Annotated in this window: 47 protein-coding genes and 1 pseudogene; 30 read left to right on the top strand and 18 right to left on the bottom strand. The window is 73.2% G+C overall.

Annotation, left to right across the window (positions count from 1 at the left end):
* The 3 genes from AOK22_RS06685 to AOK22_RS06675 form a co-directional block, all read left to right on the top strand.
* On the top strand, nucleotides 1–516 hold a 516-nt coding region (locus AOK22_RS06685; protein WP_157872187.1), incomplete at its 5' end, for a cytochrome P450.
* A gap of 88 nt (nucleotides 517–604) precedes the next feature.
* Entirely contained in the window at nucleotides 605–910 is a 306-nt protein-coding gene (locus tag AOK22_RS42560; protein ID WP_063795206.1) for a hypothetical protein, read from the top strand.
* A complete protein-coding gene (locus AOK22_RS06675) occupies nucleotides 907–1,938 on the top strand; it encodes a glutathione S-transferase family protein (RefSeq protein WP_055697639.1) in 1,032 nt (343 codons plus the stop codon). Before AOK22_RS42560 ends, AOK22_RS06675 begins: the two co-directional genes overlap by 4 nt.
* Before the next feature lie 57 nt (nucleotides 1,939–1,995).
* On the opposite strand, the gene AOK22_RS06670 is transcribed toward AOK22_RS06675, so the two are convergent.
* On the bottom strand, nucleotides 1,996–2,256 hold the full coding sequence (locus AOK22_RS06670) for a hypothetical protein (protein WP_055697638.1): 261 nt from the start codon (nucleotides 2,254–2,256) through the stop codon (nucleotides 1,996–1,998).
* Nucleotides 2,257–2,361: 105 nt separating this feature from the next.
* On the bottom strand, nucleotides 2,362–3,291 hold the full coding sequence (locus tag AOK22_RS06665; RefSeq protein ID WP_055697637.1) for a LysR family transcriptional regulator: 930 nt from the start codon (nucleotides 3,289–3,291) through the stop codon (nucleotides 2,362–2,364).
* 154 nt (nucleotides 3,292–3,445) lie between these two features.
* On the opposite strand from AOK22_RS06665, the gene AOK22_RS06660 reads away from it, so the two are divergent.
* A complete protein-coding gene (locus AOK22_RS06660) occupies nucleotides 3,446–4,738 on the top strand; it encodes an MFS transporter (protein WP_055697636.1) in 1,293 nt (430 codons plus the stop codon).
* Between the two features lie 48 nt (nucleotides 4,739–4,786).
* Here the strand turns inward: AOK22_RS06660 and AOK22_RS06655 are convergent, their stop codons facing one another.
* From AOK22_RS06655 to AOK22_RS40735, 3 genes and pseudogenes are all read right to left on the bottom strand, one after another.
* Entirely contained in the window at nucleotides 4,787–5,998 is a 1,212-nt protein-coding gene (locus AOK22_RS06655) for a glycosyltransferase (protein WP_055697635.1), read from the bottom strand.
* A gap of 179 nt (nucleotides 5,999–6,177) precedes the next feature.
* Nucleotides 6,178–6,972, bottom strand: a pseudogene (locus tag AOK22_RS06650) (MerR family transcriptional regulator); the annotation flags it as partial.
* Nucleotides 6,973–7,028: 56 nt separating this feature from the next.
* Complete coding sequence (locus AOK22_RS40735; RefSeq protein WP_107101871.1) at nucleotides 7,029–7,811, bottom strand: helix-turn-helix domain-containing protein; 783 nt, start codon at nucleotides 7,809–7,811, stop codon at nucleotides 7,029–7,031.
* A gap of 6 nt (nucleotides 7,812–7,817) precedes the next feature.
* On the opposite strand from AOK22_RS40735, the gene AOK22_RS06640 reads away from it, so the two are divergent.
* Entirely contained in the window at nucleotides 7,818–8,198 is a 381-nt protein-coding gene (locus AOK22_RS06640; RefSeq protein WP_055697634.1) for a DoxX family protein, read from the top strand.
* A 28-nt stretch (nucleotides 8,199–8,226) separates the two neighbouring features.
* Here AOK22_RS06640 and AOK22_RS06635 read toward each other — a convergent pair whose 3' ends face one another.
* Nucleotides 8,227–8,460, bottom strand: coding sequence for a hypothetical protein (locus AOK22_RS06635; RefSeq protein WP_055697633.1), 234 nt, complete (start codon nucleotides 8,458–8,460; stop codon nucleotides 8,227–8,229).
* 34 nt (nucleotides 8,461–8,494) lie between these two features.
* On the bottom strand, nucleotides 8,495–9,127 hold the full coding sequence (locus tag AOK22_RS06630) for a TNT domain-containing protein (RefSeq protein WP_425264006.1): 633 nt from the start codon (nucleotides 9,125–9,127) through the stop codon (nucleotides 8,495–8,497).
* A 345-nt stretch (nucleotides 9,128–9,472) separates the two neighbouring features.
* Between AOK22_RS06630 and AOK22_RS06625 the strand changes: the two genes are divergently transcribed.
* A complete protein-coding gene (locus AOK22_RS06625) occupies nucleotides 9,473–10,708 on the top strand; it encodes a lactonase family protein (protein WP_055697631.1) in 1,236 nt (411 codons plus the stop codon).
* A gap of 19 nt (nucleotides 10,709–10,727) precedes the next feature.
* Here the strand turns inward: AOK22_RS06625 and AOK22_RS06620 are convergent, their stop codons facing one another.
* From AOK22_RS06620 to AOK22_RS06610, 3 genes are all read right to left on the bottom strand, one after another.
* Nucleotides 10,728–11,963, bottom strand: coding sequence for a serine hydrolase domain-containing protein (locus AOK22_RS06620; RefSeq protein WP_055697630.1), 1,236 nt, complete (start codon nucleotides 11,961–11,963; stop codon nucleotides 10,728–10,730).
* 242 nt (nucleotides 11,964–12,205) lie between these two features.
* Nucleotides 12,206–12,721, bottom strand: coding sequence for a DUF4760 domain-containing protein (locus tag AOK22_RS06615; RefSeq protein ID WP_141753775.1), 516 nt, complete (start codon nucleotides 12,719–12,721; stop codon nucleotides 12,206–12,208).
* A 15-nt stretch (nucleotides 12,722–12,736) separates the two neighbouring features.
* Nucleotides 12,737–13,339, bottom strand: a complete 603-nt coding sequence (locus AOK22_RS06610) for an isochorismatase family protein (protein ID WP_055697628.1) — start codon at nucleotides 13,337–13,339, stop codon at nucleotides 12,737–12,739.
* A gap of 87 nt (nucleotides 13,340–13,426) precedes the next feature.
* Between AOK22_RS06610 and AOK22_RS06605 the strand changes: the two genes are divergently transcribed.
* Complete coding sequence (locus tag AOK22_RS06605) at nucleotides 13,427–13,714, top strand: YkvA family protein (protein ID WP_055697644.1); 288 nt, start codon at nucleotides 13,427–13,429, stop codon at nucleotides 13,712–13,714.
* On the opposite strand, the gene AOK22_RS06600 is transcribed toward AOK22_RS06605, so the two are convergent.
* The 3 genes from AOK22_RS06600 to AOK22_RS06590 all read right to left on the bottom strand — a co-directional run bounded on the left by AOK22_RS06600 (nucleotide 13,679) and on the right by AOK22_RS06590 (nucleotide 16,276).
* A complete protein-coding gene (locus tag AOK22_RS06600; protein ID WP_055697627.1) occupies nucleotides 13,679–14,392 on the bottom strand; it encodes a DUF2470 domain-containing protein in 714 nt (237 codons plus the stop codon). The two genes, AOK22_RS06605 and AOK22_RS06600, sit on opposite strands and share 36 nt — an antisense overlap.
* 139 nt (nucleotides 14,393–14,531) lie before the next feature.
* A complete protein-coding gene (locus AOK22_RS06595; RefSeq protein WP_055697626.1) occupies nucleotides 14,532–15,191 on the bottom strand; it encodes an MBL fold metallo-hydrolase in 660 nt (219 codons plus the stop codon).
* Nucleotides 15,191–16,276: an S-(hydroxymethyl)mycothiol dehydrogenase gene (locus AOK22_RS06590; RefSeq protein WP_055697625.1), complete on the bottom strand. Its 1,086-nt coding sequence runs from the start codon at nucleotides 16,274–16,276 to the stop codon at nucleotides 15,191–15,193. Before AOK22_RS06590 ends, AOK22_RS06595 begins: the two co-directional genes overlap by 1 nt.
* 174 nt (nucleotides 16,277–16,450) lie before the next feature.
* On the opposite strand from AOK22_RS06590, the gene AOK22_RS06585 reads away from it, so the two are divergent.
* The 5 genes from AOK22_RS06585 to AOK22_RS06565 all read left to right on the top strand — a co-directional run bounded on the left by AOK22_RS06585 (nucleotide 16,451) and on the right by AOK22_RS06565 (nucleotide 21,002).
* Nucleotides 16,451–17,230, top strand: coding sequence for an ABC transporter permease (locus tag AOK22_RS06585; RefSeq protein WP_079036385.1), 780 nt, complete (start codon nucleotides 16,451–16,453; stop codon nucleotides 17,228–17,230).
* Between the two features lie 91 nt (nucleotides 17,231–17,321).
* A complete protein-coding gene (locus tag AOK22_RS06580) occupies nucleotides 17,322–18,008 on the top strand; it encodes a hypothetical protein (RefSeq protein WP_069885168.1) in 687 nt (228 codons plus the stop codon).
* A gap of 77 nt (nucleotides 18,009–18,085) precedes the next feature.
* The gene (locus AOK22_RS06575) at nucleotides 18,086–18,577 is read left to right on the top strand and encodes a glutathione peroxidase (RefSeq protein WP_055697623.1); all 492 of its coding nucleotides are present in this window, start codon (nucleotides 18,086–18,088) and stop codon (nucleotides 18,575–18,577) included.
* Nucleotides 18,578–18,740: 163 nt separating this feature from the next.
* Entirely contained in the window at nucleotides 18,741–19,946 is a 1,206-nt protein-coding gene (locus tag AOK22_RS06570; RefSeq protein ID WP_055697622.1) for a D-alanyl-D-alanine carboxypeptidase family protein, read from the top strand.
* A gap of 42 nt (nucleotides 19,947–19,988) precedes the next feature.
* The gene (locus AOK22_RS06565; RefSeq protein ID WP_055697621.1) at nucleotides 19,989–21,002 is read left to right on the top strand and encodes a Gfo/Idh/MocA family protein; all 1,014 of its coding nucleotides are present in this window, start codon (nucleotides 19,989–19,991) and stop codon (nucleotides 21,000–21,002) included.
* A gap of 27 nt (nucleotides 21,003–21,029) precedes the next feature.
* Here AOK22_RS06565 and AOK22_RS06560 read toward each other — a convergent pair whose 3' ends face one another.
* Nucleotides 21,030–21,785: a siderophore-interacting protein gene (locus tag AOK22_RS06560; RefSeq protein ID WP_055697620.1), complete on the bottom strand. Its 756-nt coding sequence runs from the start codon at nucleotides 21,783–21,785 to the stop codon at nucleotides 21,030–21,032.
* Nucleotides 21,786–21,847: 62 nt separating this feature from the next.
* Nucleotides 21,848–22,261, bottom strand: a complete 414-nt coding sequence (ssgD, locus tag AOK22_RS06555; RefSeq protein WP_055697619.1) for a spore wall synthesis regulator SsgD — start codon at nucleotides 22,259–22,261, stop codon at nucleotides 21,848–21,850.
* Nucleotides 22,262–22,529: 268 nt separating this feature from the next.
* Between ssgD and AOK22_RS43675 the strand changes: the two genes are divergently transcribed.
* Entirely contained in the window at nucleotides 22,530–24,212 is a 1,683-nt protein-coding gene (locus AOK22_RS43675; RefSeq protein ID WP_055697618.1) for a sigma factor, read from the top strand.
* Between the two features lie 48 nt (nucleotides 24,213–24,260).
* On the opposite strand, the gene AOK22_RS06545 is transcribed toward AOK22_RS43675, so the two are convergent.
* Nucleotides 24,261–24,713, bottom strand: coding sequence for a winged helix-turn-helix transcriptional regulator (locus tag AOK22_RS06545; RefSeq protein WP_055697617.1), 453 nt, complete (start codon nucleotides 24,711–24,713; stop codon nucleotides 24,261–24,263).
* 95 nt (nucleotides 24,714–24,808) lie between these two features.
* Between AOK22_RS06545 and AOK22_RS06540 the strand changes: the two genes are divergently transcribed.
* From AOK22_RS06540 to AOK22_RS06485, 12 genes are all read left to right on the top strand, one after another.
* Nucleotides 24,809–26,080 (top strand): MFS transporter, encoded by a 1,272-nt coding sequence (locus AOK22_RS06540; protein ID WP_079036384.1) that lies wholly within the window; start codon nucleotides 24,809–24,811, stop codon nucleotides 26,078–26,080.
* Between the two features lie 208 nt (nucleotides 26,081–26,288).
* A complete protein-coding gene (locus AOK22_RS06535) occupies nucleotides 26,289–26,960 on the top strand; it encodes a DUF4097 family beta strand repeat-containing protein (RefSeq protein ID WP_055697616.1) in 672 nt (223 codons plus the stop codon).
* A 137-nt stretch (nucleotides 26,961–27,097) separates the two neighbouring features.
* A complete protein-coding gene (locus AOK22_RS06530) occupies nucleotides 27,098–27,631 on the top strand; it encodes a cupin domain-containing protein (RefSeq protein ID WP_055697615.1) in 534 nt (177 codons plus the stop codon).
* A gap of 76 nt (nucleotides 27,632–27,707) precedes the next feature.
* Nucleotides 27,708–28,289, top strand: coding sequence for a GNAT family N-acetyltransferase (locus AOK22_RS06525; RefSeq protein WP_055697614.1), 582 nt, complete (start codon nucleotides 27,708–27,710; stop codon nucleotides 28,287–28,289).
* Between the two features lie 70 nt (nucleotides 28,290–28,359).
* Nucleotides 28,360–29,898: an ATP-dependent DNA ligase gene (locus AOK22_RS06520; RefSeq protein WP_055697613.1), complete on the top strand. Its 1,539-nt coding sequence runs from the start codon at nucleotides 28,360–28,362 to the stop codon at nucleotides 29,896–29,898.
* An 89-nt stretch (nucleotides 29,899–29,987) separates the two neighbouring features.
* Nucleotides 29,988–30,374 (top strand): hypothetical protein, encoded by a 387-nt coding sequence (locus AOK22_RS06515; RefSeq protein ID WP_055697612.1) that lies wholly within the window; start codon nucleotides 29,988–29,990, stop codon nucleotides 30,372–30,374.
* Nucleotides 30,375–30,518: 144 nt separating this feature from the next.
* Nucleotides 30,519–31,004, top strand: coding sequence for a cation:proton antiporter regulatory subunit (locus AOK22_RS06510; RefSeq protein WP_055697611.1), 486 nt, complete (start codon nucleotides 30,519–30,521; stop codon nucleotides 31,002–31,004).
* Nucleotides 31,005–31,008: 4 nt separating this feature from the next.
* A complete protein-coding gene (locus tag AOK22_RS06505) occupies nucleotides 31,009–32,262 on the top strand; it encodes a cation:proton antiporter (RefSeq protein ID WP_055697610.1) in 1,254 nt (417 codons plus the stop codon).
* 234 nt (nucleotides 32,263–32,496) lie between these two features.
* Nucleotides 32,497–33,219 (top strand): hypothetical protein, encoded by a 723-nt coding sequence (locus tag AOK22_RS06500; RefSeq protein ID WP_107101870.1) that lies wholly within the window; start codon nucleotides 32,497–32,499, stop codon nucleotides 33,217–33,219.
* Between the two features lie 113 nt (nucleotides 33,220–33,332).
* Nucleotides 33,333–33,926 (top strand): sigma-70 family RNA polymerase sigma factor, encoded by a 594-nt coding sequence (locus AOK22_RS06495; RefSeq protein WP_055697608.1) that lies wholly within the window; start codon nucleotides 33,333–33,335, stop codon nucleotides 33,924–33,926.
* Nucleotides 33,927–34,083: 157 nt separating this feature from the next.
* Complete coding sequence (locus AOK22_RS06490; RefSeq protein WP_079036383.1) at nucleotides 34,084–35,622, top strand: MFS transporter; 1,539 nt, start codon at nucleotides 34,084–34,086, stop codon at nucleotides 35,620–35,622.
* A gap of 55 nt (nucleotides 35,623–35,677) precedes the next feature.
* On the top strand, nucleotides 35,678–37,198 hold the full coding sequence (locus tag AOK22_RS06485; protein ID WP_055697607.1) for an MFS transporter: 1,521 nt from the start codon (nucleotides 35,678–35,680) through the stop codon (nucleotides 37,196–37,198).
* 97 nt (nucleotides 37,199–37,295) lie between these two features.
* Here AOK22_RS06485 and AOK22_RS06480 read toward each other — a convergent pair whose 3' ends face one another.
* Nucleotides 37,296–37,766, bottom strand: coding sequence for a GNAT family N-acetyltransferase (locus AOK22_RS06480; RefSeq protein WP_055697606.1), 471 nt, complete (start codon nucleotides 37,764–37,766; stop codon nucleotides 37,296–37,298).
* Nucleotides 37,767–38,027: 261 nt separating this feature from the next.
* Here AOK22_RS06480 and hemC point away from each other — a divergent pair, with 261 nt between their 5' ends.
* A complete protein-coding gene (gene hemC / locus AOK22_RS06475) occupies nucleotides 38,028–38,963 on the top strand; it encodes a hydroxymethylbilane synthase (RefSeq protein ID WP_055697640.1) in 936 nt (311 codons plus the stop codon).
* Nucleotides 38,964–39,026: 63 nt separating this feature from the next.
* On the opposite strand, the gene AOK22_RS06470 is transcribed toward hemC, so the two are convergent.
* The gene (locus AOK22_RS06470; RefSeq protein ID WP_055697605.1) at nucleotides 39,027–39,632 is read right to left on the bottom strand and encodes an HdeD family acid-resistance protein; all 606 of its coding nucleotides are present in this window, start codon (nucleotides 39,630–39,632) and stop codon (nucleotides 39,027–39,029) included.
* A 370-nt stretch (nucleotides 39,633–40,002) separates the two neighbouring features.
* Here AOK22_RS06470 and AOK22_RS06465 point away from each other — a divergent pair, with 370 nt between their 5' ends.
* The 4 genes from AOK22_RS06465 to AOK22_RS06450 form a co-directional block, all read left to right on the top strand.
* Entirely contained in the window at nucleotides 40,003–40,770 is a 768-nt protein-coding gene (locus tag AOK22_RS06465; protein ID WP_055697604.1) for a GntR family transcriptional regulator, read from the top strand.
* Between the two features lie 77 nt (nucleotides 40,771–40,847).
* Nucleotides 40,848–41,075: a 4Fe-4S dicluster domain-containing protein gene (locus AOK22_RS06460; RefSeq protein ID WP_055697603.1), complete on the top strand. Its 228-nt coding sequence runs from the start codon at nucleotides 40,848–40,850 to the stop codon at nucleotides 41,073–41,075.
* A 14-nt stretch (nucleotides 41,076–41,089) separates the two neighbouring features.
* The gene (locus tag AOK22_RS06455) at nucleotides 41,090–42,448 is read left to right on the top strand and encodes an ABC transporter substrate-binding protein (protein ID WP_055697602.1); all 1,359 of its coding nucleotides are present in this window, start codon (nucleotides 41,090–41,092) and stop codon (nucleotides 42,446–42,448) included.
* Nucleotides 42,445–43,219 (top strand): ABC transporter permease (locus AOK22_RS06450; protein WP_055697601.1); only part of this gene is annotated, 775 nt, incomplete at its 3' end. The genes AOK22_RS06455 and AOK22_RS06450, both read left to right, overlap by 4 nt.

Raw genomic sequence — 43,219 nt, 5'->3', positions numbered from 1 at the left:
GCCCGCGCGCGGGCCGAGGTCGACGAGGTCTGGGGCACCGAAGGAGAACCCGCCTACGAACAGGTGGCCAAGCTGCGCTACGTACGCCGGGTGCTCGACGAGTCGCTGCGGCTGTGGCCGACCGCTCCGGGGTTCGCCCGCGAGGCCCGCGAGGACACCGTGCTCGGAGGCGTCCACCCGATGCGCAGGGGCGCGTGGGCGCTGGTGCTCGCGGCGATGCTGCACCGCGACCCGGCGGCGTGGGGCGAGCGCCCCGAGGAGTTCGACCCCGACCGGTTCGCCCCTTCGGCGGTACGGGCTCGGCCCGCCCATGTGTTCAAGCCGTTCGGCACCGGGGCACGCGCCTGCATCGGACGTCAGTTCGCCCTGCACGAGGCGACGTTGGTGCTCGGCCTGCTGCTGCGCCGCTACGACCTGCACGCGGACCCCGCCTACCGGCTGCGCGTCGCCGAGCGGCTCACCCTCATGCCGGACGGCCTCACCCTGCGGCTCACCCGCCGCGCCCCGGCCGCGTAGGGCGCCATTGTCAGACCCGTGCGCGAGAGTGGAGGTGGCATCCTCCCGATGCCTTTCACGCCACCCCAGCGCAGAGGAGTCGCTCGACATGACCGGCACGACGTCCGAGGAACTGCTCGCCGCCCAGGCCTGCTTGCGCCTGCTGCACACCGCGCGCGCCGCGCTGTCCGACACCTCGTCGGTCTCCCCCGCCGCCGCGGCCTCGCTGCTCGCGGGCCCGCTGGCGGAGGCCGACGACGCGCTGCGCCGCGCGGGCCTCGCCGGCAACGAGGCGGCCCTCCTCGACCGGATCTACGACCTCGCGCCGCCCCCACGAGCCTGCGAGGGGGCCGGCCGCCCCGTGCTGCCCGCCCCGGTGGCCCGGTCCTGTGCGCGGGAGGGCAGCCAGTCATGAGCGGGACGAAGGACGGCACCTCCCAGGGCAACTCCTCGTACGGCCACAAGGAGTTCAAACGCTCCAAGAGCCACTTCGCGGACCGCGTCACGGCCGACGGCGCGGACGGCTGGCCCGTGGAGGCGGGGCGCTACCGCCTGGTGGTGAGCCGCGCCTGCCCCTGGGCGGGCCGGGCGCTCATCGCGCGGCGCCTGCTCGGTCTGGAGAGCGCCGTGTCGCTGGCCGTCACGGATCCGATCCAGGACGACCGGAGCTGGCGGTTCACACTGGATCCGGACGACCGCGACCCCGTCCTCGGCATCCGCTTCCTCAGCGAGGCGTACGAGGCGCGGGAGACAGGCTATCCGGGCGGCGTCAGCGTCCCCGCGATCGTGGACGTGCCGAGCGGCAAGCTGGTCACGAACGACTTCCAGCAGATCACCCTGGACTTCGCGACCGAGTGGACGGCCCTGCACCGGCCCGGCGCCCCGGATCTGTACCCGGAGGCGCTGCGCGACGAGATCGACGCCGTCATGGAGGGCGTCTACCGCGACGTCAACAACGGCGTGTACCGCGCCGGTTTCGCCCCCGACCAGGCGACGTACGAGGCCGCGTGCCGCGAGGTGTTCCGCCGTCTGGAGCTGCTCTCCGAGCGGCTGGCCGGCCGGCGCTATCTGGTCGGGGACACCCTGACCGAGGCGGACATCCGGCTGTTCTGCACGCTGGTGCGGTTCGACGCCGTCTACCACGGCCACTTCAAGTGCAACCGCCACAAGCTGGCCGAGGACCCGGTGCTGTGGGCGTACGCCCGCGATCTGTTCCAGACCCCGGGGTTCGGCGACACGATCGACTTCGACCACGTCAAGCGCCACTACTACCAGGTGCACACGGGCATCAACCCGACCGGCATCGTGCCCCTGGGGCCGGACCTCGCGGGGTGGCTGACGCCGCATCAGCGGGAGGAGCTGGGCGGACGGCCGTTCGGCGACGGTACGGCGCCGGGTCCGGTGCCCGCCGGGGAGGAGGTACCGGCCACCGGGCGCCCCTGAGGACCTGGAGCGCGGAGGTCCGGGGACCGGGGCCGCGCCGGCGGGCCGCCCGTCGACTCAGCCCAGGTCCGCGATCGGGTCCTTGCCCGGCTGCCAGGTGAACTTGTCGCCGCCCACCCAGCGCACGGCGTCCGGGTCGTCCAGGTCCTTCACGGTGATGCCCGCCATCGCCGCCGCGTCCAGGACGTCCGTGACGGACTTCGCCTTGCCCACCACCTCTCCGTCGATCTCCACGATGCGGAACGGCGGGGTGCCGTGCTGGACGCCGAGCACGGTGATCCGGGGGTTCGCCAGGTACAGGTACGCGCTTTCGCTCATGCCCGAAACTCTCCCAGGCGGGCGGCACGGCGGCCTCGCCAGTCGGCCGCTCGGGCTAGGGCCGCGACGCCCGTCGGCCCGTCGCCGTCCGCGCCCGTCGGACGGTCACCCCGCCCAGGCGGGCGTCCAGGTCGCGCCGTCGTGGTCACCGCCCCCGTGGGCGCCCAGATGGTCGCGGAGCGCCCCGAGCGCGGGGTGCGGGTTGTCGTCGCGCCAGATCAGGGAGTGCGGGTAGACCGGGGTCGGGTCGTGCACGGGGATGCGGCGCAGGTCGTCGTCGGCGGGCCAGACGAGCCGGGTCTGCTCGCCGACGAAGGTGGCGAGGCCCGGGGTCTCCGCGATGGTGTCGAGGAGCGGCTCGGTGCCGAAGTCCGGCCCCGTCACCTCGATGGTCAGCCCGAACGCGGCGGCGAGCTCGTCGTAGTAGGCGGCCCACTCCGTTCCGCTGACGATGCCGGGCATCCAGATCCGGTGCCCGGCGAGCTGGGCGGGGGTGACCGAGCGGGCCCCGGCGAGCGCGTGGCCGGGGCCGGTGAGGAGCTGGATCGGCTCGTCGTGGACCCGGGCGGCCTCGACGCCGTCGGGCAGCCGGCCGACGGGCTGGGTGACGGCCCGGAACGCCGCGTCGATCGTGCCGGAGCGCACCGCGTGGACGGCGGCCTCGACGTCGAACAGCGTCACGACGTCGAGCGGGGTGTCGGGGTTCGCGCGGTGGAAGCCGCGCAGCAGCCCGGCCGGCGCGAGCCTGCGGCCGATCACGTCGACGCGCAGGGCACGGCTGCCGGGCCGTACGGAGGCGGCCGCCCGCTCCTCTGCCTGGAGGAGGGCGCGGGCGTGCGGCAGGAACGCCTGACCGTCGATGGTCAACCGTGCGCCGCGCGCGGTCCGGGTGAACAACCGCACCGCGAGGTGCTTCTCCAGCCCGGCGATGCGCTTGGAGACGGCCTGCTGGGTGATCGACAGGTCCACGGCGGCGCCCTGGAACTGGCCCGCGTCCGCGGCGGCGACGAAGGCCCGCACAGCATCGAGATCCATGGCGGCCACCCTAGACGTGCGCTCTCCCCGGACGCACAACCCACGGTTGTGGCTCCGAGGGGGTCCGGTTGTTTGATCGGGGCCAGGTCAGTCGCTTGGATGGCGCGGGGCGACACGGGGTCGCCCGGCGACGACGGCGAGGAGAGCACACGGCATGGGGGACCGACCGGGGAGACGGTCGCTGGGGCGACCGTTCGGATGGCTCTGGGCGTCGTACGCGGTCAGCGCGTTCGGCACGCGGCTGGCCTTCGACGCGTTCCCGCTGGTCGCGATCCTGGTGCTGCACGCCGGGACGACCGAGGTGGCGGTACTGGCCGCCACGGGGCTCGCCGTGGGCGCGGTCGCGGCGATTCCGCTCGGGCCGTGGGTGGAGTTCCGCCGCAAGCGGCCGGTCATGGTGGCCATGGACCTGGTGCGGTGCGCGGCCCTGCTGAGCGTGCCCGCGGCGTTCGCTGTCGGGCTGCTCGGCTTCGCACAGCTCCTGGTGGTGTCGGTGGTGGTCGCCGCGGCGGACATCACGTTCGGCGCGGCGAGCGGCGCGTACCTCAAGTCGCTCGTACGCCCGGAGGACCTGCTCGTCGCGAACGGCCGGTTCGAGTCCACGACCTGGACGGCGACCATGCTCGGGCCGCCGCTCGGCGGAGCCGCGATCGGATTGTTCGGTCCCGTGACGACCGTGGTGGCCGACGCGGTCAGCTATCTGCTGTCCGCCGCGGGGATCCGCGCGATCGGCGGCACGGAGCCGCACCCGGTGCGCTCCGGCGCGGCGCCGCGGATGCGCGCGGGTGACGTGTTCGACGGCTGGCGGTTCATCCTGGGCCATGCGGCGCTGCGCCCGCTGTTCCTGAACGCCGTGCTGGTCAACGGTCTGATCATGGCGGTGACGCCGCTGATGGCCGTCCTCATGCTCGGCCCGCTCGGCTTCGCGCCCTGGCAGTACGCCCTCGCCTTCGCGGTGCCCTGCGCAGGCGGTCTGGCCGGCTCGCGGCTGTCCCGTCGCCTCGTCGCGCGGTTCGGGCAGCGCCGGGTCCTGCTCACTTCCGGTGTGCTGCGCGTGTGCTGGCCCGTCGGTCTGGCCTTCGTCGGCCACGGCGCCGGCGGGCTCGTGCTGGTCATGGGCGTGGAGTTCGGGCTCATCACCTGCTCGGCCGTGTTCAACCCGGTGCTCGCGACCCAGCGCCTGGAACTGACCCCGCAGGACCGGGTGGCGCGCACCCTGACCGCCTGGTCGGTCAGCAGCAAGGCCTCCATCGCCGCCATAACCGCCCTGTGGGGGCTGCTCGCGGCGGTGACGGGCGTCCGCGCCGCGATCGCCCTGGCCGGTCTCCTCATGCTGGCCACCCCGCTGCTGCTGCCGCTGCGCGATCGTGCGACGCGGGTGAGCGGCGGCGTGCCCGCGCCTCACGGGGAGCGTGCGGCGGGGCAGGGAGAGAACATGGCCCGCTGAGACGGCGGCCACCCTGAGCGGGGACAAGGCGGTCGGTCGCGAGCGCGGTCAGGCGAGCCGCTCGACCGCCTTCAGGACGTGTCCCGCGCCGTCCTCGGCGGCCAGCGTCCGGGCGAGTTCCCTCGCGGACCGTGCGTACGCCTCTTCACCGACCACGCGGCCCAGCGCCTCCGCGAGCCGGGGCGCCGTCAGTTCCGCGAACGGGACCGGGGCGGTCGCCGCGCCCAGGGCCGCGAGACGGCCGGCCCAGAACGGCTGGTCGGCGGTGACCGGCACCGGCACGGCGGGCACCCCGGCCCGCAGCCCCGCCGCCGTGGTGCCCGCGCCCGCGTGGTGCACCACGGCCGCGACCTCGGGGAAGAGCAGGGCGTGCGGCACCTCGCCGACGGTGAGGAGGTCGTCGCCGGACGCGGCGAGTCCGGCCCGGCCCGTCTGGAGCACACCGCGCAGCCCGGCCGCGCGGAGCGCCTGCGCCGCGATCCCGCCGAGCCGCTCGCCGTCGCCGGCGGCCATGCTGCCGAACCCGATGAACACCGGAGGCGGTCCGGCCCGCAGGAAGTCGTCCAGCTCCGCCGGAAGCGGGGTGGCCGGGTCGTGGTGCGGCCACCAGTTGCCGACGACGTCGAGCCCGGGGCGCCAGTCCGCTGGGCGCGGCACGACGGCCGGGCTGAAGCCGTGCAGCACCGGCCAGCCCGCGCGTTCCTGGCGGGCCCGGACGGCCCTGGGCGCGGCGGGCGCGAGTCCGAGGCGGATCCGCAGGTCCCGCGCCGCGTCGGTGTAGACGCGATCGACCATCCGCAGGGAGAACCGCCCCAGGGCACGGTTGCCGGGACCGCCGAGCGAACGGGTGCCTCCGACGGCCGGCGGGAAGGCCCGTGTCGGGTGCGCCGGTTGGAGATACGCGCCGATCGCCGGGACGCGCAGTGCCTCGGCCAGGTGCCAGCCGAGCGGCGCCGTGGTGGTGGACAGCACCAGCAGGTCCGCGCCCCGCACGGCGGCGTCGGCCAGGCCGCTCCCGAAGTCGCGTACGAAGGCGGCGGCAGCCCGCAGGAGCTCCTTGCGCCCGCCCGCGCGATGCCCGGTGTCCACGTCGCCGGGCACCTCGCGGAACCTCAGCCCGGCTGCCTCGACGAGCGGCGCGAAGGTGCCGTGGGTGGCGAGCGCGACGTCGTACCCGGCCTCGCGGAGCCGGACGCCCAGGCCGGTGTAGGGGGCGACATCGCCGTACGAACCGGCGGCGGTGATGAGGATGCGGGTCATCGCTTTCCTTCGGGTTCGCGGCGGGAGCCAGGTCCGTCGCACGGGCGGTCGGGGCCGTCGGATGCGCCGGCGCGTCCGTCGGGTGGGGAGCCGTCTCGCACAGGACCCTCAACCTCAGGTCCAGGGTGAGGGTTCACTCGATGTTCGTATCCGTGTTCGCAGCCGTCCCGAGGGTCCGAGCCGCCCTCGGAGCGCTCGTCGGCGTCCGCCCTGACCCGGGCATTCGCCGCTATCGCCGTCCGCAGATAAGCGGCCAGTCCCGGCCGCTGGCGGGACGGCGGCACGACGAGGGCGAAGGCCCGTGGGTCGTCGACGAAGTCGTCCGCGATGCGCAGGTGCATCTCGGGCGGGCACGGGGTGAACCAGCGGGCGATGTGGAGCCGGTGCGCCTCGGCCAGTTCCCGGGCCCGCGCCCCCTCCGCGGGCTCTCCCGCGTCGTGGGCGGCGAGGAGGTCCTCCCGCCAGCGCGCGGCCTCCCCCATGAGCCGCGCCCAGTCCTCCTTGGAGTGCTCGGCGGCGCTCTTCATCGCCGTCCGATGCCCCTCGCTGTCCTGCCATTTCAGTTCCGCCTCGGTGGCGTAGCTGAGATCGAAGGTGATCTCGCCGAACACGTCGAACCGTTCCTGCGGACTCAGGCGCACCCCGGTCTGCTGGACCTCCATGGCGCGCTCGGCGACCGTCACCAGGCGCTCCAGCTTGTCGATCTGCTCGCGCAGCGTCCGGCGCCGGGCCCTGAGCTGGTCGAGGGCGTTGGCCTGCGGGTCGGCCAGGATCTCGGCGATCTCGTCGAGGGCGAAGCCCAGCTCGCGGTAGAAGAGGATCTGCTGAAGGCGGGCCAGGTCGGCCTCGCCGTAGAGGCGGTAGCCGCCCGGGCTCCGCTCGCCGGGCGTGAGCAGCCCCGCGCGGTCGTAGTGGTGGAGGGTACGGACGGTGACCCCCGCGAAGCCGGAGACCTGCCCGACGGTGTAACTCATGGACCTCGCCTTTCGTCGTCGTACAGCCTGGAGCCTGACGCGACGTGAGGGTCAACTCAGGGCCGTCGCAGCGATCCCGGGGTGCGCCCCGCGAACCGGCGGACGGCGCGGGTCAGATGCGCCTGGTCCGCGAAGCCCGCGTCGGCGGCGGCCCCGGCGATGCCGCCCGTGCCGCTCCCGTCGACCAGCGCGGCGACGGCGGCCCGCAGCCGCCGCCACTGCCGCAGCGTGCTCAGCGGAATGCCCACCTCCGTCGCGATCAGGGCGCGCAGCCGGGCCGGGGACAGCCCGAGGTCCGCGGCGACGGTGTCGATGCGGGTGGCGCGGGCGGACGCGCGTACGGCCTGGGGGATTCGGGGGTCGACGACGGGAGCAGGACCGGTCAGCGCGACCAGTTCGGTGCGCAGGGCCTCCGCGTCCGGGCCCGCGCCGTCGCGGGCCGCGGCGAGAAGCCGTCGTACGGTCCGGCGGTCCAGCCAGGTCGGCCCGGCGGGGCTCGCCCGCACGCACCAGGGTTCGAGGAGGGCGGCCACGAAGGCGGACGACGTGGCGCACGTGTGGGTGTACTGCGGCGGCACCAGGACGCCCGCGCCCGCCCGCTCCCCCACTCGCGCGTGGCCGCCGTCGGGCAGGACGAGCTTCCAGGCGGGGTGCCGGTGCCGGGCGACCTCGTACGCGCGGGACTCCGTGAAGACGACGGCGTCCTCGGTGACGGCGACGGCTCGGCTCCTCGTGGCGGTGACGGCGACGCCGCGCGCGACAGCTCCGAAGGGCGCCGGGCCGGTTGCCGTGCCGCGAGCGTTCTGTTCAATACGGCGCCCACGGCTCGCGTCGATCATCGCCGGATGCCCACGTTCACCTCTGCCACCCCGGCCCTCGCCCTCGCCGTCTTCCTGTTCTGCACGGCCCTCGCCCACTTCGCGTTCCCCGCGTACTTCCGCACCCTGGTCCCCGTCTGGCTGCCCTCCCCCGCCATCATCGTCGCGGTGAGCGCCCTGGCCGAACTGGCCGTCGCCGGACTGCTGTTCGCCTCCGTGACGCGCGTGGCCGGCGGCTGGGCGGCGGTCGCGCTGATCACCGGCTTCCAGGTGTCCCATCTGGACGCGGCGCGGCACACCGGCTCGGCGACCCGATGGCTGGACACGGCGTGGGGCGTGGCGGCGCGGCTCGCGGTGAACACGGCGTACGTCGCCTGGGCCCTTGCCGTCGTCGCGGCCGGCACCTGAGGGGCGAGGCGGTCAGGCCCCGCCGTCCTCAGGTCAGCTGGCTCATCAGGTGGGCGCAGGCGACCGACTCGTCCTGGTGCCGGGCGAAGGGGTGGCGCGTGCCTTGTTCGTACGCTCCGACCTCCCACTCCCCGTCCTCGATCCTGCGCAGATAGAGGAAGTCGGTCGGTGTGGGAGTCGGTTCGTGGACGCCCTCGATCCAGTAGTAGCCGTCGGACACGCGGGCGGCGCGCAGCGCCGCCGCCAGTTCTCGGACGTCCACGGTGTCAACCCCCAACGGCCGGTCGTTCGGCCCTTCAGTCGTTCGCGGGTTCGAGGTAACCGTTGTCCAGCAGCCACTTCACATTGAGCCGCTGGCCCTCGCCCGGGTTCAGGAAGATCGGGTCGAGCTTGATCTGCTGACCGCCGCCGGGCTGCTCGAACCAGGGGGCGATGCCGCCCTGCCAGACGACGAACGGCTTGGCCACCTGGTACACCCGATAGTCGCAGGCGAAGGCGGCGTCACGCGTGTTGAGGTTCTGCGGGGGCAGCGCGCGCTGTGCGTACGCGTCCCCGGCGGGCGCCAGGTACGAACCGTACTCGGAGCCGAAGCGGTCTAACTCCTCGCCCTCCTGGAGGAGTTCCGGATGCTTGTCGACCCGGCCGTTGACGGTGTCGAAGCCGTCGTTGGGCGGGTACTTCCAGCTGCCGGTGTCCGCCGGGCCCTCCCAGTACTTCTTCAGGAAGGCCTTCGGCGAGAGCTTCCCGGTCCGCTTCCAGTTCTTCAGGAGCGGGCCGACGGGACGCTCCCACTTCTTGGGCAGCCGGTCCGGACCGAGGCGGGAATCGCCCTGGAACTCGCCCGTGCACACGTCGTGCGCCGCGGCCCCGGACGCCGTGGACGCCGGAGCCGTGGACGCCGTGGCGCTCGCGGCGGGCGCGGCCACCATGACGGTGGCGACGCCGAGCGCGGCCAGAACGGTACGGATCCGGATCACAGGACTGTGGTCCACTCGGCAACTCCTTGTGCGTGTCGGCATGTTCGGCACGGCGCGCGTCGGCCGCGCACCCCGCACGGTCGGGATCAACCGCTCGCACACGGTATAAGAGCGGTGGCTCTCCGTGGTCAACTTGGCATACTGCGTACCTTTGTTGGCCGATATCAGCTCCTGCCCCAGCCGCCCCGGCAGGCGAGAGCCCGGTGAAGGCTCCCGCCCCGGCACCCTTGCCGCCGCACGCGCGTACGGGACACTGTGTCTGCCACATCCGTCACCACCGACGCACGAGGTGCAGCCATGAACAACGGAGCAGGGTCGGTCGAGGCGTCCGGGAACGGGCTGGGGCGGCGTCGGTTCCTCGGCGCGCTGGCGGGGGCGGCCGCCGTCGGCGCGGTGTCGTCCGCCTCGGCCTGCGCGTCGCCGGGCCCGCCGGACGGGGAACGCGCGGCGCGGGCCCGCCAGGACTCCGCCTCCTCGGCCGCCCACCGACCGCGCCGGCAAGGGCAGTTGTTCCTGGGGACGTACACCTCACAAGAGGGCGGGGGTTCCGGCATCGGCCTGGCGACGTACGACGACGCCAGCGGACGCATCACCGGCACCGGCACGCTCACCGGCGTCCCCGACCCCTCGTATCTGGCGCCGCACCCCTCGGGCCGCACGCTGTACGCGGTCGACGAACGGGAGAAGGGCGGCGTGACCGCCGTCGCGCTCTCGTCCTCCGGCGAGCACGAGGTCCTCGGCACGCGTGACACCGGCGGCGCGGCGCCCTGCCATCTGTCCGTGCACCCCGGGGGCCGCTGGCTGCTCAGCGCGAACTACGGCTCCGGGAGCGTGGCCGTCCACCCCGTCGACGCGTCGGGCGCGCTGGGCGAGCGGACCGACCTCGTCACGCACTCCGCTCCCCCGCCGGGCCCCGGCCAGTCGGGCCCGCACGCCCACCAGATCATCACGTCGCCGGACGGCCGCCACGTCCTCGCCGTCGACCTCGGCAACGACACCGTCTACACGTACCGCCTCGACGAGAAGGCGGGAAAGCTCAAGCAGGTGTCGTACGCGGGCCTGCGCCCCGGCGCGGGACCCCGCCATCTCACCTTCCACCCCTCGGGCCGCCACGCGTATCTCGCCAACGAGCTGGACAACACGGTCGTGGTCTGCGCGTACGACCCCGGCACGGGCCGTCTCACACCGGGCGAACCGCAGTCGACGGGCACCGGCGAGGGCACCAGTTATCCGGCGCAGATCGTGGTGACGCGCGAGGGGCGGTTCGCCTTTCTCGCCAACCGGGGACACAACAGCATCACGCGGTACGCGATCGAGGACGACGGCGCCCGGCTGCGGCTGCTCGACACGGTCGACGTCGGCGGCGACTTCCCGCGCCAGCTCGCGTTCTCGCCGTCGCAGGAACTGCTGTTCACCGCGAACCAGAAGTCGAGTTCGGTGAGCGTGTTCCGCGTGGACCGGCGCAGCGGCGGGCTCACCCTGGTGGATGAGCCGTTCGCGGCACCGATCGCGGTGTGCGCGCTGCCGCTCTAGCGGCCGGCGCTCCGACGTCTCAGCGGCCGGCGCAGAGCGCCGTGTTCACGACCGCCCGGAAGTCCCGCTCGCCCGGCTTGGTGAGGGGCACCTGGTTGAGGGCGAGCGCGACGCTGCGGCCGTCCGGGCCGACCGCGCCGAGCGCCCGGTGGCCGCCGGGCACCGTCCCGCCGTGCCCCCACCACCGGCCTCCGCACTCCAGCGGGGTGGAGATCAGCCCGAGACCGTAGCGGGCGCCGGGCCAGAGCCGGTCCGGGTCGGCGGGGACGGAGCGCTTCATCTGGGCGAGCCACCGCGCGGGCACCAGCTTGCCGCCGAGGAGGGCGCGGTAGAAGCGGTCGACGTCGGCGGGCGTGGAGACCAGCGCGCCGCCCGCGCCGCCGAAGGTGAGGTTCCACTTGGTGCCGTCGAGGCGGGCGGAACCGGCACCCGCGGGCCCGGCGTCGCCCGCGTCCACCTCAGCGTCCCTGTCCGTCTCCGCGTCCGAATCCGCCTCCGTCTCCGCGTCCGCCTCCGTGAAGTAGCTGCGGGAGTGCGGCCCCCGGATGCGGGTCTCGTCGCCCGGCCAGTACGTGTCGCGCAGGCCCAGCGGCTCGATGATCCGGCGGGTCACCTCCGTCTCGATGCCGTGCCCGGTGACCCGCTCGACGAGGAGCGCGGCGAGGACGTAGTTGGTGGTCGAGTAGTGCCACTCACGCCCCGGGGACGTCTTCGGGTGCGGCATCTTCAGCGCGATGCCGACCAGCTCGCGCGGCTCGAAGTGGCGGTACCGCCACTTCGCCAGGGGCTCGGCGGCGATCGTGTCGACGTGGTCGGGCAGCCCGCTGGTCTGCTGGAGCAGCTGACGCACGGTGATCCTGCGGCCGTCGTAGCCGTTGCCCCGGATCAGCCCCGGCAGATAGCGCTCGACCGGGGCGTCGAGCCCGACCCGCCCCTCCGCGGCGAGCTGTACGACGACCGCGGCGGTGAACGTCTTGCTGGCGCTGCCGATCCGCAGGCGGTCGCCCGCGCTCATCGGGCGCCCGGTGTCCAGGTCGGCGGTGCCCCGGGCGACCTGCCAGGTGCCGCAGCGCCCGCCGGCCACTTCGGCGGCGGCGCCGGGCACGCCGTGGCGCTCCCTGAGGGCGTCGAGCGACGCGACGACCGCCGCGCGCGCCGCGCCGCACTCCGGGGCCGCCGAGGCCACCGTGGCCCCGCCACGCGCACCGGCCGAGGGAACGGCGACCGCCAGGGCGGCCACCACCGAGGCGGACACGACCGCCGCGCGCCCAAGTCGCCGCGCCCTCCCTGTCCTTGAGACCGTCGTGAGCCTCTTGCGTGTCGTCTCACCGCGCCGTCGATGTGTCATGCGGCAAGACGCTAGCGTCACAGCCGCCACAGGACATCAGGGCCGCCTCGCGTCCCGGCCCACGAAGGACTCGGATTCACCGTCATCGTGACCCTGCGCGAGCTGAAGAGCCCGGGTCCGGCCCCACGGCCCCGCCGCCCCCTCCCGTCTCACGGACGGGACAGCCGCCAGTGCCGTGCCTGCGCACGGGCCTGCTCGGCGGGCAGCTCGCGGACCAGGTGGTAGAGGTTCTCGAAGTACTCCTGCCAACGGTTGGGATCGGGCAGGGAATTGTTCGCCCGGTACGCCCGCTCCACCGCCACCAGAGGCTCCATGCTCTCCCACACCGAGATCACCGAGCCGCCCAGATAGCCGGAGACGGGTTCGATGTCGACGACCCCGTGCGCGACGAGGGCGCCGAGGTTGTCGTAGTACCAGGCGAGGTCGCGTACCAGTTCCTGCTCGTCCTGCGGCAGCCCGGCCAGGCCCGAGGACAGGTCACGTCCGGGGAGTTCCGCGTGCACGAAGTGCCGTGCCCGCGCGAGCCGCTCGCTGCGGTGCTCCCGGAAGAGGTCGACCAGGACGGGCAGGGTGTTCGCGTGCTGTGTCAGCCTCAACTGCCGCAGGGACACCAGGCCGGACACCATCAGCGCCACCACCGACACCGCCAAAGCCGCCGTCTCCACCACGCCCCCTTGCCGCTACGGCTTGCTGAAGACGACGTCGCGGGCCCTCGCCACGACCTCGACCTCGTCGCCCAGGGCCCACTCGGCCACCCGCGAGACCGTCGCGGCGGGCACCACGTCGCTGAAGCCCTCGGCCGCCGGGATGTCGTACGTCCCGTGCGCGTCGTGCGGCAGGACGACGCGGAAGTCCCGTTCGACAGCGCCACGGGCCGTCGCGCTGACGCACATCTCCGACATCACGCCGCACACGGCCAGTTCCTTCACACCGGCCTCGCGCAGCAGCTCCTCCAGCCGGGACTCCTCGAAGCCGTCGTCGACGGTCTTGCGCAGGAGGATCTCGCCGCGGTCCGTGTCGACGGGCAGGTGGACCTCCCAGCCCGGCGTGCCCGGCTCGTCAGGAGTGCCGGGCTCGCCGTCGTTCTGCAACTGGACGACGAGCGCGCCGCTCTCGCGGGCCCTGGCCAGCAGATCGCGGACCCGGTCGAGGAGACGGTCGGCGTGGGGCACGGCGCCGTCGCCGCCCACGAAGGCGGACTGCATGTCGACGACGATCAGGGCCTGCACGGGCTCGACGGGCCGCGCGGGCGTGACGGACGGGTCGGACGAGGCGGACGACATGGCGGGGTGCGTGGGATTCGGCTGTGCTGTCACCCCGCCATCATGCCTGCGCGACGTACGCCGCCGCGCTCGATATTGTGCGTGGACATGAGCACGGAACTGACCGTTCTCCTCGTCTGCGCCGCCGTCCTGGTCGCCGTGACGCTCGCCGTCGCGATCGCGCTGCTCGTCCGGCTCGTCCGCACCCGCCGCGCCCTCCTCAGAGCGGGCCTTCCCATCGAGCGCCAGTGGGTGTTCTGGGCGGCCATCGCCTATCTCGTACTCCCCGCGGACCTGCTGCCGGACCCCATCTTCCTGGACGACATCGGTGTTCTCCTGCTGGCCCTGCGGTCGATGGGGTCAGCCGCCGACAGGCCGTCCGCGCCGCGTGGTTGAGAGGCGGGCGCGCATGAGGAGGGCGTGCATGCACTCCGTCACCTGGGTGATGTCGTCGACGGGCTGGTGGAAGGGCAGCCGGACGTCGGCCTGGCCGCGGGCGCGCTCCAGACGCAGGGAGATCCCGTGCATGTCGAGGGCGAGCGGGCGGACCCGCACCACGCCCTGGAGGCTGTCGGGGCCGATGAGCCGGGTGAGCTGTTCGACGGCGTCCGGGTGGGCGTCGGCGAGGTGGGTGAGCAGCCGCGACTCCGCCTCGGCGAGCGGATCGGGCACCGTCAGCGCGAATTCGTCGAGCTCGACGCCCTGGCGCTCGCCGCTGGACTCCTGCAGCACGGCGCAGGTCGGCTCGAAGACGAGGTCCTGCCCGTCGTACGCGAGGGACCCGGAGAGCCACAGCCGCGCGCGGATGCGGTCCCTGAGCGGCACCGGCGCGACGTCGGTGAACTCGACCAGCGTGGACGGTTCGCCGCGCGGCGCGCAGATGACGGCGGCGGCGAGCGCGCTGTCCTCGGGCGGGGACAGCCGGATCCTGCCGTCCTCGGTGACGGAGTGCGCGCCCACGAGTTCGTCCCTGCCGATCTCCGTGGTCACCGCGCAGGACCAGGCGGTGGCAAGCACTGATCGCGCGCGTGCCGCCGCTGTGGGCACGGCCGTGCTGCTGTGACGGACACCCATCCTCAACCTCCATTAGGTAAGCCTTGCCTAACTTATCGAAGATTGCGGAGCGGGGCCAGTACGTCTCAAGGCCCCGCGCGGCGAACCGCGCGGGGCCTTGAGACGTACGCCGGGAGAAGCGACGGGGCGTCAGCGTCCGTCAGTGTCCCCGGGCGATCCACTCCTCCAGGTGGGGCGCCTCGGCGCCGACCGAGGTGCTGTCACCGTGCCCGGTGCGCACCACCGTCTCCGGCGGCAGGGTCAGCAGGCGCTCCTTGATGGACTCCACGATGGTCGGGAAGTCGCTGAAGGAACGGCCCGTCGCGCCCGGTCCGCCGGCGAAGAGCGTGTCGCCGGTGAAGACGGTCCCGAGCGCGGGGGCGTACAGACTGACCGCGCCCCGGCAGTGGCCCGGTGTGTGCAGCACCTTCAGGACCGTGCCCGCGACGGTCACTTCCTGCCCGTCGGCGAGTTCCCCGTCCGGGGCCCGGTCGGGGTGGGTCATCTTCCACAGCTCCGCGTCGGCGGGGTGGAGCAGGATCGGCGCGCCCGTGGCGGCGGCGAGCGCCGGGGCCGCGTCGATGTGGTCGTCGTGGGCGTGCGTGCAGACGATCGCGACGAGCCGCCGCTCCCCCACCGCGGCCGCGATGGCGTCGGCGTCGTGCGCGGCGTCGATGACGACGCACTCCTCGTCGTCGCCCACGATCCACACGTTGTTGTCGACGTCCCAGGTGCCGCCGTCCAGCGAGAACGTACCCGAGGTGACGAGGTGGTCGATGCGCGCCCCGGCCCCGCCGGTGGCCGTCGTCTCCGCCGCCATCAGAACATCACCACCGAACGAAGGACGTCGCCGTGGTGCATGCGCTCGAAGGCCTTCTCCACGTCCTCCAGGGCGATCGTCTCGGTGACGAACGCGTCCAGGTCCAGGCGGCCCTGCCGGTAGAGGTCGATGAGCATCGGGAAGTCGCGGGACGGCAGGCAGTCGCCGTACCAGCTCGACTTGAGCGCGCCGCCGCGCCCGAAGACGTCGAGCAGCGGGAGCTCGATCTTCATCTCGGGCGTCGGTACGCCGACGAGGACGACCGTGCCCGCGAGGTCACGGGCGTAGAACGCCTGCCGGTACGTCTCCGGGCGGCCGACCGCCTCGATGACGACGTCGGCGCCGTTGCCGCCGGTCAGCTCGCGCACCGCTTCGACGGGATCGGTCGAGCGGGAGTTGACGGTGTGCGTGGCCCCGAGGCCCCTGGCCGTCTCCAGCTTCTTGTCGTCGATGTCCACGGCGATGATGCGCGCGGCCCCGGCGAGGCCGGCTCCGACGACCGCGGCGTTGCCGACGCCGCCGCAGCCGATGACGGCGACGGAGTCGCCACGGCCCACGTTGCCGGTGTTGATGGCGGCGCCGATGCCCGCCATCACGCCGCAGCCGAGGAGGCCGGCCGCGGCGGGCGAGGCCTCCGGGTCGACCTTGGTGCACTGGCCGGCCGCGACCAGGGTCTTCTCGGCGAAGGCACCGATGCCGAGCGCCGGGGACAGCTCGGTGCCGTCGGTGAGGGTCATCTTCTGCTGGGCGTTGTGCGTGTCGAAGCAGTACTGGGGGCGGCCGCGCAGGCAGGCACGGCACTGGCCGCAGACCGCTCGCCAGTTGAGGATCACGAAGTCGCCGGGGGCGACCTCGGTGACGCCCTCGCCGACCGATTCGACGACGCCCGCGGCCTCGTGCCCGAGCAGGAACGGGAAGTCGTCGTTGATACCGCCCTCGCGGTAGTGCAGATCGGTGTGACAGACCCCGCACGCCTGGACCTTCACCACGGCTTCTCCGGGGCCCGGGTCGGGGACGACGATCGTCTCGATGCGTACCGGCTCGCCCTTCGCGCGTGCGATCACGCCCTGCACCTGCTGCGCCATGACTTCAGCCCTTCTTTCTCTTCACGTCTTACCTGCCACATCGTTACAGGTCGAGCACCGGCCGTCCCAGGGGGCACCGACTGCTTCCAGGACAGTGCGGGTGCTACGGGTGGGCGTCAACGCCTCATGCGAGGCGGGCCGCGCTCCGACGGTGACACGATCTAGGGTGAACGCGTGCGTGAACTCGCCGCCAAGGCCCTCCTGCCGGTCGACACGGCGCTCGCCGTGGCCCTGCTCGCGCTGCTCCTGGCAGCCGCCACGACAGCCGCCGTCTTCCGCCTCGCCCCGGACGGGTCGCGCGGCAGGGCGCGCGAGATCCTCGTCGCGGGGGTCCGGGCGGCCGCCCAACTGGCCGTCGTCTCCCTCGCCATCGGGTGGGTGGTGCACCACACGGCGGCTCTGTACGCGTTCCTCCTGCTGATGTTCGCCGTGGCGACCCGCACGGCCGGCCGCCGCATCACGCCGAACGCCACGTGGTGGTGGGCGGCACTGCCGATCGCGGGCCCGGTCGTCCCCGTGGTCACCGGCCTGACGCTCGCGGGCCTGTTGCCGGTGCGGGGCATCGCCATGATCCCGGTGACGGGCATCCTGATCGGCGGGGCCCTCACGGCGACGGTCCTGGCAGGCCGCCGCGCCCTGGACGAACTCCACACCCGGTACGGCGAGTTCGAGGCGGGTCTGGCACTGGGCCTGCCGGCCAGGGAGGCCCGCATGGAGGTCATCCGCCCGGCGGCGTCCGACGCGCTCCTGCCGGGCCTGGACCAGACCCGCACGGTGGGCCTGGTCACGCTCCCCGGCGCCTTCGTGGGCATGCTGCTGGGCGGGGCGTCACCGGTGCTGGCGGGGGCGGTGCAACTCTTCGTCCTCATCGCCCTGATGGCGATCCAGGCGATGGCGGTGTCCCTCACGACGGACCTGATCGCCAGGGGCCTCCTGCACCGAACGGAACAGTGACCCCCGGCATTCGCGTCAAAGCCCTCAGCCCATCGCACGGCAGGTGTCATGCTGACGGCCCGAAAGCGGGAGCCGGCAGGGGGACAGGGCCATGGCACGTGCGGAACGAGCGCAGTTCGTCACCGACCCGACCGAACAGGCCGCAGAAAGGATGTTCGAGCCGAAACTGGAGAAGCTCGGCCTCACCCGGGAGAAGATCGAGGCGCAGAGCCTGGAAGAACTCCAGACCACACTCGTCACCGTCAACCACGCCATCGACCACCCCGATTCCTTCGGCGTGCTGAAGATGAAGATGACCGCCAACATGGGCGCGATCATCGTGCGCAACGAAGCCGAAGCCCACATCGAGGTGGGAATTCTCCCCATCCTGCTGGAGCGCAAGGCCCTGATCCTGGAGCGCATCAACGCACTGCGCCCGACGGAGCAGGTACGGAGCTTCCGCCAGGAAGTCATCAACACGGTGACGGACCCCGAGATGCAAGAACATCTCCTCAAGGTGCTGGACGAACGCGCCGAGAAGGAAAAGGATCTGTCGACCAGGATCGAGAAGGAATCGGAAGAGAACACGTCCCTCATGAGGGAGATGAAACACCTCAGAGAGATGTTCGCCGTGGACAAGCTGCAGAGCCGCCTGGAGAAACTCGAAGAGGACACCAAGCGGATCGAGTCGGAGAAAACGAGCAAGTTCGAGGCCCTGACGATTGCGATGGGCCTTCTCATGGCTCTCGGCTCCCTGGCCGGCATCATTCTCGCCCTGGTCCGCTGGACGACGGGCTGAGTCCGGCACGCGGCGCTCGGTCCAGGGGCTGACGGGGCGCCGTCAGGTGGGGCGGGCCGTGTCGTAGGGTCGCTGGCATGTCTGTCTACGACGCAGTAGAGATCGAGAGCCTTCAGGGCGGCCCTGCCGGCCTTTCCCAGTACCTGGGCAAGGCCGTCCTCGTCGTCAACGTCGCCTCCAAGTGCGGGCTCACCCCGCAGTACGCGGGTCTGGAGCGGCTGCACGAGCAGTACGCCTCGCGTGGGTTCAGCGTGCTCGGCGTGCCCTGCAACCAGTTCATGGGGCAGGAGCCCGGTACGTCCGAGGAGATCGCCGAGTTCTGCTCGGCCACGTACGGCGTGACCTTCCCCATGACCGAGAAGGTCGACGTCAACGGCGACGGGCGGCACCCGCTGTACGCCAAGCTCGTCCAGGCCGCCGACGCCGAGGGGCACACCGGCGACATCCGGTGGAATTTCGAGAAGTTCCTGGTCGACGCCGACGGCGAGGTCGTCGCTCGCTTCGGGCCCCGTACCGAGCCCGACGCCCCCGAGGTCGTCGCCGCCATCGAGAAGCACCTTCCCGCCTGACGGGTCCGCCTCCCGGCGCCGGAGCACCGCTTCGGCGCCGGGGCTCGGCCCCGCCCCCGGACGCCACCGAAGTGACCACCCGATACGCCCGACTGACGGTGCGATACCTCCAGCCGGGCCAAGCCGATCTGCGGACTCCCGGCGGCGCTCCTACGGTGGCTGAATGGTCATCAGGCACCTTCCGCGTTCCTCATCCGTACGCACCGCCGCCCTCACCATCGGGGCCCTGGTCCTCCTGTCCTCACCGGTCTCGGCCACCGAGGTCCCGGCCGAACCGGCGCCTCCCGGGCCGCTCCCCGCGTACTCGTCCACGCTGCTCGACCGGCCCGGCACCCAGGTGCGGCCGAACCGCGGCGCGCCCGGCCTGCCCGGCGACGTGTCCGCCCTGTCGTGGGTCGTGGCCGACGCCGCCACGGGCGAGGTGCTCGCCGCGCGGAACGCGCACCGGCGGCTGCCGCCCGCCTCGACGCTCAAGTCCCTCTTCGCCCTGACCGCCCTCCCCCGGCTCGACGCGGACATGCGCCACGTCGTCACCGAGCACGAGCTCGACGGGGTGGGCGAGGGCAGCAGCCTGGTCGGCGTGGCGCCGGGCCGCGCCTACCGCGTCGCCGACCTGTGGCGGGGCGTCTTCCTGAGCTCGGGCAACGACGCCGTCCACGTCCTCGCGGGGCTCAACGGCGGCGTGCCGAAGACCGTCCAGCAGATGCGCGCCAAGGCCCGCGAGCTGGGCGCGCGGGACACCCACGTGGTGTCGCCCGACGGCTACGACGCCGCCGGGCAGGTCTCCTCGGCGTACGACCTGGCGGTCTTCGGCAGGGCGGGGCTCGCGAACCCGGAGTTCGCCGAGTACTGCTCCACGCGCGTCGCCAAGTTTCCCGCGGGCGGCTGGTCGTATCCGATCCAGAACACCAACCGGCTCCTGACGGGCGCCGACGGCGTGGCCCCCTACCCGGGGCTGCTCGGCGTCAAGAACGGCTACACCAGCCACGCGGGCTCCACCCTGATCAGCGCGGCCCGGCGCGGCGACCGCACCCTCGTCGTGACGGTGATGAACCCTCAGGCAGGCGGCGGCCGTGCCGTGTACGAGGAGACCAGGTCGCTGCTCGACTGGGGCTTCGCAGCGGCCGGGAAGGTACGCCCCGTCGGCTCGCTGCAGGCCCCGGCGAAGAAGGCCGGGACGGCGCAGGGCCCGGCGCCCGCGGCCGCGCAGGCCGCCCTGACCGTGCCGTCCGACGACTCCGACTGGCCCGCGGTCCTGATGGTCGTCGCGGGTGCGGGCGCCCTGGTCGCGGGCCTGGTCGTGGCGGTCCGGCGGCGGGCGGCTACGGTGGCCCGACGCACGGGCGCCCGAAGGGAGTTCGTCGACTGAGCCGGGGCGGGGACGCCGTCGGATGAGGGGAAGGGCCGTCGGATGAGTGATCTGCTGGGAGTCGCCGTGCTCGGCGCCGGCCACATGGGCGCGGACCACGTCCGGCGGATCGGCGGACGTGTCGGCGGGGCCCGCGTCGTGGCGGTCGCGGACCCCGACACGGCGCGGGCGGAGGCGGCCGTGGCGGGGCGCGAGGGCGTGTCCGTCCACCGCGAGGCGCTCGCCGCGCTGAGCGCTCCCGGCGTGGACGCGGTCCTCGTGGCCTCGCCGGAGGCGGCGCACGAGGAGGCCCTGCTCGCGGCCTGCGCGCGTGGCCTGCCGGTGCTCTGCGAGAAGCCCCTCACCCCCGACGCCGTCTCGGCCCTCAGAGTCGTGGAGGCGGAGGCGCGGCTGGGGCGCCGCCTGCTCCAGGTGGGATTCATGCGCCGGTACGACACCGAGTACGCGGCCCTGAAGACCCTGCTCGACTCCGGGCGGCTGGGCCGGCCCCTGCTGCTGCACTGCCGCCACCGGAACGTCTCCTCTCCCCCGCACTTCACCTCGTCCATGCTGATCAGCAGCTCCGTCTCGCACGAGATCGACGCGACGCGCTGGCTGCTCGGGCAGGAGATCACCGCGGTGACGGTGATGCGGCCGACGCCCTCGGAGCAGGCCCCGCGGGGCCTGCTCGACCCGCAGCTCGTCCTCTTCGAGACGGACCGCGGCGCGGTCGTCGACGTGGAGGTCTTCGTCAACTGCGGCTTCGGGTACGAGGTGCGGTGCGAGGCGGTCTGCGAGCGGGGCAGCGCCCGGCTCGGCGACCCGCACGCGGTGGTCGTCCACGAGGCGGGCCACGTACGCGAGGACGTGGCCCAGGACTATCTGACGCGGTTCGCCGACGCGTACGACCGCGAGGTGCGGGCGTGGGTGGACGGCGCCCGGCGGGGCCGGGTGACGGGACCGAGCGCGTGGGACGGGTACGCGGCGGCGGCCGTCGCCGAGGCCGGGGTGGCGGCGCTGCGGGACGGGGCGCGGACCGTCGTGGAGATGGCCGAGCGGCCCGCGCTGTACGGCTGAGTCCGGCGGTCCACGCCTCGGCGGCCGTCAGGGACGCCAGTAGCCGAGCGCGTGCACGCGGTCCTTGGGGACGGACAGTTCCTTGCGTACGTACGCGGACAGGGTCCGGGTCGTCGTGGTGTCGCAGGTGATCCACACGTAGGCGTCGGCGGGGTCGCCGAGCAGGGCGGGCAGCGCGGCCTTCACTTCGTCGACGAGGTGGCCGCCGGGGGCGCGACGCTCGACGACGCGCAGGTCGTGGCGGTCGGGGTCGACGCGCGGCGCGGCCAGGTCGGCGTCGGACCCGTGCTGGGTCTCGAACCAGATGGTCGCGGGCGTCGACGGCAGCGCGGACAGCAGGGAGTGGATCGCCGGCAGCGCGGCCGCGTCTCCGACGACGAAGAGCCGCGCGGGAGCGGGTTCCGGCGTCTCGAACCCGGTGCCCTGGACGGTCGCCGCGATCGTGTCGCCCGGCGACGCCTTGCGGGCCCACGCGCTGGCGGCACCGTCGTGCAGCGCGAACTCCAGGGTGAACGTGCCCTTGTCCGGGTCGGGGTCCACCAGCGTGTACGCGCGCTGGTGCGGCTTGCCGTCCCGGTCGAACCAGAGCCTGACCCACATCGTGGGGTGCACGCCGGTCCGGGCGAGCATGCCGCCGTCCGTGACGTGGATGCGCCGGTAGTACTCGGTGACGTCCTCGACGCCCGTCACGGTGAACTCGAAGTCCTTGCCGCGCATCAGCTTGAGGACGACGCCCTCCCAGCCATGACCCGCCACGGTTCCCCTCCCCTGAACGAAGCCCATGGGTACGGTGAACACACCCGCGAGCCAACTGCGTTAGGGGAGCCTAACCTAATCAATGGAGCTCAGACGCCATCGAGGAGGCGCGAGAGCCCCCGGTCGAGGTCCAGGCCCGCCTCCTCCTCGCCCGCGGGCACCACCGCGTAGGACCGCGTCAGGAACCGGCGCAGCGTGACCTTGTCGAACTGCACCAGGGCCAGCCCCTGGTGCGAGTGGAACTCCAGGACCGTGCGGGCCCGCCCGCACGGCCACACGTGCACGTCGCCACTGCCCGCCGGGGCCACGAGGCCCTCCTCCAGGAGCTGGCGCGCGAAGATCCAGGTGACCTCCACGCCGTCGAGCGAGGCCTGCGAGGGGAAGGTGATCTGGACGGCCAGGGGGTCCGCCGCGGCGTAGCGCAGGACGACGGGCAGGGCACGCTCCTGCCCCTCGGGGGCGATGAGGCGGGCACGGGCGGGCTGTTCGAGGGTGACGGCCATGATCGAGCTCCACTCCTGGTGTTCCGGTTCTCGGGATTCCTGCCGGGAAAGTCCCGTCGTCGGGGATTCCGGTTCATGGACTCCCACCTGTACGACCCCGCGCAAAGGGGGGTCATTACGGCAACACGCCAAGAGATCCATGTGACCTGCGCCACCCACCCCCCAAAAGTCCGACATTTGTCGCCTAGAGTTTCGAACTCGCCCGAACCCCCCAGCGGGACCGGGAACGTCCGAACCCTCCGCAGCGGGAACGGGAGAGTGCCCTGCCATGACCGACGTCCCCTCCGACGTCCCCACCGGCATATCCGCCGTGCCCGCCGGTGGCGCACCGGCCGGCGCGGCCGAGCCTGCCGCCGCGCCCGTCCGTGTGCCCGTCACAGCGGATTACACACGCGTCTTCGAGGAACAGCAGTCCCGTCTCGTCGCCTACGCGCGCTCGCTCACCGGCAACGCCTGGGTCGCCGACGACCTCGTCGCCGAGGCCCACTTCCGGGTGTGGCGCCGGCTGTCCGCGGGGCACGAGATCGAGAACGTACCCGCGTACCTGATGACGACCGTGCGCCACCTCGCGGCGACGGTCGGCCGGGGCGCGGCGGGCCGTGAGACGCCACTGGACCCGCAGGCCCCCGAGACCGTCTGGGTCACCGGCGCGGGCGACTCCCCCTTCGGCGCGGGAGGCGAGGAAGCGGACCCCGCGGCCCGCGTCTCCTCGGTCGACCTGCTGACGCGCGTGCTCGGGCAGCTGCCCGAGCGCTGGGTGAAGGCGTTGTGGCTGGCCGAGGCCGAGGGGCAGCCCCTCGACGCCGTCGGGCGACGCATCGGCGCGGGGCGCGGCGCCACGGCCGTCCTCCTGCACCGGGCCCGCGAGGGCATGCGGCAGGCGTTCCTGCGCGCGCACCCCGGGGCGCCGGAGGACCCGGCGTGCGAGGGGCACTGGGACCGCATGCCGGCCCACATCCGCGGCGAGGCGTCGACCCGGCAGTCCGAGACGCTGCTGGCCCACCTCAACGACTGCGCGGACTGCCGGGCGCGGCTCGCCGTGCTGATGCGCGCGAACGACCGGCTGCCCGCGTTCGTCGGTCCCGCCCTGCTCGTCTTCGTCCTGGGCGGTTCGGGCACGTTCCTCCTGCCGCTCGCCGCGGGATCGGCGGTGGGTGCGGGCGCCGCGGCGGCCGGATCCGGGAGCCAGGGCGGCGGGCTGCTGCACGGCGTCAAGTACGGGCTGAAGCACGCGCTCACCGGCGGCGGCAAGGTGTCCGTCGCGGCGGCCGGGGCGATCGGCGTGACCGTGGCGGGGGCCGCCGTCGCGGCGGGACTCGCGCTGGGCGGGAGCGGCCAGTCGGCTGCCGCGCCGGAGCCGCGGGCCGCGACGGCGGAGAGCGGGGTCCCGCAGCCGCCGGTACCGCCATGGCGGGCGGCGCCGGGCACGGGGGACGCGCAGGACGCAGGGGGCTCGGGGGACTCCAGGGGCACGGGAGGTTCCGGGGATGCGGGGGATCGGGTGGCGCCGCCCGTGTCGCCCGCGCGGCCCGCGTCGCCCTCGGCGCCGGGCGGGGCGGCCGGGCAGGCACCCGATCAGCCGCGGCCCGTCCCGCCGCAAACGCCGACCGACGCGACGCCGCCCGCGCCCGGGGGCGCGGCGAGCCCCACGCCGGAGCGGCCGACCGCACCACCGGCGAGCCCGACTCCCACGGATCCGGGGACACCCACGCCCACGCCTCCACCGTCACCCACTCCGACGCCGATCGACCCCACGCCGGTCGACCCCACCCCCGTGGACCCGACCCCGGTCGATCCGACGCCCGTCGAGCCGACCCCGGTGGACCCCACACCCGTGGAGCCCACCCCCACGGATCCTCCGACGGAGCCGTCCACCCAGCCCACGCCGGATCCCGAACCCCCGGTCTGCGAGCCCTGGATCGGGCCGATCCACATCTGCCACTGGCCCTAGAGGCGTGCGGGCGTTTCGGCGCCGCGCATCCGCCTCAGCACACGTGGCTCACTCGGCGGAGACCTTGTGGACGGTCGTGTCGTCGGGGTCCAGTCGTCGCCCGTCCGCCGACAGCACCTCCAGCGTGCGCAGGCGCTCCCCCTGCCTGCGGTCGACCAGTTCCGAGTGCGCTTCGCCGGGGGCGAAGAAGTTCTGCTCGCCCCACTGCCGCAGCGCCACGATGACGGGGAAGAGCGCCTTGCCCTTCGGGGTCAGTACGTACTCGCGATAGGCGCTGCCGTCCGAAGCCGGGACCGACGCGAGGACGCCACCGGCGACCAGCGCGCGCAGCCGCGTGGTGAGGATGTTCTTCGCGACGCCGAGGCTGCGCTGGAACTCCCCGAAGCGCCTGCTCCCGTCGAACGCGTCCCGCACGATCAGCAGCGACCACCAGTCACCGATCGCGTCCACCGACCGGGCGACCGGACATTCACTGTCGTCGAACCGCGTCCTGCTGACCATGGCATCCCTCTCTCAAGGCAGTTGCAACATGCTACCAAAGGCGGCTACCGTCACCGCCGGTAGCACCTTGCAACCACCTTGAGAGAGGAACACCCATGCCCGGCAACCACAAGGCCGCGACGACGCGACGGGCCGAGAACGAGAACGCGGCCGCCGCCGCACCCACGACCGGGCCCCGGAGCAGGGAAGCCCCCGCGTTCACCCTGTCCCGCGGCATCGCCCTCCTGTTCGCGGTCGCGTGCGGGGCCGCCGTGGCCAACGTCTACTTCTCCCAGCCGCTCCTGGCGACCATCGGCGAGGAGCTCTCCATGAGCCCGGCCCTCGTCGGCAGCATCGTCACGCTGACGCACGTCGGGTACGGCCTCGGCCTCTTCTTCCTCGTGCCGCTCGGCGACATGGTCGACCGCAGACGGCTGGTCGTGGCGCAGCTGCTGCTCCTGGTCGTGGCGCTCACCGTGGTGGCCGCTGCCCCCACGGCGGGGATCCTGCTCGTGGGCATGGCCGCGACGGGGCTGCTCGCGGTCGTGACGCAGACGCTGGTGGCCTTCGCGGCCTCCCTGGCACCCGCCGCCGAACGCGGGCGGATCGTCGGCCTGGTCACCAGTGGCGTGGTCACCGGAATCCTGCTCGCCCGTACCGCGTCCGGCCTCATGGCCGACCTCGCGGGCTGGCGCTCCGTCTACGTCGCCTCGTCGTCGCTCACCGCCCTGCTCGCCCTGGTCCTGTTCCGCGTACTGCCGCGCCCCAGCGCCGTCGCGCCGACGACGCTGCGCTACGGGCAGCTCCTGCGCTCCACGATCACGCTGTTCGCACGGGAACGACTGCTGCGGATCCGCGCCCTGTTCTGCCTGCTGGCCTTCGCCGCCTTCAGCACCCTGTGGAGCAGCATCGCGCTGCCGCTCAGCGAGGCCCCGTACTCCCTGAACCACAGCGAGATCGGGGCACTGGGGCTGATCGGCGTCGCCGGCGCGCCGGCCGCGAACGTGGCGGGCCGCCTCAACGACCGCGGCCTCTCCCAGCGGACCACCGGCATCGCCCTGGCACTGCTCGCCGCTTCGTGGCTTCCCCTGGCCTTGACCCGCGGTTCGCTCTGGGCCCTGGTCGTCGGGGTGGTCCTCCTGGACCTCGCCGTCCAGGCGGTCCACGTCACCAACCAGACCCTGATCTACGCGTTGCACCCGGACGCGGGCAGCCGGCTGATCGGCGGCTACATGGTCTTCTATTCGATCGGCAGCGCCACCGGCGCCATCGCCGCGACCTCGCTCTACACGGCGGCCGGTTGGGGTGCCGTGTGTGCGCTGGGGGCCGCGTTCAGCTGCCTCGGGCTGGCGCTGTGGGCGTGCACGCGCGAGAGGGCCTCCACATAGCGTTCACCTCCATTCCATTGCAACGCAACGCTCATACACCGTTGCATTACCCTCTAGAACGTTGCAATGAAATATCCATCCCGACCTGCCACTTCACACTCCATGCGCAACAACACCGTTGCCACACCCGCGAACGCAACGTAGCTTTTCCATTGTCAGAAACGACGGCGGGTCGACCGAGGACCCGCCGACGACAAAGGAGCCCACCATGCAGAAGTTCGCCACCCCCGCCGCCGTCACCGCCGTCCTCGACATCGCCGCCGGCCACATCCGCCTCATCGCCACCGACCGCACCGACACCACCGTCGAGATCCGGCCCGCCGACGCCGGCAAGAGCCACGACGTGCGGGCCGCCGAGGACCTTCAGGTCGCCTACGCCGACGGCACCCTGAGCATCACCGCCCCCGAGCCCAAGAACCGCCTCCTGGGCGACTCCGGCGCCGTCGAGATCACCGTCCAACTCCCCGCCGGCTCCCACCTGGACGCCACCACCGCCATCGGCGGACTCCGCGGCGTCGGACGCCTCGGCAACGTCACCGTCGGCGCCCAGCAGGCCACCATCACGCTCGACGAGACCGCCGGCGCCCGCCTCACCGTCCTCGACGGCGACATCACCGTCGGCCGCCTCACCGGCCCCGCCGACCTCACCGCCAAGAAGGGTGACCTCCACGTCACCGAGGCCACCCGCGGCGACCTCACTCTGCGCACCGACCACGGCGACATCACCGTCGGCGCCGCCTCCACCACCTCGGCCACCCTCGACGCCGACACCGCCTACGGCCGCGTCCACAACAGCCTCAACAACAGCGCCGGTGCCGACGCCGCCCTCGCCGTCCGCGCCACCACCGCCTACGGCGACATCACCGCCCGCAGCCTCTGAACATCATCCCCAACGACGAGCAGGGCCTAGGCCGTCGGACCTCATCCAGGGATCCGCGACGATCGTCCGGACGCCCGATGCGGCACCCCCGACCCGGCGGACACCCTTGGGGTGAACCCGCCGAGAAGGAGCGCACGATGTCGTACTTCGAGAACATGCAGTACCCGGAGCCCCGCTACCACGGCGCCACGGGCGAGGTGAACGCGTCCTTCCGTCCGGCCGACACGCCACCGGAAGTCTCCTCGCCCGGCGGATCCACCAGCTACCTCGCCACACAGGAGTCGACCGGCGGCGAATTCGGTCTCTACAAAGGGGTGTTGGGCCCCCGGTCCGCCGGGGCCAAGACCCACTTCCACCGGGCGATGTCGGAGTCCTTCTACATCCTCTCCGGCGAACTGGAGCTGTTCAACGGCGAGAAGTGGGTCACCGGCCGCGAGGGAGACTTCCTGTACGTGCCGGCCGGCGGACTGCACGGCTTCAAGAACGTGACCGACGACCCCGTGTCCATGCTCATGCTCTTCGCCCCGGGCTCCCCGCGCGAGGAGTACTTCGAGCGGGTCGCCGAGATGTCGCGGCGCGGGCCCGAGGAACTCAAGGAGTTCCGCGTCCGCCACGACAGCTACTTCGTGGAGGACTTCGACTTCGGGGCGGGCCGGCGGAGTAGCCGATGACGGAGCCCTACGACGCTGCCGAGCCGGCCACGACCCCGGTCTTCCGCCCCGCCGCCCCCTCCGGCCTCGACCCGACGTGCTCGACGCCCTGGACCGGCGCCGGGAGGAGGCCCGCCGCGCCGGTCTCCCGGCGGGCGTGGAGCGGATCCGGTACGAGTGGACACCTCGGGCGGGCCTTCCCCGGGCGGCGGCCCCGCCACGGGTGCTCTGCCGCGCCGAACCCGACGACGAGGTGTTCGTCGACCTGTTCCGCCGGGTGCTGAGCGGGACGCTCGACGCGGCCTCCCGCAAGGAGGCGGCGCTGCTCGGCGCCGAGGCCCAGGCGCGCGGCGACGTCGACTTCTGCCGCGACGAGATGCCCGGGGACCGGTCCTGGTGGCGGATCGGCCGGACGCCGGACGGCGAGATCCTCGGCTTCGTCCTGCCGTCGCGCAACCAGAACGGCCCAGTGATCGGCCACCTCGGCGTCCTGCCCGAACACCGCGGCCACGGGTACGCGGACGAGATCCTCGCCGAAGCGACGCGGATCCTGGTGGCCGGGGCGGACGCGCGCGTGATCCGCGCCGACACCGACGTGACGAACGTGCCGATGGCCGCGGCCTTCGCCCGCGCGGGCTACCGCGCCACCGGCTGCCGCCTCGTCCTGTCCGCTCCCTGACCGGCCCGTCCGCGCGCCGACCGGACGCCGCGGCCATGCGCCGTGCCCGGCCCCGTTGCAGGATGGGCCCATGCTGCTCGCCCGGCTCGCGCACGTGTCCAAGGAAGTGGCCGCCACCTCGGCGCGCTCCCGGAAGATCGCCCTGCTCGCCGAGCTGTTCCGGGCCGCCGAGCCGGACGACGTGCCGATCGCCATCCCCTATCTGTCGGGCCGGTTGCCGCAGGGGCGCCTCGGGATCGGCTGGAGCACGCTGAAGGACGCGGGCCCGCCCGCCGCCGAGCCGACGCTGACGGTGCGCGGCACCGACGCGGCCCTCACCGCGATCGGCGCGGTCTCCGGCAGCGGTTCACAGGCCGAACGCAGGCGTCTGGTCGCGGAGTTGATGGGGTCCGCGACCGCCGACGAGCAGCGTTTCCTGTTCGGGCTGCTCACCGGTGAGGTGCGTCAGGGCGCGCTGGACGCGGTCGCCGTGGAAGGGCTCGCCGTGGCCACCGGGACGCCCGCGGCCGACGTGCGGCGCGCGGTGATGCTCGCCGGTGCCGTGAGCCCGGTCGCCCAGGCGCTGCTGGCGCGCGGGGCCGACGCGCTGGAGGAGTTCCGGCTGACCGTGGGCCGTCCCGTGCTGCCGATGCTCGCGCACAGCGCCGCCTCGGTCGCCGAGGGCATCGACAAGCTGGGGGCGTGCGCGGTCGAGGAGAAGCTGGACGGCATCCGTGTCCAGGTCCACCGTGACGGAGCGGACGTACGCGTCTACACCCGGACCCTCGACGACATCACCGACCGGCTGCCCGAACTGACCGCCGCCGCGCTCGGCTTGCCGGGGACGCGGTTCATCCTGGACGGCGAGGTCATCGCGCTCGACGGCGAGGGGCGGCCCCGGCCGTTCCAGGAGATCGCCGGCCGCGTCGGGTCCCGCGTCGACGTGGCCGCCGCGGCGGCCGAACTGCCCCTGTCCCCCGTCTTCTTCGACGCCCTGTCCGTGGCCGGGCGCGACCTGCTCGACCTGCCGTTCGCCGAGCGCCACGCGGAGCTGGCGGCCCTGGTGCCCGAGCCGATGCGGGTGCGGCGCGTGCTGGTGGGCGACGCGGCGGACGAGCGGCTGCGCGGCGAGGCGCGGGAGTTCTTCGAGGCGACGCTGGGGCGCGGCCACGAGGGTGTCGTGCTGAAGGGGCTCGACGCGCCCTACAGCGCGGGGCGGCGGGGCGCGTCCTGGCTGAAGGTGAAGCCCGTCCACACCCTCGACCTGGTGGTCCTGGCCGCCGAGTGGGGGCACGGCCGCCGCACCGGCAAGCTGTCGAACCTCCATCTGGGCGCGCGGCGGGACGACGGCACGTACGCGATGCTGGGCAAGACCTTCAAGGGCATGACGGACGTGATGCTCGCCTGGCAGACGGAGCGCCTTCAGGCCCTGGCCGTCTCCGACGACGGCCAGGTGGTGACCGTCCGCCCCGAGCTCGTCGTCGAGATCGCCTACGACGGCCTCCAGAAGTCCACCCGCTATCCGGCGGGCGTCACCCTCCGCTTCGCCCGCGTCGTGCGCTACCGCGAGGACAAGTCCGCCGAACAGGCGGACTCGGTCGACACGGTGCTGGCCCGGCGTAACTCATGATCTTGTGCCGCGTTGGTACTCGACGTCATGAACGTCCAGGTCCCGCGCCCGGTCGCGGGCCCGCGCAGAAGACTCGAGGGTCGCTCGCCATGCACGAGATCACCAAGAAGCTCGCCTCCGTCGTCGGGGCGCTCGCCGCCGCGCTCGGCTGTCTCATCGCCACGGGCCCCTCGGCGGTCGCCGACGGCAAGTGGTGCAACCACTCGGTCTGCATCGAGACGTACGACTCGGGCACCTACCTCGGACGGGTCGAGGTGTCGGTCACCAACACCAACCAGCCGCACCGCATCAGCGCGCGTGTGTGGACGACGAACGGCTGGAGTGCCGACACCAAGGTCGAGGACGTCGCCGCGTTCCGGACCTACCGCGACCAGGCGTACCCCCAGCGGCACTTCCCGGCGGGCACCCGCCTGTGCGCGGAGGGCTTCCGCGGCGGTGCGAGCGTCGGCCTGCCGTGTGTGACGCTCACGGACTGACCTGCGGCCGAGCACACCTCCCGCCCCACCGCGGCCCCGCCCTCGCGCAGGGCCGCGGCACATCCGTGCGATTTTGCCAAGGCTTGGCCCCGATAGGGTGACTCCAGGGGAAGATCATCCATCCATTCGCGCAAGGGGAAAGCTGTGCCCGCTTCACGCCTCAGCCGTACGCCGCTTCCAGGCATCGGCATCCGGTACGACCTGACGACCCGAGAACAGCGACGCCTGTCGGTGGTCGCGCACCGGGACGGCGCCCGGACGTTGAGCGCCTACCGCGCCGACGACCCGGACGCGTGCGCGCTGTCGATGCGGCTGAGCTCGGGCGAGGCCGAGGCGCTCATCGACGCCCTGATGCCCGCGCACCACAGCCCCACGCTCCTGCACACCACCGACCTGGGGCTGGTCGCCGAGCGCGTCCTGCTGTCGGCGACGTCGCACTGGAACGGCCGCCTCCTGGGCGACACCCGGATGCGCACCGAGACCGGGGTCTCGATCGTCGCGGTGCTCCGGCGCGCCGAGGCCTTCCCCTCGCCGGCCCCCGACTTCCGGCTGGCCGGTGGCGACACGCTCATCGTGATCGGCACCCGCGAGGGCGTGGAGACCGCCGCGACGATACTCGGGCGGGAGTGATCGCGTGCATTCCGCTGTCTTTCTGATCGAATTCGGTGCGATCATCCTGGCGCTCGGCCTGCTCGGCAGATTCGCCGGGCGCTTCCAGTTCTCGCCGATCCCGCTGTACCTGCTGGCGGGCCTCGCGTTCGGCGAGGGCGGGCTGCTGCCGCTCGGCGCGAGCGAGGAGTTCGTCGCCATCGGCGCCGAGATCGGCGTCATCCTGCTGCTGCTGATGCTGGGCCTGGAGTACACGGCCAACGACCTCGTCAGCAATCTCAAGACGCAGTACCCGGCCGGTCTCGTCGACTGCACGCTCAACGCGCTGCCCGGCGCCATCGCCGCGCTGCTGATGGGCTGGGGGCCGGTCGCCGCCGTCGTGCTCGCCGGTGTCACCTGGATCTCGTCGTCCGGCGTCATCGCCAAGGTGCTCAACGACCTCGGCCGGGTCGGCAACCGCGAGACGCCCGTCATCCTGAGCATCCTCGTCCTCGAGGACCTGGCGATGGCCATCTACCTGCCCATCATCACCGCCCTGCTGGCGGGTGTCGGCTGGGCCGCGGGCAGCCTCACGCTCGCCATCGCGCTCGGCGCCGCGGGCATCGTCCTGTTCATCGCGGTCCGCTACGGCCGGCTCATCTCGCGGTTCGTCTCCAGCGACGACCCGGAGAAGCTGCTGCTCGTCGTCCTCGGTCTGACCATCCTGGTCGCGGGCATCGCGCAGCAGCTCCAGGTGTCCGCCGCCGTCGGCGCGTTCCTCGTCGGCATCGCGCTGTCGGGCGAGGTCGCCGAGGGCGCGCACTCGCTGCTCGCGCCGCTGCGGGACCTCTTCGCGGCCGTCTTCTTCGTCTTCTTCGGACTGCACACCGATCCGTCGAGCATTCCTCCGGTACTCCTGCCCGCCCTCGCGCTGGCCGTCGTCACCGCGCTCACGAAGATCGCGACCGGCTACTGGGCGTCGCGCCGTGCCGGTGTCTCCGTCAAGGGCCGCTGGCGGGCGGGCGGCGCGCTGGTGGCGCGCGGCGAGTTCTCCATCGTCATCGCGGGGCTCGCGGTCACCGCGGGCATCGAGCCGTCGCTCGGCCCGCTGGCCACGGCGTACGTCCTGATCCTCGTCGTCATCGGTCCGCTGACCGCCCGTTACACGCAGCCCATCGCGGGCTACCTGACCGGTGTGCTGGGCCGTCGCCGGGAGACCACCCCCGAGGCCGCGGCCGTGCCCGGTCCCCGGGAAGCGGCCGAAACCCTGGAGGGCCAGGACGCGGGCGACCGCTCCTAGCCCTCACCTCCCCCGCGTCCCCCGGACGGACCCGGGGCCCAAGGAAGTACCGCCCCGCGCCCCTTGAGGGCGCGGGGCCTCTCCATCTCACCGGATATCCACTCCGTCGCTTTGCCACTTCGTCAGCTTGGTGATGTGACTCTTTGCCGATTGGGCGCTTCATCATCCGGGCACTTCCGGCAACTCCGGGACTCGCCGCCCCTGACCCCATCCCCGCCTGGCACGATGCTCCCCATGACCTCAGGGCCCGCCTTCCGCCTCGCGCGCGCCGCCGTGTTCGCGGCCGTGTGCGTGGTGGCGACCGCCCTGGGACACGCGCTCATGTCCGCCGCCCCGCTGCCCTGGTGGGCGGTGGCGTACGCGTTCGCCGCCACGGCGGCCGCCGCGTGGTGGCTGACCGGGCGCGAGCGCGGGGCGCCGACCGTCATCGGTGCCACGGTCGTCGCGCAGCTGGGCCTGCACGAGCTGTTCGGTCTGGCCCAGCGCATCAGCGGGGCGCCCGCCGGGCACGGAGCGCCCGGCCCGGGAGCCATGTCCGCCTCGGCCGGCGCCGACGGCATGAACCACATGAACCACCCGATGCCGATGTCGGGCATGCCGTCCACGGGCGCCGGGCGGTCCGCCGCCGCTTCCGCCATGCCCGACGAGGGCCTGTCCCACTGGATCATGTCCGTCTTCGGACACAGCGCCTTCGGCATGTTCCTCGCCCACGTCGTCGCCGCGCTGATCTGCGCCCTGTGGCTGTGGCGCGGCGAGGCGGCCGTGTTCCGCACCGGCCGCGCGCTCGCCGCGGCCGTCTTCGTGCCGCTGCGGTTCGTCCTCACGATCCTCGTCGCGGCCCTTCCCCCGGCGCCGCCGCACGTCGGCGCCCTCGTCCCCGTGCCGCGGCTGCGCGGGGTCCTGCTCCAGTACGCCGTCTCCCGCAGAGGTCCACCGGTCCTTCCGGTCTGTTCCTGACACCGCCCGCACCCTCGGTGCCGGGCGGATCTTCGGCATCCGCGCAGCCAGGGGTACCTCCCCGCATGCGCCCGTGCCGCTACCGAACTCCCTTCACCGAAGGACCTTTTGCAATGACTCATGCCCTTTTGCGCTCCGAGCCAGGCGGGGACCTGGCCCGCGACGACCTGATCACCCAGTGGGCGCTGGCCGCCCGCGACGGCGACGCCGAGGCGTTCGAGCGGTTCGTGCGGGCCACCCGCCGCGACGTCTGGCGTTTCGTGGCCCATCTCAGCGGTGACCTGCACGCCGCCGACGACCTGACCCAGGAGACGTATCTGCGGGCCCTGACCGCGCTGCGCGGCTACGCGGCCCGCTCCTGCGCCCGCATCTGGCTGCTCGCCATCGCGCGCCGCACGGTCGCCGACCGCTTCCGCTCGGCGGCGGCCCGGCCGCGCATCGCCGACACCGGGGACTGGCAGGCCGCCGCGGAGCGCGCGCAGCCACGCGGGCTACCCGGCTTCGAGGAGGGCGTCGCCCTGCTCGACCTCCTGGAGGCGCTCGACGCGCCGCGCCGCGAGGCGTTCGTGCTGACCCAGCTCGCCGGGCTGCCGTATGCGGACGCCGCGGCCGCCGTCGGCTGTCCCGTCGGGACCGTGCGCTCGCGGGTGGCGCGCGCACGGGAACGGGTGAGCGCGCTGCTGCTCGCCGCGGACCACGCCGCCTAGCGGACGGCGGTGCCATCCGTGCCGGGGCCTGTGCGCACAGGCCCCGGCACGGGCCCGGCCCCCGGCCTCGGCACAAGGCCCCCACGGGCCGTCGAGGTCCCGGTCGCGGTCCCTGAGCAGTGCGTTTAGCGTGGGGCGGGGGCGTTTGGAGGTCACCATGGACCGCGAAGCCGTACCCGCGCCGGAGCCCACGCCCGTGCCCGATCCCGTGCGCGAGGCCGGTCCGCCGCCCGCCGTGCCGCACATGGGCGGCGGCCGGCACGAGCACCGGTGGCTGATCCTCGCGGTGATCGGCATCGCCCAGCTCATGGTGGTGCTCGACGCGACGATCGTGAACATCGCGCTCCCCTCGGCCCAGCGGGACCTCGGGTTCAGCGACGGCAACCGCCAGTGGATCGTCACCGCGTACGCGCTCGCCTTCGGCTCCCTGCTGCTGCTCGGCGGGCGCATCGCCGACCTCGTGGGGCGCAAGGTCGTCTTCCTCGCCGGTCTCGCGGGATTCGCGCTGGCGTCCGCGCTCGGCGGCGCGGCGAACAGCTTCTCGATGCTGGTGGCGGCCCGCGCGCTGCAGGGCGTGTTCGGCGCGCTCCTCGCGCCCGCGGCGCTGTCGCTGCTGACCACGACGTTCACGGACCCCCGGGAGCGCGCCAAGGCCTTCGGCATCTACGGCGCCATCGCGGGAGCGGGCGGCGCGGTGGGGCTGCTGCTCGGCGGCGTCCTGACCGAGTACCTGAACTGGCGCTGGTGCCTGTACGTCAACCTCGCGTTCGCCGTGGTCGCCATGGTCGGCGGCGCGCGGCTGCTGCACGCGGGCGCCCCGCCGGACCGGCCCAAGCTGGACGTGCCCGGCACGCTGCTCGTCTCGGCGGGTCTCTTCTGCATCGTCTACGGCTTCTCCAACGCCGAGACCCACGCGTGGGGCGACGCGCAGACCTGGGGCTTCCTGGTCGTCGGCGCCGTCCTGCTCGTCGCGTTCGCGTGGTGGCAGACGCGCGCCACGCATCCGCTGCTGCCGCTGCGGGTCGTCCTCGACCGGGACCGCGGCGCGTCGTTCCTCGCGATGTTCATCTCGGGCGCCGGCATGTTCGGGGTGTTCCTGTTCCTCACGTACTACCTCCAGCAGATCCTGGACTACACGCCCGTCAAGACCGGTCTCGCGTTCCTGCCGATGGTCGCGGTGATGGTGGTCGCCTCGGTCGTGACCACGAACAACCTGGTGCCCCGCTTCGGCGCGAAGCCGATCGTGCCGCTGGGCATGGGCCTGTCGGCGGCCGGCATGGCCTGGCTCACCGCCCTGGACGTGACCAGCGGGTACGCCGCGCACGTGCTGCCGCCGCTGCTGGTGGCGGGCCTGGGACTCGGCCTCATCTTCGCCCCCGCGATGAGCATGGCCACGGCCGGTGTCGCGGCCCACGACGCGGGCGTGGCCTCGGCGATGGTCAACACCAGCCAGCAGGTGGGCGGTTCGATCGGCACGGCCCTGCTGAACACGCTCGCCACCACGGCGGCGTCGAACTACCTCGTGGGCAAGCAGCCGACGCCCGAGGTGCAGGCACAGGCCGCGATGAACTCCTACTCGACGGCGTATTGGTGGTCGGCGCTCTTCTTCGCCGTCGGTCTGGTCGTTACGGTCGTTCTGTACCGCAGAGGGGCGCCGGTCCCCACGGAGACGGGCAGCGGCGCGGTCCACATGTGACGGTCCACCGGGCGACGCGCGGGCCCGGGGACGCCGACAGGCGGGATGGCAGGGGATGGCTTCGGGTCCGGCTCGGGAAAGGGTCACGGCTCCCGGTGAGGGAGACGGTGTCGCGCTGGCCTCGGCGCGCGGCCGGTGGATCCTCACGTGCGCGGTGCTGGCGTCGGGCATGGCGATGCTCGACGGGACGGTGGTCAACGTCGCCCTGCCCACCCTCGGCAAGGACCTGGACGCCTCGATCTCGGCCCTGCAGTGGGTCGTCAACGCGTACATGCTCACGCTCTCGGCGCTGCTCCTGCTCGGCGGGGCGCTCGGCGACCGCATCGGGCGGCGGCGCACGCTGGTCATCGGCGTGGTGTGGTTCGCGGCGGCGTCCGCGCTGTGCGGGCTCGCCCAGGACGCGGGGATGCTCATCGCGGCGCGCACGCTGCAGGGCGTCGGCGGCGCGCTCCTGACGCCGGGTTCGCTGGCGCTGGTGCGCTCCTCGTTCCGCACCGACGACCAGGCCCGCGCGGTCGGCGCCTGGTCGGGGCTCGGCGGCGTGGCGGGGGCCATCGGTCCGTTCCTCGGCGGCTGGCTGATCGACGGGCCCGGCTGGCGGTGGATCTTCCTGATCAACGTGCCGCTGGCCGCGCTGGTGCTGTGGGCGGTGCGGCACGTGCCGGAGAGCCGCGACGAGGAGGCGGCTCGACGGCCGTTCGACGTGACCGGCGCCTGTCTGGCGGCGCTGTTCCTCGCGGGCATCAGCTTCGCGCTGATCGGCGCGTCCGGTGACACGTCGACGGCCGCGACGGTCCTGCCGGGTCTCCTGGGCCTCGCGGCGGGCGCGGTCTTCGTGGTGGTCGAGCACCGCGCGCGGTATCCGATGCTGCCCCTCGAACTGTTCCGCTCACGGCTGTTCACCGCGGCGAACGTGATGACGCTGTGCCTGTACGCGGCGATCGGCGGCATCCTGTTCATGCTGCCGGTGCAGTTGCAGACCACCCTCGGGTACGACGCCCTGCAAGCGGGCACGGCGACGCTGCCGATCACGGTCCTGATGCTGCTGCTCTCGGCGTCCGCCGGTGATCTGGCGCGTCGCCTGGGCCCACGGTTGCCGCTCCTCGTGGGGCCGCTGGTGGCGGCGGCCGGGGTGCTGCTGATGCTGCGGGTACGGCCCGGCGCGGCGTACGTCACCGAGGTGCTGCCCGCGGTCGTCGTGCTCGGTCTCGGCATGAGCCTGTTCGTGGCGCCGCTGACGGCGACCGTGCTCGCCTCGGTGGACGCGAGCCGCGCGGGGCTCGCCAGCGGGGTCAACAACACGGCGGCCCGCATCGCGCAGCTCCTCGTGGTGGCCGGGCTGCCGCTCGCGGTCGGCCTGTCCGGTACGGCGTACGCGGATCCGGACGCGCTGAACACGGCCTTCGGCAAGGCGGCGGTGGGGTGCGCGGCGCTGTTCGTCCTGGCGTCGGCGGCCGCCGCGGTGTTCGTCCGGCCGAGCCCGACCGCCTGGCACGACGAACGCGGCAACGCACCGCAGTGCAAGACCTGCCTGGGCGTGAACGCACCGCCGTTGGAGCCGGGCGAGCGGGGCTAGCGGGTGTGCCGGCGCTCCGGTGCCGCGACGCCCCCGATGGCGGTGACACTGACGAGCGTTCCGCGGGACGACCGCGGCTCGGGCCGGACCACCGCGGCTACGGCTGCGTCTCGCGTACGAAGAGCGTGACCGAGACGCTCGCCTCGAAGCCGTTGCGCCGCATCAGCGCGGCCGACGCGGTGTTGCGGGACTCGACGTCCGTCACGACGGCGCTCGCGCCCGCCTCCGTGAGCGTCGCGCAGCAGGCCTTGACCAGGCGGCTCGCGACGCCCCGCCCCTGGTACTCGGGGGCGCTCGCGATCCACTCCAGGTTGCCCCAGTCGGCGCGCTGGTCGAAGCCCATCGAGCCGAGCACGAACCCCGCGAGCCGGTCCCCGTCGAGGGCGACCCAGCAGGCGGACGCCTCGCCGTCCATGTGTCCGGCGATCGCCGACAGCGACCACGACGTGTACGGCTTCACGGAGGTGTCGTAGACGCGGTGGCCCAGGGCGAGGACGTCGGCCAGATGGGTGGCCGCCATCGGTGCGACGCCGATGGCCGGCCGGTCCGGCGCTGCGGGGGTGGTCATGGGGCCTCCCAGGGGCGGGCGCGGTGCTCGGGCGCGGCCGCGCGCACCTCACGCTATGAGGCGGCCGGTGCGCGCGCACGCGGAAGCGGCGCAGGTGGGCGGCGGTACGGCCGCGCCCACGAGCGGCGCGGGCGGCTCCGGGCGCCCCGCGGACGACGGCTCCCGAGCGTCTAGCGTGCGCCAACTTCCGCGTACCGCAGCAGGTTTGACCGGTTGGACGCGCGTCCAAAACGCCACCGCGCAGCCCTTATGGTGTACCGCATGTCCGTTCCTGAGCTGATCCGCATCGTCTCCCGCTCCTCCCCCATGGCCCTCGCCCAGGTGGAGCGCGTCCGCACCGAGCTCGCCGCGCTGCACCCCGGCATCCGCACCGAGGTCGTGCCGGTCACCACCTCCGGGGACCGCTGGATGGGAGACCTGGCGGCGCTCGGCGGCAAGGGGGCGTTCACCAAGGAGGTCGACGCGGCGCTGCTCGCCGGTGAGGCGGATCTGGCGGTGCACTGCGTCAAGGACGTGCCCGCGGACCGGCCGCTGCCCGCCGGCACCACGTTCGCCGCCTTCCTCAAGCGGGACGACATCCGGGACGCACTCATCCACCCGGACGGGCTCACCCTCGACGAGCTGCCCGCGGGCACCCGCATCGGCACGTCCTCGGTCCGCCGCGTGGCGCAGCTCGCCGCCTCGCACCCGGAGTTGACCTGCGTACCGATGCGCGGCAACGCGGGCCGTCGCCTCGCCAAGCTCGCCGCGGGCGACGCCGACGCGCTGCTGCTCGCCCAGTCGGGCCTGGAGCGCATCGGCCGCCCCGACCTGGCCAGCGAGATCCTGTCGGTGGAGACGATGTGCCCGCCGATCGGCGCGGGCATCCTCGCCCTGCAGTGCCGCGAGGACGACACCGCGACCATCGACGCGGTGTCGGACCTCGGTGACCGGGACGCCTGGCGCGAGGCGACGGCCGAGCGCATGTTCCTGCACGTGCTGCAGGGGCACTGCAATTCGCCGATCGCCGGGTACGCGCGCTCCGAGCGCGGCGGCGATCTGTCCCTGCGGGCCTGTGTGTTCACGCCCGACGGCAAGACGGTCCTCAACGCGCACGAATGGGCGGGCCCGCTCGACCCGGCGACCCTCGGCACGTCCGTGGCCGTCGCGCTGCTGCGCCAGGGCGCCCGCGAGCTGATCGACGGCATCGCCCACTGAGTGCGCGGTCAGCCGTCGCCGGGCGGCGGGTGACCGTCCGCCCGGCGCGCGGCGGGCGAAGGGTCACACGTCGCGCGGCAGGTGCTTCGCGCGCCGGCGCATCTGGAACCCCGTGATGATCTCGGCCACTCCGACACCGATCAGCATGCAGCCGCCCAGCACGGTGAGGACGGCCACGGAGTCGAAGGGGGAGACGATCAGGACGCACCCGGCGAGGACGCTCACGACGCCGGTGAAGGCCTGCCAGCCACGGGCGGGCATCTCCGGGTCGGAGAGGGCCGCGATGGTCAGCGCGAGCCCCCGGAAGAGCCAGCCGATGCCGATCCACAGGGCAAGCAGCAGGATCGACTGCAGCGCGCCGCGGAAACAGAGCAGGCCCAGCAGCACGCCCAGGGCACCGCTGATGAAGGCGAGCACCCGCATCGGGCCCGACACATGGGTGCCGAACGCGGAGACGATCTGGAAGATGCCGCTGACCAGCAGATAGGCGCCGAAGAAGGCACCGGCGACCAGCAGGGTGGCGCCGGGCCAGCACAGCACGAGAACGCCGAGGACCAGGGCCAGCACGCCCGAGACGAGCACGTACTGCCAGGCGCTGCGGGCGAGCCTGTTCAAGGGGCCGCTCTGCCGGGGCGGGGTGGCCGAGGGAGCCGGGGTGGCGGTATCCATGGGGCAAGCCTCGCCGGGGCGGTTCGGCGGGACCAGCGCGGGACGGTCCGGCGCCCGCCCCGTGCGGCCGTGACGGCCGCGCGACAACGCCCCGAAGTCGGTGCCGCGGCGGGGGCGGGGAGCCCCGGCGCACGGCCCCGCGACGGCACGGCCGGATACGACCACCTGGGTGACGGGCGTGCCCGCCCCCGGCCGACGCCGCACGCGAGCCGTCATTCCGCGCGCCACCGTCCACGTTGTGGGCGGCGAGGTGGCGGATCTCCGCTCCCGTAGGAGATCACCGCAGGTCAGAGCGGTGCCCGTGAAAGCTTCAGGTGGCGCAATGCTGCCGCAACACCATCGGCGGGACCGCGCCGGTACGTTCCCTGCCATGCCAGCCGAACGCATCCCCGCCTCGCTTCCCGTCGCCGCCGCGCGGCGTCGGCGGCTGCGTGCGGACCAGGCCCGGCAACTCGCCGACCTGCTGCGCCGCCAGATCCTGTCGGGCGGATTCTCCTCCGGCGTCCTGCCGCTTGAGGACACCATCGCCACCGACTACGGGGCCAGCCGCAACACCGTCCGGCAGGCCCTCGACCTGCTGCGCGGCGAGCAGCTCGTGGAGCGGAAGGCCGGCGTCGGCACGGTCGTGGTCGGCGAGAAGTACGCCCACGGACTCGACCGGCTGCAGGGCCTGGCCGAGACCCTGCACGAGCACGGCCGGGTGACCAACGAGGTCCGTACCGTCGGACCGGTCACCGCCCCGGGGCCGGTGGCCCACCGCCTGGGACTGCCCGACCACACCGACGTGCTCTGTATCGAGCGGCTGCGCCGCCTGGGCGGACTGCCGCTCTCCCTGGACCTGTCCTACCTGCCCATGGACGTGGGCGGTGAGCTGCTCGGCTGCGACCTGGAGAACACGGACGTGTTCCTGCTCCTGGAGGAGCTGACCGGCGGTCCGCTGGGGCACGCCGAGATCACCCTCGAGGCCGTGAACGCCGACGCCCACTCCGCCGCCGTCCTGGAGGCTCCGCGCGGGAGCGCGGTCCTGATGCTGGAGCGGCTGACCCATCTGCCCGACGGACGGCCGGTCGACCTGGAGTTCATCCGCTTCCGGGGTGACCGCATCACCATGAGCGGCCTGCTGCGCCGCTCCGTCTGACCCCTACCGCCCGATCGCGCCCCCTCCCCCGATCACTCCCTCTCTTCCTTCCCTCTCGCCCTTTCCTGGAGACAGCCATGCCTGTTGTCCCGCAGCGCTCCGACGTGCCCGTGACCATCGACGAGTCCCGGTGCATCGACGGCTGCACGCTCTGCGTCGACATGTGTCCGCTCGACTCGCTCGCGATCCGCGAGGACGACGGCAAGGCGTACATGCACGTCGACGAGTGCTGGTACTGCGGCCCGTGCGCGGCCCGGTGTCCCACCGGCGCGGTCACCGTCAACATGCCCTACTTGCTCCGGTGAAAGGCCCGACTCCCATGACAGGCAAGCCCGTCGTCCCACGCGCCCGGCTGCTGCCGGGCGCCCTTCCGCTCGCCCTGCTGCTCCCGCTGGCCACGGCGTGCGGCGCCACCGCGGGCGCCGACGAGCCCGGCACGGTGAACGTCACCGTCGGATACCAGTCGAAGACCATCAACACCGTCACCGCCGGCACTCTCCTGCGCTCCCTCGGCTACTTCGAGGAGGAACTCGCGGCACGCGGCAAACGCGACGGCAGGACCTACAAGGTCACGTGGCAGGACTACGCCACGGGCGCGCCGATCACCGCGCAGATGACCGCGGGAAAGATCGACATCGGATCGATGGGCGACTTCCCGCTGCTCATCAACGCGGCCCGCGGCAAGCAGCTGCGCCAGCCCACGCGGCTCGTCTCCGTCACCGGCTACAACCTGCGCGGCGGCCTCAACACCGTGGTGACCAGGCCTGACTCACCCCTGCGTTCGCTCGCCGACCTCCGGGGCAAGAAGGTGTCCACCAGCGTCGGGTCGGCCGCCGACGGCACCCTGGTCCGGGCCCTGCGCAAGGCCGGGCTCGACCCTGACGAGGACATCAGCAAGCTCAACCAGCAGCCGAGTGTCGGAGCTTCCGCCCTGACCGGGGGCAGCGCCGACGCGCTGTCCCAGTTCGTCGCCTGGCCCGGCCAGTTGGCGTACGAGGGGAAGGCGCAGGCCCTGTACGACGGGGCCGACCTGAACCTGCCGACCTTCCACGGCGTCACCGTTCGGGAGGAGTTCGCCAAGGAGCGCGCCGGAGTCCTCGACGACTTCCTCACGGCGCAGCGCCGCGCCACCGAGCACCTGAGGAAAGAGCCCGTCGCCGCCGCGGAGTCGGTGGCCAGGGAGACGGGGCTGCCCGCCGAGGTGGTCTATCTCTACAACGGGGCCCACGGCATCGCCACCTTCGACCAGGCGCTGCGCCCGGAGCTGATCGCCGCGCTGAAGAAGGACGTACCGATCCTCAAGGCGGCGAAGCTGGTCGGCGATGTCGACGTGGACGCCTTCGTGGACCCGGGGCCCCTCCGGCGGGCCGGCCGTTCCCCCGCGTATCCGAAGGCGGGCCCCGCGAAACCGGAGCTGTGGCTCAAGGGCCGCGGCACCACCCGCACCTTCGACACCCCGAAGCAGCTCCTCAAGGCCGCCCGGGGTGCCGAGGTACGCGCCGCGTACGTGCCGGACGCGCTGACCGGCACCCTGTGGTTCGCCGACCGGGCGGTCTGGGTCGCGGACGGTTCGAAGCTGCGCGCCTTCGTCACCGCGAGCCATGCGAAGACGTACGTCTCCCGGCACGCCGGCGCCCGCGTCATCGGCTACGCGGACGCCGTGCGGCGCGCGTCATGAGCGCGGGACGCGGCCTGGTCCGGCTGGCCTCGCTGGTCGCGGCCCTCGGGCTCTGGCAGCTGCTGACCTCCCTCGACGTCGAACTGTGGCTGCGGTTCGGGCAGTTCCCCACGGTCGGCGAGGTGGCGGCCGCCTTCGGGGATCGGGTCGGCACCGCCCCGTACTGGCAGGATCTCGGCCACAGTCTGCGCCGCGTCGTCGTCGGTTTTCTGCTCGCCGCCGTCCTCGGGGTGGCCGCGGGTACGGCGATCGCCCGCTCGCGGTGGGCCGCCGACGTGCTCGGGCCGCTGATCGAGGTGGCACGGCCGGTCCCGGCGATCGCCCTGGTCCCGGTGGCGATCCTGCTGCTGCCCACCAACGAGCAGGGCATCGTGTTCATCACCTTCACCGCGGCGTTCTTCCCGGTCCTGGTCTCCACGCGCCACGCGGTGCGCGCGCTCGCCCCCGTATGGGAGGAGGCCGTGGTCACCATGGGCGGCGGGCGGCTGCGGGTGCTGCTCTCCGTGGTCCTGCCCGGCGCGCTGCCGGGCGTCTTCGGCGGGCTCTCCGTGGGCATCGGCGTCGGCTGGATCTGTGTGATCTCCGCGGAGATGATCTCCGGCGAGTACGGAGTGGGCTACCGCACCTGGCAGGACTACACGGTCGTCGACTATCCCGGCGTGTTCGTCGGCATGGTCACCATCGGCGCGCTCGGCTGGCTCACCTCCACGGCGGTGGAGTTCCTGGGCCGCCGTGCCACGTCCTGGCTGCCGCGTCCGCCCGGGCGGACGC

Source organism: Streptomyces silaceus (assembly GCF_001419745.1).
Classification (GTDB): Bacteria; Actinomycetota; Actinomycetes; order Streptomycetales; family Streptomycetaceae; genus Streptomyces; species Streptomyces silaceus.
Note: the sequence above shows the minus strand (reverse complement) of the source record. Positions and strands in the feature narration are given on the sequence as shown.

Bases quoted from the DNA above. Each gene is read 5' to 3' on its own strand.
- AOK22_RS06570 (WP_055697622.1), top strand. From the start codon at position 18,741: ATGGTCATCAGGCACCTTCCGCGTTCCTCATCCGTACGCACCGCCGCC.
- AOK22_RS06560 (WP_055697620.1), bottom strand. From the start codon at position 21,785: ATGGGCTTCGTTCAGGGGAGGGGAACCGTGGCGGGTCATGGCTGGGAG.
- AOK22_RS06515 (WP_055697612.1), top strand. From the start codon at position 29,988: ATGCACGAGATCACCAAGAAGCTCGCCTCCGTCGTCGGGGCGCTCGCC.
- AOK22_RS06580 (WP_069885168.1), top strand. From the start codon at position 17,322: ATGGCACGTGCGGAACGAGCGCAGTTCGTCACCGACCCGACCGAACAG.
- AOK22_RS43675 (WP_055697618.1), top strand. From the start codon at position 22,530: ATGACCGACGTCCCCTCCGACGTCCCCACCGGCATATCCGCCGTGCCC.
- AOK22_RS06500 (WP_107101870.1), top strand. From the start codon at position 32,497: ATGACCTCAGGGCCCGCCTTCCGCCTCGCGCGCGCCGCCGTGTTCGCG.
- AOK22_RS06610 (WP_055697628.1), bottom strand. From the start codon at position 13,339: ATGTCGTCCGCCTCGTCCGACCCGTCCGTCACGCCCGCGCGGCCCGTC.
- hemC (WP_055697640.1), top strand. From the start codon at position 38,028: ATGTCCGTTCCTGAGCTGATCCGCATCGTCTCCCGCTCCTCCCCCATG.
- AOK22_RS06545 (WP_055697617.1), bottom strand. From the start codon at position 24,713: ATGGTCAGCAGGACGCGGTTCGACGACAGTGAATGTCCGGTCGCCCGG.
- AOK22_RS06490 (WP_079036383.1), top strand. From the start codon at position 34,084: ATGGACCGCGAAGCCGTACCCGCGCCGGAGCCCACGCCCGTGCCCGAT.
- AOK22_RS06470 (WP_055697605.1), bottom strand. From the start codon at position 39,632: ATGGATACCGCCACCCCGGCTCCCTCGGCCACCCCGCCCCGGCAGAGC.
- AOK22_RS06535 (WP_055697616.1), top strand. From the start codon at position 26,289: ATGCAGAAGTTCGCCACCCCCGCCGCCGTCACCGCCGTCCTCGACATC.
- AOK22_RS06640 (WP_055697634.1), top strand. From the start codon at position 7,818: ATGCCCACGTTCACCTCTGCCACCCCGGCCCTCGCCCTCGCCGTCTTC.
- AOK22_RS06675 (WP_055697639.1), top strand. From the start codon at position 907: ATGAGCGGGACGAAGGACGGCACCTCCCAGGGCAACTCCTCGTACGGC.
- AOK22_RS06495 (WP_055697608.1), top strand. From the start codon at position 33,333: ATGACTCATGCCCTTTTGCGCTCCGAGCCAGGCGGGGACCTGGCCCGC.
- AOK22_RS42560 (WP_063795206.1), top strand. From the start codon at position 605: ATGACCGGCACGACGTCCGAGGAACTGCTCGCCGCCCAGGCCTGCTTG.
- AOK22_RS06530 (WP_055697615.1), top strand. From the start codon at position 27,098: ATGTCGTACTTCGAGAACATGCAGTACCCGGAGCCCCGCTACCACGGC.
- AOK22_RS06565 (WP_055697621.1), top strand. From the start codon at position 19,989: ATGAGTGATCTGCTGGGAGTCGCCGTGCTCGGCGCCGGCCACATGGGC.
- AOK22_RS06665 (WP_055697637.1), bottom strand. From the start codon at position 3,291: ATGGATCTCGATGCTGTGCGGGCCTTCGTCGCCGCCGCGGACGCGGGC.
- ssgD (WP_055697619.1), bottom strand. From the start codon at position 22,261: ATGGCCGTCACCCTCGAACAGCCCGCCCGTGCCCGCCTCATCGCCCCC.
- AOK22_RS06630 (WP_425264006.1), bottom strand. From the start codon at position 9,127: ATGGTGGCCGCGCCCGCCGCGAGCGCCACGGCGTCCACGGCTCCGGCG.
- AOK22_RS06590 (WP_055697625.1), bottom strand. From the start codon at position 16,276: ATGGCGCAGCAGGTGCAGGGCGTGATCGCACGCGCGAAGGGCGAGCCG.
- AOK22_RS06575 (WP_055697623.1), top strand. From the start codon at position 18,086: ATGTCTGTCTACGACGCAGTAGAGATCGAGAGCCTTCAGGGCGGCCCT.
- AOK22_RS06595 (WP_055697626.1), bottom strand. From the start codon at position 15,191: ATGGCGGCGGAGACGACGGCCACCGGCGGGGCCGGGGCGCGCATCGAC.
- AOK22_RS40735 (WP_107101871.1), bottom strand. From the start codon at position 7,811: ATGATCGACGCGAGCCGTGGGCGCCGTATTGAACAGAACGCTCGCGGC.
- AOK22_RS06625 (WP_055697631.1), top strand. From the start codon at position 9,473: ATGAACAACGGAGCAGGGTCGGTCGAGGCGTCCGGGAACGGGCTGGGG.
- AOK22_RS06465 (WP_055697604.1), top strand. From the start codon at position 40,003: ATGCCAGCCGAACGCATCCCCGCCTCGCTTCCCGTCGCCGCCGCGCGG.
- AOK22_RS06600 (WP_055697627.1), bottom strand. From the start codon at position 14,392: ATGGGTGTCCGTCACAGCAGCACGGCCGTGCCCACAGCGGCGGCACGC.
- AOK22_RS06540 (WP_079036384.1), top strand. From the start codon at position 24,809: ATGCCCGGCAACCACAAGGCCGCGACGACGCGACGGGCCGAGAACGAG.
- AOK22_RS06460 (WP_055697603.1), top strand. From the start codon at position 40,848: ATGCCTGTTGTCCCGCAGCGCTCCGACGTGCCCGTGACCATCGACGAG.
- AOK22_RS06485 (WP_055697607.1), top strand. From the start codon at position 35,678: ATGGCTTCGGGTCCGGCTCGGGAAAGGGTCACGGCTCCCGGTGAGGGA.
- AOK22_RS06660 (WP_055697636.1), top strand. From the start codon at position 3,446: ATGGGGGACCGACCGGGGAGACGGTCGCTGGGGCGACCGTTCGGATGG.
- AOK22_RS06520 (WP_055697613.1), top strand. From the start codon at position 28,360: ATGCTGCTCGCCCGGCTCGCGCACGTGTCCAAGGAAGTGGCCGCCACC.
- AOK22_RS06455 (WP_055697602.1), top strand. From the start codon at position 41,090: ATGACAGGCAAGCCCGTCGTCCCACGCGCCCGGCTGCTGCCGGGCGCC.
- AOK22_RS06605 (WP_055697644.1), top strand. From the start codon at position 13,427: ATGAGCACGGAACTGACCGTTCTCCTCGTCTGCGCCGCCGTCCTGGTC.
- AOK22_RS06655 (WP_055697635.1), bottom strand. From the start codon at position 5,998: ATGACCCGCATCCTCATCACCGCCGCCGGTTCGTACGGCGATGTCGCC.
- AOK22_RS06670 (WP_055697638.1), bottom strand. From the start codon at position 2,256: ATGAGCGAAAGCGCGTACCTGTACCTGGCGAACCCCCGGATCACCGTG.
- AOK22_RS06480 (WP_055697606.1), bottom strand. From the start codon at position 37,766: ATGACCACCCCCGCAGCGCCGGACCGGCCGGCCATCGGCGTCGCACCG.